This is a genomic window from Micromonospora arida (genome assembly GCF_003857035.1).
GTDB lineage: Bacteria > Actinomycetota > Actinomycetes > Mycobacteriales > Micromonosporaceae > Micromonospora > Micromonospora arida.
Genome location: NZ_QGSY01000217.1, coordinates 1 through 49020, shown reverse-complemented (window position 1 = coordinate 49020; position 49020 = coordinate 1). Strand labels below are relative to the sequence as shown.

The window sequence follows — 49020 nt, the reverse complement described above, 5'->3', positions numbered from 1 at the left end:
ATGTTTTCGCTTACCGGACCGTGCGTGGGCTCGCGGCCAGTTTCGGCGAGGGCGTTGACGAGTGGGAGCCGGTGGCGCCGTTCGCGTTGCTGTCCGACGCGGACCGGGCTGCTCTGCCGGACGGCCTGACCGACGCCTACCCCGCCGCGCAGACCCAACTCGGCATGCTCGTCGAGCTGGCCACCAGCGGAGCCCGGGCGGCCTACCACAGCGTCATCGCCCACCAGGTCCGCGACGGGCGACCGCTCTCGGCCGACGCGCTGCGGGCCGCCGTCGCGACGGTCGTCGCCCGGCACGAGATCCTGCGCACATCGTTCGACCTGACCGGCTACTCGGTGCCGATGCAGCTCGTCCACGCCGAGGTGACCCCGCAGGTGACCGTGGTGGACGGTCGCGACGTGCCGGCCGATGAGCAGGTGCGACTCTTCGAGGAGTTCGTCGCGACCGAGCGGGCCACCCCCTTCGACCTGGCTGTCGCGCCACTGCTGCGCGTCGCCGCGCACCAGGACGGCGACGCGAGTTGGTGGCTGAGTTTCACCATCTGCCACGCGGTCACCGAGGGCTGGAGCAGCGCGCAACTGCTCGCCGAACTGCTGGCCGTCTACGCCGACCTGGCCGACGGGCGGAGCCCCACCGAGACCGAACAGCCGGTGGTGCGGTACGCCGACTTCATCGCCGCCGAGCTGTCCGCGCTGGCGTCCGACGAGGACCGGGACTACTGGCGCACGGTGGTCGACGGGCGCAACCCGTTCGTGCTCCCCGCGGGCTGGGGTGAGCCGGGCGATCCGACGGCCATCTCGACGACCGTCGACGTCACCGACCTGGACGAGGCCGTCGCACGGTTCGCCTCCGGGGCCGGCGTCTCGGTCAAGGCGGCGCTGCACGCGGCGCACCTGAAGGTGCTCAGCCAACTCACCACCGAGCAGAGCTTCCACGCCGGGCTGGTCTGCGACGCCCGGCCCGAGGTGCTCGGGGCCGACCGGGTGCAGGGCATGTATCTCAACACTTTGCCGTTCGGCTACGAGCGCACCGCCCGGACGTGGCGCGACCTGGTGACGGCGGTCTTCGACCAGGAGGTCGACCTCTGGCCCCACCGGCGGCTCCCGCTGGCGGAGATCCAGCGTGGCAGCGGTCAGCGGCTGCTGCGGGTGCTCTTCAACTACCAGGACTTCTCCCGCGCCGGGCAGTCGGCGACCATGACCGGCACCGAGCCGGTCGTCGTCGGCAGCGCCGGCGACGGCGCCACCGAGTTCGAGCTGTCGGTCTTCGCGCACCGGGGCAACTACCAGCTATCCAGCCGCAGCGACGTGCTCTCCCGAGCAAATCTGGAGCGGCTGGCCGGCATGTACCGGGCTGTGCTGGCGGCGATGGTCGCCGACCCGGCCGGTGACGCGCAGGCTGTCCACCTGCCCGGTGGCGAGCGGGAGCGGCTGCTGGGCGTGGTCGACACCGGCGTCGAGGAGCCGGTGACCGGCACGGTGGTCGAGCTGTTCCAGGCTCGGGTGGCCGCCGCACCCGACGCGGTAGCGGTGGTCGCCGGCCCGACCCGACTGACGTACGCGCAGGTAGACGCACAGGCCAACCGGCTCGCCGGGCACCTGCGGGCCGTCGGTGTGGGCAGGGGCGCGGTGGTCGGTGTCTGCCTGGATCGAGGTGCGGACCTGGTGCCCGCCCTGCTCGGCGTGCTCAAGGCCGGTGCCGCCTACCTGCCGCTGGACCCGACCCAGCCGGCCGAGCGCATCGCGTACCTGCTCGCCGACGCAGCCGCCGGGACGGTGGTCGCCACGGGTGCCCACGTCGACGCGCTCGCCGGTTACGACGGGCATCTGGTGCTGCTCGACCGCACCGACCTGACCGGCCACCCGGAGACCGACCCGGCCCCGGTGAACGACGCCGACGACCCGCTCTACGTCATCTACACGTCCGGCTCGACCGGCCGCCCGAAGGGTGTCTGCGTCAGCCACGCCAACGTGCTGAGGCTGCTCGACAGCGCGCAGGAGCACTACGCCACCGACGAGACCGACGTGGTCGCGCTGTTCCACTCGTACGCCTTTGACGTCTCGGTGTGGGAGTTGTGGGGTGCGCTGCTGCATGGCAGCCGACTGGTGGTGGTGCCGCCGGCGGTGGCCCGGGTGCCGGAGGATCTGCTCGACCTGCTGGTGGAGCAGGAGGTGACTCTGTTGGCCCAGACCCCCACGGCCTTCCGGGGACTGGTTCGGCTGGCCGCCGACGGTGACCAGCGGCTGCGGCGACTGGTGCTGCGCGCGGTCGTCCTGGCCGGCGAGCGGCTGGACTTCGCCGACCTCGCCCCGTGGGTCGATCGGCTCGGACTGGCCCGGATCGCCCTCGTCAACATGTACGGGATCACCGAGACCACTGTCTACTCCAGCTATCACCGGGTCACCCGCGCCGACCTCGCTGCCGGGGTGGGCAGCCGGATCGGGCGTCCGCTGGCCGGTCTGCGCATGTACGTACTCGACCAGCAGGGGCACCCGACGCCGCTCGGTGTGCCCGGCGAGATCCACCTGGCCGGACACGGCGTGGCCCTGGGCTATCTGAACCAACCGGCGCTGACCGCCCAGCGGTTCCTGCCCGACCCCTACGGCCCCGCCGGCAGCCGGATGTACCGCACCGGCGACCTGGGGATCCGCCTACCCGACGGCAGCGTGGAGTTCCTCGGACGGCTCGACGACCAGGTCAAGCTTCGCGGCTACCGGATCGAGTTGGGCGAGGTGGAGTCGGCGCTGGCCGCGCTGCCGGCGGTCGCCGAGGCGGCGGTCGTCCTTCGCGAGGACACCGCCGGCGATCCACGACTGGTCGGATACCTGGCCGGAGCGTCCGGGCAGCGGCCGAGCACGGGCGAGCTGCGCGCGGCGCTGGCCCGCACGCTGCCGGACTACATGATTCCGTCGGCCTTCGTGACGCTGGACCAGCTGCCCCGCAACAACAGCGGCAAGCTCGACCGGCGCGCGCTGCCCGCGCCGCAGGACGGCGATCCCGGCGACGGGCGGGCCATGGTCGGTCCGCGTACCGCGTTGGAGGAACGGGTCGCCGGGATCTGGGCGCAGGTGCTGGGTCTGCCGGCGGTGGGCGTCGAGGACGGCTTCTTCGAGCTGGGTGGCCACTCGATCAAGGCGCTGGTGCTGGCCAGCACGCTGCGGACGGCCGGCTTCGACGTCTCGGTCGCGGACGTGATGGACCTGCAAACCGTTTCCCGGCTGTGCGCCGCGCTGGTCGACCGCACCGGACCGGTGCACGTCGACCGCCCGGTGGAGCCGTTCGAGCTGGTGTCCGCGCCGGACCGGGCCTTGCTTCCGGACGGCCTCACCGACGCGTACCCGCTGTCCCAGGTGCAGCTCGGCATGCTGCTGGAGATGCTGGCCGACAACGGATGGAACCACTACCACAACGTGACGTCCTTCCTCGTCCGCGAGGACGACCCGCAGGACCTGGCGACGCTGCGCGAGGCGGTGAACCTCGTGGTGAACCGGCACGAGGTTCTGCGCTCCTCGGTGGACCCGACCGGCTACTCGGTGCCGATGCAGCTGGTGCATCCCGCCGTGCGGGTGCCGGTCGTGTCGCACGACCTGCGCGGGTTGTCCGAGGAGGACCGGGAGGCCGAGCTGCGCCGCCTCGTCGCCGTGGAGTACGCGTCGCCGTTCGACGTCGAGCGGGCGCCGCTGCTGCGGTTCGCCGTCTGCCGGGAGACCGACCGGAGTTGGCGGTTGGTGCTGACGATCTGCCACGTGGTCGTCGAGGGCTGGAGCCTGCACGCGCTGGTCGCGGAGATCCTCGACCGCTACCGCTCGATGCGCGTCGGTGTCGGGCCTGAACCGGAGCCCCTGCCGGAGGTGCGGTTCGCCGACTTCATCGCAGGGGAACGTCGCGCCCTGGAGTCTCCGGTGGACCGACGGTACTGGCAGGACCTGATGGAGCGGTGCGTGAAGTTCACCTTCCCCACCGGCTGGCTGCCCACGTCGCCGCCGCCGACGCGTACCGCCCACACCGTCCGGGTGCCGTTCCGCGACCTGGAACCAGGGCTTCGCGCGCTGGCCTCCAGCGCGCGCGTCTCGCTCAAGGCGGTGCTGCACGCCGCGCACCTGACGGTGCTCGGCCAGCTCACCGACGAGCCCCGGTTCTACAGCGGCCTGGTCTGCCACACCCGGCCGGACATGCCGGGCAGCGAGCGGGTGTACGCCATGTCGCTGAACACGCTGCCGTTCCCGTACGAGCGCGACTGCGCCACCTGGACCGAACTGGTCCGCCGGGTGCACGCCACGGAGGTCGAAATGTGGCCGCACCGGCGCTACCCCGCGCCGGCGATCCGACCGGCGGTTTCCGGCACCCGCCTGCTCGACGTCTACTTCAGCTACCTCGACTTCAACGAGGTGGTCGGTGAGCACGTCGAGGCGGGCCCCCGGTACGCCGCCGCCAGCTCGGAGTTCGCCCTGGCCGTCTCGGCGGTCGCCGGGCACCTGGAGCTGAGCAGCGACAGCGACCACCTGGAGCGGGCCGAGGTCGAGCGGTTGGCCGCGATGTACCGGCTCGTGCTCGACGCGATGGTGGCGGACCCGGACGGCGACGCCCGCGCGGCCCGGCTGGCCGAGGCGGAACGGCACAACGTGCTGGTGGGCTGGGTCGAGGCGACCGACGGCAACGCGCCGGAGCCCGGCATGGTGCCCGACCTGGTGCGGGACAGGGCCGCCATCGCGGGCGACACCGAGGCGGTCGGCGAGCTGAGCTACGCCGGCCTCGACGCGGCGGCGAACCGCCTCGGCTGGCACCTGCGGGAGCGGGGCGTCGGGCCGGAGCGGGTGGTGGGAGTGCTGCTCGACCGGGGTGCCGACCTCGTCACGACCCTGCTGGGCATCTGGCGGGCGGGCGGGGCGTACCTGCCGATCGACCCGTCGTACCCGGCAGCGCGGATCGCGTCCATGCTCACCCAGGCCGGGGCCACCGTCGTGGTCACCAGCACCGCCTACGTCGACCGGTTCACCGGCGTCGACCGGGTGCTGCTGGACGTCGACGCGGGGCCGATCGCGGCCCGCCCCGACGACCAGCCGCCCGGCCGCACCGACCCGGACCAGCTCGCGTACGTGATCTTCACGTCGGGGTCGACGGGACGGCCCCACGGTGTGCAGGTCAGCCACCGCAGCCTGGCCGGCTACCTGAACTGGGCGGTGGACGAGCTCGTCGCCGACCGGCGGGGTGGCGCGGCACTGTTCTCGTCGGTCGCCTTCGACATGGTGGTGACCACCATCTGGGCGCCGCTGGTCGCCGGGCAGCGGCTGTGGCTGATGCCGACCGACGCCGGGCTGGACGAACTCGGCCCGCGGCTGGCAGCGGCGGGGCCGTTCAGCTTCGTCAAGCTGACCCCGAGTCATCTGGACCTGCTCGCCGGGCAGTTGTCGAGCGAGCAGGCAGCCGCGCTGACCCCGGTGCTGGTGCTGGGCGGCGAGGCGCTCACCGCGCGGACCTGCGCGCGATGGCAGAAACTCGCACCACGGACCGTGCTGCTCAACGAGTACGGACCGACCGAGGCGACGGTCGCCGTCAGCCGTTACCCGGTGACCGGCGCGCTCACCGGCCAGGTCGCGCCGGTCGGCCGGCCGCTCGGCGGGATGCGTACCTACGTGCTGGACGCTCGGCTGAATCCGGTGCCTGTCGGCGCGGTCGGCGAGGTCTACCTCGGTGGACCGCAACTGGCTCGGGGGTACGCCGGACGGCCCGAACACACGGCCGCCCGGTTCGTGCCCGACCCGTACGGGCCGGCGGGCTCCCGGCTGTACCGCACCGGTGACCGCGGCCGTTGGTTGCCGGACGGGCAACTCGACCTGCTCGGCCGGGTCGACGACCAGGTGAAGATCCGTGGGCACCGGGTCGAGCCGGGCGAGATCCGCGCGGTGCTCCTCGAACACTCCGCCGTACGCGACGCGGCGGTGGTGGCGCGCCCGGCTCCGGGCGGGGGCAACCAGCTGATCGCGTACCACGTGGGTGGTGCCGACGACCTGGCCGGGCACTGCGCCCGGCGGCTGCCCGCGGCCCTGGTCCCGGCGGCCTTCGTGCCGGTCGACGCCATCGCGCTCAATCCCAACGGCAAGGTGGACCTGCGGGCGTTGCCGGCGGTGCCACTGCGGACGGAGGCGGAGATCGCCGCGCCGCAGGGTCCGGCCGAGACGATCCTCGCCGGGATCTGGGCCGAGGTGCTGGACGTGCCCAGGGTCGGTCGTCAGGACCGGTTCTTCGCCCTGGGCGGGCATTCACTGCTGGTGGTGCCCGTGGTCACCGCGGCCCGGCAGGCCGGCCTCCCGCTCACCCTGCAACAGGCGATGATGGACCAACCGCTGGCGGACCTCGCCGCCGCGCTCACCGTGGCCGTCGCGGCCCCGGCGGCCGGTGCGGCGCGAGCCGTGGCGCTGCCCCGGATCGCGCCGTTGCCCCGGGTCGCTCCGCTGCTCGCCGAGGCGCGGGTTCCCGGCGCGTCGCTGGCCGTGCTCGCGGACGGCGAGTTGGTGCAGGTCCTTGCTGTCGGGCACTGCGCGGCGGGCGGTGGCGCCCCGGTGACCCCGGCGACCATCTTCCAGGTGGGATCGGTCAGCAAGCTGGTCGCGGCGGTGGGTGCGCTGGCTCTGGTCGACAGGGGAGCACTCCGGCTCGACGCGGACGTCAACGCGTACCTCAAGGCGTGGCAGTTGCCCGCCGACCGGCCGGTGACCCTGCGGCAACTGCTCGGCCACGTCGCCGGCCTGACGTCGACGGGCAGCAGCGGACATCCGCGCGGAGGCCCGGTACCGCCGCTGTCGGACCTGCTGCTCGGCCGTGGCGTGCTCACCGAACCGGTGCGGGCGCTCGACGCGCCCGACCCGGTCGCCGTGGAGCGCAACAGCCACTTCGTGGTGATCCAGCAGCTCATGGAGGACGTCACCGCGACACCCTTCGCCGACCTGATGGCCGAGCTGGTCTTCGCACCACTGGGGATGACCGGCAGCAGCTTCGACCAGAGCTTCCCGGAGACGTCCGGCCGGCCGGTGGCAGCCGGGCACGACGAACGGGGCGAGCCACACCCACACGGTTGGGAGGTGCGTGCGGACCTGGCGGCAGCCGGCCTCTGGACCACCGCTACCGACCTGGCCGCGCTGACCAGTGAGATCCAGACCGCCTACCGGGGTGATCCGGCCCTGCTCAGCCTGGAAACGGTGAGGGCACAACTGACCGCGGGCCCGGGCGGCGTCTTCGGGCTCGGCTGCATGGTGGACCGCATCGAGGGGAGCGCCGGAACGCACGTGGAGTTCACCCACCGGGGCCACATCGCCGGCTACCGGGCGCTGGTCACCGGTCGGGTTCCGGACGGGGCCGGGCTGGTGCTGCTGACCAACGGCGAGGCAGGGGACGAGGTCATGTCGCTGCTGATGTCGAACACCGCACGGACGGAGGACATGTGATGAGGACCTTTCCGAGCGTCTCCGCGACGGTCACCGACCCCACCGTCCAGCAGGTGCGGCACCTGGTGTCGATCCGTGACCTGACCGATGCGGACCTCTACTCGATCGTCGCCCGGGGCGCCGCGTTCGCCGCCGGGGAGTGCGGGAACCCGCTCGCCGGGCAGGTCGCCGGGGTCTACTTCCTCAAGACCTCGACGCGTACCCGGACCGCCTTCACCAGCGCCGCACTGCGGCTCGGCGCCGGCGTGATCCAGTACGGCCCGCAGGACCTGCAGACCAACACCGGGGAGACCAGCGCCGACACCGGCCGGGTGCTGTCCGGCATGCTCGACGTGCTGGTCGCCCGCACCGCCGGTGACCCGGCCGAGTTGCGGGCCTGGTCTGCCCAGAATCGGATGACGGTGATCAACGCGATGAGCGCCGAGGAGCACCCCACCCAGGCGCTGACAGACCTGACCACGTTGCTGCGGCAGTTCGGCCGGATCGAGGGGTTGCGCCTGCTCTACCTGGGGGAGGCCAACAACACGGCCACCGCCCTCGCCCTGGCGCTCACCCGGTTTCCGGGCGTTGAACTGGAACTGCGCACCCCGCCCGGTTACGGCCTGCCCGCCCAGATCCTGGCCGACGCCACCCGGCAGGCCGAGATCAGTGGGGCGAGCATCGTCGAGCGGTGCCACATGTCAGACCTGCCGGGCGATCTCGACGCCATCTACACCACCCGCTGGCAGACCACCGGCACCGTGAAGCCGGACCCGGACTGGCGACAGGTCTTCGCCCCGTTCCGGGTCGAACAGGAACTCTGGCGGCACAGCCCGAACGCGGTGTTCCTGCACGACCTGCCGGCGCATCGCGGCGAGGAGGTGACCTCGGAGGTGCTCGACGGGCCGGCGAGCATCGCGTTCGGTCAGGCGGAGAACAAGCTCTACAGCGCGATGGCGGTGCTGGAGTGGTGCCGATCGCACGCGGGTGGGACGACGCGGTGACGGTCACCGAGCCGCCGGGCAGACCCGCCCACCGCGCGGCGAGGCTCACCCGCAACCGGGACTTCCTGTTGCTCTGGACCGGATCGGGGCTCTCCGCGCTCGGTGCCCGGGCCACCTCCATCGGCTACACCCTGCTGGTCTACTGGTCGACCGGTTCGGCCACCGCGGCCAGCCTCGTCACCTTCGCCGCGCTGCTGCCGAACCTCGTCGCCCAGCTGCCGGCTGGCGCGCTCGTCGACAGGTGGAACCGGCGTACGACGATGTTGGTCTGCACCGCCGGCCGCGTTCTCGGAGCCGGCAGCGTGGCGGCGGTGGTGCTGCTCGACGCGGTGCGGTTGCCGCACCTGATGGTGGTCGCGTTCCTGGAGGCCACCCTCGGCATCTGCTACGCGCTGGCGGAACGAGCCGCGGTGTGTGCCGTGGTGCCCCGCGACCAACTGGGCGCGGCGCTGGCGGCCAACGAGTCGCGGGCCAATGCCGCCAGCATCCTGGGCCAGCCGACCGGCACCGTGCTCTACGCCGTGGCCCGCTTCGCGCCGTTCCTGTTCGCCACCGCCGTGCACCTGGTGTCGCTGGTGACCCTGCTGTTCGTCCGGCGGGACCTACGGGCGCCCCGGTCGTCGGACGGCTCGGCAGGCGGGCTGATCGCCCAGATCAGGGAAGGTGTCGCCTTCATCTGGGGCAAGCTCTACCTGCGTCGGGCGCTGTGCCTCTTCGCGGCCAGCAACATTCTCTTCCAGATCCTCGGCCTCGGTCTGGTGGTGCTGGTCAAGGACCGGGACGGCACGCCCGCGACGGTCGGTCTGCTGTTGGCGGTCAACAGCGTCTTCGGCATGGCGGGCGCGATGACCAGCAACGCCTTCCTGCGCCGGTGGGGCATCCGCCGGATGATGATCGGCATCCACCTGGCGTGGGCGGTGCTGATGCCGCTGCTGGTCGTGGCACCCGGGCTGGTTGCGGTCAGTGTCCTCCTGGCGCTGATCAACTACGGTGCCGGGATCGGCAACGTGGCCGGGGTGCTGTATCTGCTGAGGACGACACCCGACGAGCTGCGGGGCCGGGCCGGCTCGATCTTCACGCTGCTCTCCTCCGGTGCCAACTCGATCGGCGCGCTGCTCGCGGGCTTCCTGCTGGACGCCGTACGCATCGAGGTGGCGTTGGCCGTCGTGGGCGCGACGATGGTGGTGATCGCGGTGTTCGCGGTGCTGGCTTTCGGCACCCGTACCGCCGCGCAGGCGGAACGGGCCGAGGCGGCTGCCGAGCGGGCCGACGCCGAGCGGGCCGACGCCGAGCTGGCGGCGACGGCAGCCGGTCGCGACCCGCATGGCTGAGCCCGGCGACGATATCGAGGAAATATGGCCGCCCACGTCAGGCTGCCCGGCACAGGACCGACCCTGGCGTGGAGGAGACCGACCGATGAGCGAGCACGGCATGTGGCAGCCGCACGAGATCACAGCCAGCAGCGCCGGATGCGCGGCCACCGTTGACGGGCTGATCGGCCATCTGCGGGAGCTGGACCTGACGGCGTTACTCACCACCGAGAAGGCGCTGGTGTTCCGGGGCTTCGGCGTCGAGCCGGGCGCGCTGGACCCGGTGATGGACATGGTGCTGCCCAACCGGCTCGCCTACGTGCATGGCAATTCGCCCCGCACCAAGGTTGGCCGCAACGTCTACACCTCGACCGAGTACCCAGCGCCGTACACCATCTCCATGCACAACGAACTGTCGTACGCGGCGCACTGGCCAGCCCGCCTGCTGTTCTACTGCCAGCTCGCCGCGCCGACCGGCGGCGCCACCCCGGTCGTCGACGCCAACCTCTGGCTGGAGTCCCTCGACCCGGAGGTCCGCGCCGCCTTCGCGGGCGGGGTGTGCTACCAGCAGAACCTGCACGACGGACTGGGGCTGGGCAAGAGCTGGCAGCAGACCTTCGAGACCGAGGACCAGGCGGAGGTCGAGGCGTTCCTCGACGGCGCCGGGGCGACCTGGACGTGGACCGCCGACGGGCTGCGGGTGAGCCAGGTCCGCCCGGCCACCACCCGGCACCCCGTAACGGGGGTGGAGGTGTGGTTCAACCAGAGCGACCAGTGGCACCCGGCCGCTCTGGACGACGAGGTCGCTCGGGTGATGACCCAGGTGATGACGCAGGACGAACTGCCCCAGTCGGTCACCTTCGCCGATGGCAGCCCGATCCCCGACGAGTACGTGTTCCAGATCCGCGACCGGGGGCTGGAGGCGGCGATCGACGTGGACTGGCGCGTCGGTGACCTGCTGTTGATCGACAACGTGCTGGTGGCGCACGGTCGGCGCCCCTACACCGGGAGCCGCCGCATCCTCGTGGCGATGTCGGACTGACCGGGCATCGGTCGGCGGGAGGAGAAACGTGGAGATGACAGGGGCCGGGGTGCGTGGCCGGTGGCTGCGGACCTTCCGCCGAGCTGAGCGGTCCGACCTGCGCCTGGTCTGCTTCCCGCACGCCGGTGGGAACGCCAACGTGTTCCAACCGTGGGCGGGCCTGCTTGACGGCGCCACCGATCTGCTGGCGGTCTGCTACCCGGGTCGGCAGGACCGGCTGCTGGAGCCCTGCGTGGATCAGATGGACGTGCTCGCCGAACGGATCAGTGACGTGCTCGTGCCGTACCTGGACCGGCCGATCGCGTTCTTCGGCCACAGCATGGGCGCGTCGGTGGCGTACGAGGTCACCCTGGTCCTGGAGTCCCGCTACGGGTTCACGCCGAGCGTGCTCTTCGTCTCGGGACACGGCGCGCCGCACATCTCCCGGGTCGAACTCGACCCGGATCTCGCCGACGACGAATATCTGCTCGGCCGGATCGGCGCCCTGGGTGAGGTCGATCCGGTGCTGCTGCGGTCACCGAAGCTCCGCGAGCTGATCATGCCCTCGCTCCGGGGGGACCTGCGGATGCTCTACCGCCACCTGCCGCGCGAACCGGCGAAGGTCCGAGCCCCGATCGCCGCCTACCTGGGGACCGAGGACCCGACGTGCACCACGTCGACGGTGCGGGCCTGGGGGGAGTTGACTACCGGCGGCTTCGAGTTGGCGACGTTCCCCGGTGACCACTTCTATCTCGTGCCGGAACAGGAGCAGGTGGTTGCCGCGGTGACCGCCCGCCTGGGCTGACCGACGGACCACGCCCCAAGGGACGGTCGCGGGAACCGTGGCCAGAGGAGAGGGCGGTGGGACCGCTCGGGGGCTCTGTGATGTCCGGGTCACCGTCGGATCAAGCCGAGTTGGGTTGCGGTGGCGATGGCGGCGGTGCGTGAGTCGACGCCGAGTTTGGTGTATATGCGGGCGAGGTGGGATTTGACGGTGCCTTCGGTGAGGTGCAGGCGGACACTGGCGGCGTGGTTGGACAGGCCTTCGGCGACCAGGGTGAGGACTTCGGTTTCGCGGGGGGTCAGGGTGGTGCTGGGGTCGCGTAGCCGGTTCATGAGCCGGTCGGCGACGGCCGGGGCGAGGGTGGTTCGGCCGACCGCGGCGGTGCGGACGGCAGCGGCGAGGTCTTCGGGTGGGGCGTCCTTGAGTAGGTAACCGGTGGCGCCAGCTGCGATGGCGGGCAGGGTGTCGGCGTCGGTGTCGTAGGTGGTGACGATCAGTACGCGGGGGGCGCCGGGTCGGGCGGTGATAGCTGCGGTGGCCTGGGCACCGTTCATGCCTTTACCGAACTGCAGGTCCATCAGCACGACGTCGATGTCGCCTTGGCCGGCGCGGGCCACGGCCTCCTCGGCGGTGGCGGCTTCCGCCACGACGTCGATGCCGGGTTCGGTTTCCAGTACGGCGCGTAGACCGGCACGGACGATGGGGTGGTCGTCGGCCAGCAGCAGGCGGATGGGGACGTCGGTCATGAGGTCGCCTTGACGGGGTGGTCGCTCGAGCAGGCGAGTGGCAGTTGGGCGGCCAGAGCGGTGCCGTGGCCCGGGACAGACTCGAGGGTGAGGGTGCCGCCGAGGTCCAGGACGCGAGCGCGCATCGCGGGCAGGCCGTATCCGCCGCTGCGTGCCTCGGGTGCGGGAAGTCGGTGCGGGTCAAAGCCGTGCCCGTCGTCGACGATGTCCACGGCGACGTGATCACCGAGGTAACTGAGGGTGACGTCTCGTCACCCACGACCGGACCCACCTCACCGCGGTCGACCAGATCACCAAGGTCCAGGACGGCCGACTCACCATGTCGGCGCTGACGCGGGGAGCGCGCGCGTAGACAGCCACGCGGACGGTAAGAACTGGTGGGAACCATCCGTTGTCGCTCCGCTATCGCGTATTCCGTAGGCCACCGAACCGGTCCTCACGGTGAGCCGACCCTTGAAGCACGACGAGCCTCGAGTCGTACGCCTCAACCCGGCGGACCGGCCAGGCATCCTCCGCGGTCAATGGCTCACTGTTGGGTCCCCAAGCCGACCCGGCCTCGTCTCGAACTCGTTGCAACCCGCGGGGGTTCGAATACTCAGGAGGGCTGAGTATTCGTCATCAGGTGGCCGGCTCGACCAACCCCTAGTGTTGCCGCGTGGTGACATTCCTGCGTCGGTGGACCCTGCGGGCCGCGAGCTTCGCCCTGACCTGGCTCTACACCCTCTACCGGATCCATCCGGCGGTGTGGCGGCTCACGGCACGTCAGTACCGTCCCTACATGGGCCGCTTCGCCCGGCTACACGCCTGGATGACCTGCCAGTTCGCCGCGATCGACGTGCCCGCGTACGGCGCCTTTCTCCGCCGCCACCACTGGCGGTTCCGCTGGTTCGATCTGTCGTCCTACCCGCCCACCGACAAGCGGTCGTACGTGCAGGCGTACCCGGAGGCGCAGCGTTGTCGGCACGGGCAGATCGAGATCGCCGGCAGCGTGGTCGACGAGTCGTCGGGCTCGTCCGGCCAGCCGTTCAACTGGATCCGCAGCCGCCGCGAGCTGCGCTCGGTGCACAAGAACCTGGCCGGCTACGCGACAATGGTGTTCCCGTCCGAGCGGCGCTTCGTCATCAACGCGTACTCGATGGGCGCCTGGGCCACCGGGACCAACACCGGCATCGCCATGTCGGCGATCGCGATGGTCAAGAACACGGGGCCCGACCTGCGGAAGATCGTCGACACCCTGTTGTACTTCGGCCCCGGCTTCGACTACATCGTCACCGCCTACCCACCGTTCCTCAAGCACCTGCGCGACAAGCTCGACGCCGATGACTTCCCCTGGGCCGAATACCGCATCAGCGGACTGGTCGGCGGTGAGGGGATGACCGAAGCACTGCGCGACTACCTGGAGGAGCGCTTCGTCAAGGTGCGTTCCGGCTACGGGGCCAGCGACCTCACCATCGGCATGGCCGGGGAGAGCGACTTCAGCGTCTGGGTCCGCCGACAGCTGCGTACCGACGCCGCGCTGCGGACCGCGCTGCTCGGCGCCGATGAGCACCGGCTGCCGATGGTCTTCCAGTACAACCCGCTGGAGACCTACCTGGAGACCACGGCGGACCACGAGGTGCTCTGCACGATCAACTCCACGGCGGTGCTCAATCCCCGAGTCCGCTACAACATCGGCGACGAGGGCCGGCTGATCTCGTACCCGGATGTCCTGGCCGCGATCGCCGATCCCGCGGCGCGGGCCGCCGCGGACCGTGCCTGGCAGGTCGACCGGATGCGTCTACCACTGCTGTTCCTGTACGGCCGCAAGGACAGCACGATCTCCTATATGGGCGCCAACATCTACCCGCAGGACGTCGAGTATGGCCTCTATGCGGGCAATCCCCAGGCGCACCTGCTGCAGAGCTTCTGCCTGGCGGTGACCGAGCAGGCCGACCTGGAGAGCCGGCCGGTGGTCAACCTGCAACTCCGCGAGGGCCTGGCGCTCGACCCGGTGCAGCGGCGAACCCTCACCGACACCTGCCGCGTGGGGGTGTTGCGCCACCTCGCCGACGTCAGCCGGGACTTCGCCGAGTCCCTCGCCGAGGACCCGTCCGCGGCGGACCTGCGGGTGGAGGTCCACGAGTACGGCACCGGCCCGTTCGCCGACGCGGCTTCCAGAATCAAGAACGTCTACCTGGTGAAGGGCGCGCCGGCATGAGGACCACCGACTTCTCCGCCGCGCCCGCGGTGGGCCAGGCGACAGCCATGTTCGTCGGCGCCACCCGTTACCGGGGGCCGCGCTCGATCATCACGCTCACCCGGACCTGGATCCGAATGGTCCGGCAGATGAGACGGATGGACGGATACCGCTGGCACACCGTCTACTACCAGTTCCCGTTCACGCTCGGCACCATCGCCTTCTTCAGCGACCGTGACGCGCTCCTGACGTTCGCCCGCAGCCGCCATCACCGGGACCTCATGTGCTGGGTGACCGATCACGGCACGAAGAACGCGACAGGCGGCTACATCCGCCTCTACAACGCCGAGCCCGAGGGCTACAGCAACGGCATCTGGCGCGCCGAGTCCGACGTCATGGCACACATAACTACGTTCACGCCGCTCTCGCGTGAGACGTCCGGGCCGCCGGTGCACCGCGCATGAGAGTGGACCCCGTGCAGTCGCGGGCCGACCTGCGCGCATTCGTCGACTTTCCGCTCCGGCTCCACCCGACCGACCGGTACGTACCCCTGGTGTCTTCGGTCATCGCGGCCCACCGGGACGCCGCCGAGCTGTTCGTGGTCCGCGACCGACGCGGCGAGGTCGTGGGACGCACCAGCATGCACCGCAGCGCGCCCCTCGACGACAAGATCGGCCCACGACAGCTGTTCGGGCACACCGAGTTCGTCGACGACGACGATGTCTTCACCGCCATCATGGACGCGGTTGCGACCCGGGCCGACGGTCGGCACCTGTTCGGGCCGGTGGCCCTGCTGCCCAACCAGACCGGCGGGGTGATCACCTCCGGCTTCGCCGACCGTGGCTTCGTGGACTCGGCGTGGAACCCTCCGTACTACCCCAAGATGTACGAGCGGCACGGCTTCCACCGTCGCTTCGAGGGCGACACCTGGCTGGTCGACCTCGACGGTACGGCCCCGGCTGCTCGGCCCGCTGCCGGTGCTCCGGCCGGAACCGACCACGGTTTCACCTTCGACGATGCTCGGATGGCCGCCGAACGGCTCGTCATCCGGCACGGCTCCCGGTGGCACCTGCGCAGCCAACTGCCGATCCTGCGCCGGATGCTCAACGCGAGCTTCGCGCAGTTGGGCTACTACACCGACATCTCCGCCGAGCAACTGGCGGAGCAGACCGACGGCCTGGCGTTCCTACTCGACGAGGCGCTGCTGCTCTGGCTGGAGAAGGCCGGCCGACCCGTCGCGTTCGTCGTTACCGTGCCGGACATCTCCGACTACCTGATGAGCGTCGGCGGTCGGCTCGGCGTACTCAATCAGCTCCGGCTTCTCGCCACCCGCGGCCGGTACCGGCGGGACGCGGTCCTCATCATCAAGGGCACCGTTCCCGATGAGCAGGGCAACGGGTACCTGACGCTGCTGTCCCGGGAGTTGCATCGCAACCTCGCCCGCAACGGCTACCGGACACTGCGCAGCACCTTCGTCGAACGGACGAACGTCGCTTCGGCCGCTCAGTACCGGCGCGCGGGTGGGCGGCCACTGCACGGGTACACCTTCTACGAGCGAGGAACAGCGGTGTGAGTTGGGTCGAGCAGTTGCGGGCTACCGAGGCGATCTGCCGCCGGGCACCAAGCGCACACAACACGCAGCCGTGGCGACCCGAATACCACACCGACGAGATCACCATCGATGTTGATCCCGCGTGCCGCCTGCCCGACTCCGACCCGACCGGGCGTGACCTGACCCTCGGTATCGGCGCGTTCGTCGAGACATGCCTTATCGTCTCCGCCGAACTCGGCCTCACCGTCACCGTGGCGCCCGGTCCACGACTGGTCCCCGCGGCACAGAGGTACGCGACTCCGTTTACGATCGCCGACATCGAGGCCCGCCGGGTCGCCCGTGGTCCATACGCACCCGGGTACGTCGACGACGCCGTCCTCGCCGATCTCGAGCCGGGTATCGCGCACGTCCCGACCCGAGATCTCGTATCGGACCTGGCCGTCGCCGACCGGTGGATGTTCCGCACACCTGCCGTCGCCGTCGAGTTGCGGGACTGGCTGCGTCTCAGTCCACGCCATCCGCGGTATCACCTCGACGGACTCACGGACCGGGCGCTCAGCCTGTCCCGGACCGAGGCGCGTGTCCTGTCCGCCGCGCTGCGCGCGTACCCGGTCACCCGCCGACTGGGCCTGCCGGCGCTGCTGGCCGCCAGCGGCCGCGGCCTGTTGCGCTACGACGGCAGCGTCCTGGTCCTCCTCGCCGCCGACGGCGACGACCAGATCACCTCAGGCCGACGTCTGCTGCGTACGTGGCTGGCTCTCGCCCGGCACGGCCTGGCGGTCCATCCGCTCAGCCAGCTCATCGACTGCCCCGCGACCGCCGGTGGGCTCGCCGACCGGGTCGCCGGCCAACCGCTCGCCGTGTTTCGCGTCGGCCGACCCCGCATCGCCCCGGTCCGGTCGGCCCGCCGCGGCGAGCGATAGATCACTACGATCGCTAGCCTCGCGCGAGCTTCAGGGTTGCGCTGAGCGTCATCGGCGGTGGGGCAATGGGTCGTGTTGCCCCTCGGACACAATTCATTTGCTTCACGGTGTGCGCTGGGATCGATCGCAGCGCGCACCGTTTGCGCTTCAGGCTGGTAGTTCAGCCGGAGACCGAGTTGCCGGTAGACCTCGGCCTTGTCGGCGGGATCGGCGTCTGCCGAGGGCCGCGCTCGTGGCGTTCACGGCGCCGGAGCCGCCAAGGTCATGAGGCGTACCGCCGGCGTCGCACTGAAGCCGTTCGTGAAGGGCGTCAACAGCGCTCCAGTGCTGCGTGGCCTCCAGGAGCGGCGCTTGGCGCGACCTCCCAGTGGATGCGGAAGTGGTCAGGCTCGCTGCTCCCAGCATTGCTCGTGTACCCCGGTCACGGGTCGCTGATCGTCATAGTGACCGGTCTGCTGTACATCGGTGTCGGTCGCCCGCTTCCGCTGTGCCGGACCAGTGGCTGGTCCCGTTAGCTGAGACGTCGATCCCACTCGCGATGCCGTGGCCAGCGCATCCTCTCTGGTGACCTCTTCGGCACACCCGAAGGCATCGACCTTCGAAGGTTCAGATCATCACCCCGGGATGCACGCTCGCTCATGCCGATGTGCGGACGTCGGCCGACAATTGGTCAGCCGAGGCGGTGGGCTCGGCGTTGGAGGTATCGCTGTTCGACCTGGTTCTGGGTCAGGGAGGCTGCTTCGCGGTACCACGCCGCCGCGCCGGCCGTGTCACCGGTCATCTCGAGCAGATGTGCGCGGATCGCGCGTTCGCGCTGTCGGGTCAGCGGGTCCTCGTCCAGGTGGTAGCTGCGGTTGAGGTCGTCGAGCAAGGCCAGCCCTCGGCCCGGCCCGTACGCGTGCGCGACTGCGACCACCCGGCTGAGCCGTACCGGCGCGGTCGGACTGAGCCGTTCCAGTCCCAGGTACAGGGCCGCGATCTGGGGCCAGTCCGTCTGGTCCGGCGACGCGGCGGCGGCGTGCACGGCCGCGATCGCGGCCTGCAGCTGGTACGTGCCGACCTCACGCCGCCGCCAGACGTTGTGGATAAGCCCGATGCCCTCGCGGATCAGCTCGGGATCCCACCGTGTCCGGTCCTGCTCGTCCAGCGGCACCAACACGTCCCCGTCGGTACGGGCAGCGCGCCGCGACTCGGTGAGCAGCATCAGGGCGAGCAGCCCGACCACCTCGGGGTCGTCCGGCAGGGAGTCGCGGAGCATGCGGGTCAGCCGGATTGCCTCGCGGGTCAGGTCCACGCGGGTGAGTTCGTTCCCGGCGGAGGCGGTGTAGCCCTCGTTGAAGATCAGGTAGAGCACCTGCATAACGGCGTTCATCCGGCTGTCGCGGTCGGCGTCGTTCGGCGGGGTGAACCGGGCACCGGCGCGGGCCAGTTGCTGCTTGGCGCGGCTGATCCGGGCGCCCATGGTGTTCTCGGTCGTCCCATGCGCGTGTGCGATCTCCGTGGTCGTCAGGCCGCCGACCGCGCGCAGCGTGAGCGCCACCTGGGAGGTCGGGCTCAGCGTGGGGTGACAGCACAGCAACAGGAGGGTGAGGCTGTCGTCGGTCTCCAGCGCAGGACCTGCCTGGCGGGTCGGGTCCCGCATCGCCAGCTCGCTCATGCCGGCGTGCCGCTCGCGGCGGCGTCGGGCCTGATCGGTGCGGAGCAGGTCGACCATCCTCCGGTACCCGATCCGGATCAGCCAGCTGCGCGGGTTCTCCGGCACTCCGTCCGTCGGCCACGCCCGGCTCGCGACGAGCATTGCCTCCTGTACCGCGTCCTCGGCGATATCGAAGTGGCCGAAGCGCCGCACCAACGCGCCGAGGACCTGCGGTGCCTCGGTGCGCAGCAGGTGCTCGACGTTCGGCGTCACGCGGGTGCTGCCGTTCGTGTGCCCTCCGCGTCTGCCGTCGTCCGGCGACGCTGGATGCAGAGGGTCACGCCGCGAAGTCCGCGCCCATTATCGGCCGGATCTCCATCGGCTCGCCCAGAACCTCGACCATTCGCGAGACGATCTCGACGGCGCGTTCCTGGTTGTCCACGTCGATCACCGCGAAGCTGGCCAGGACCTCCTTGAGCTCGACGAACGGGCCGTCGGTGGCCACCGCGCCGGTCGGGGTCTTGCGGACCGTGGTGCTGACCACCGGGTGACCGAGTCCCTCGCTGCTGAGGAACTCGCCGGTTTCGATCAGCTCCCGTTCGAACCGCTGGTACGCGGCGAACGCGGCAAGCGCCTCCTCGGAGGGGGTGTCGGCGGTCGCGGCGTCCCAGGCGGCGGCCGGCGTGTAGCTGAGCAGCAGGTACTTCATGATCATCCTTGTGTTCGCGGGGCTCGGATCACGCTACGCCGATCAGCTCTTACGGCGAAGGGAGAGTGCGACGACCGTCGTCCAGGTGAAGGCGACCAGGCCGTTCACGGCGATCTGGATGCTCATGTGGTTCGGCGACATCGGCGTCAGCAGGATGAGCGCGACGAGGCCGTTCAGCACCGCCGGCAGGGTGGCCCGACGGCGGACGTGCCGGATGGTGAGCACGATGGCGGCGACGGCCAGCGCGGTGAAGGCGATGGCGGCCGTCGCCGAGTGCGCGATGCTGTGCCAGGACATCTCGCCGACCGGCCCGTCAGGGGTCCCTACCGGGAAGCCGTATTCAGGATCCATGGTGAACACCCCGGCCGCGATGAGCCCGGCGCCGAAGATCCCGATGAAGATTGGCAGTACACGCCGGCCGGTTCCCTCGGTGAGCGTGCGTCGGACACCGAGGGCGAGGGCGACCCCGCCGAGGCCGGCGAGCACGAACGTGACGATCTGGATCCAGCCGAGACTTCCGGTGGCCAGTTGGCTGATCGGATGCCGGGTGATGTCGTAGCCCTCCCGGGTGAGCATCTGCGTCACGGCCGAGGCGAAGAAGACCGGTCCGGCGAGGCCGCCGGCGAGGAGCAGGCGGTCGGACGAGCCGCGGTCGGTGGGAACGGCGGCGATGGTGGCCATGACTTCCTCCTTGGTGGGTGCTTGTCGCTACCTCGTGGCCGCGCCGTGAACTTTGACATTGCGGGAGCGTGACCCAGCTCACCTGACGTGGACGTCAAAGCCCGGGCGTCGCCTCCGAGGTACCGGCAACAACCCGCCCGAGGAGGACACGATGTCTGAGAACATCCAGCCGAGCGCCGAACTGACCGCCCTGGACCGTCTGGTCGGCACCTGGTCGGTGACCGGCGGCGCCGAGGGAACCGTGCGGTACGAGTGGATGGCCGGCCGGTTCTTCCTGCTCCAGCACGTCGAACTGAGCCAGTTCGACCAACCCGTCACCGGTCTGGAGGTCATCGGCAATCTGCACCCGTTCGGTGAGCCGGTCGGCCCGGATGTGGCGTCGCGGTTCTACGACACGGCCGGCAACACCTTCGACTACGTCTACGAACTCGTCGGCGACAAGCTGACCATCTGGGCCGGCGCGAAAGGCAGCCCGGCCTACTACGAGGGCACCTTCAGCACCGACGACACCACGGTCACCGGCGAATGGACCTACCCCGGCGGAGGCGGCTACACCTCCACTATGACCCGGATCTGAGACCTGAAAGCCGCACCGACCCGATCGCCCGGAGCGCATCGTCGCCTCGAAAAGACAATGCGCTCCGGGCGTGTCGTCCTGCCCTTGCGGACCTCATGGTCGTCGGGGCATCCGGATCGAGAGCCAGCAGGTACCGCGTGCCCAACCCAATTCGCTGCCGACGCTGTGTGCGCAAATCGAATGACTGCCCGACTGAACACTAGTGCTCCTGGTCCGGACGTCCGGATCTGCCGCCGAACGGGCACGCAGGCTAGGCCTGCTCCTCGCTAAACGGCTCGTCGCTTCACCGCCACCACGCCTCGGGTTTTCCGGAGCCGGAGCCGCAGCCGCGGGGCCGTTGAGGAAGAGGCAGGATGGACATCTCGTGGAGCCCTTCGTCCCCGATGTCTGGGACGTTCGTTTCGACTGAGCGCTCGGGTGTCGCTGAACTTGTAGAGCCGGTTCGGTGAGTTACGCGTCCAGGGGCAGAGTTACCTCGAGGCCCGCAGGGTGCCACGTTCCCCGTATGCGCGCAGGGGTTCAAGGGGTCTGCGGCGGTGGTCCGTCTCATGTCGGATGACGGTGTGGTGTCTCTGGACCGGGCGGTGGCGTGCCGCGCGCAGAGACCTGAGCGAGAATGGGCCAGTTCGAACTCTGCTCAACCCTGGAAGGACCCTCCCTTGGCCGGTGGACTCGTAGCCCTGCTGGATGACGTGGCGGTGCTGGCCCGGGCCGCTGCCGCGTCGATCGATGACATTGGGGCGGCCGCCGCGAAGGCCGGCGCCAAGGCTGCGGGCGTCGTCGTCGACGATGCTGCCGTCACGCCGCAGTACGTGCGGAGCCTGGCGGCCGAGCGCGAGTTGCCGATTATCAAGCGCATTGCCGTGGGGTCGCTGCGCAACAAGTTCTTCATCATCCTGCCGGCGGTGCTGCTGCTCAGTCAGTTCGTGCCCTGGCTGCTCACTCCGATCCTCATGCTCGGCGGCGCCTACCTCTGTTACGAAGGCGCGGAGAAGGTGTGGGCCAAGATCGCCCATCACGGTGCCTCCGGCGCGGGCGAGGAGACGGTGCAGGACGAGACGACACTGGTGTCCGGGGCGGTACGAACCGACCTGATCCTCTCGGCGGAGATCATGGTCATCAGCCTTAACGAGGTGATCGATGAGGCGTTCTGGTCCCGCCTGGTGATCCTGGCTGTCGTCGCCGTCGTCATAACCGTCCTGGTGTACGGCGTGGTGGCGTTGATCGTAAAGATGGACGACGCCGGGCTGCGCCTGTCGCAACGTTCCGGCGCCGTCGCCACGTTCGGCCGCGGTCTGGTGAGGGCGATGCCGGTGGTCCTCACCGTGCTGACGGTAGTCGGCACCGCGGCGATGCTGTGGGTGGGCGGGCACATCCTGCTGCTAGGCACGAACGAGCTGAACCTGCACTTCCTGTACGAGGCCGTGCATCACGTGGAGGTCGCCGCCCACGACGCCACGGGTGTTCTCGGCGGGCTCGTCGGCTGGCTCGTCAACACGGTGGCCAGCGCGATCCTCGGGCTGATCGTCGGAGCGCTGGTCGTGCTGGTCATGACTCTCACGCTCCACCGCCGTACATCCAAGGCTGCGGCAGCGACTGCGGCGGCCACGACTCGTGCTGACGGCACCATCCCCGCACCGCGGAGCCGTGCAGCTCGGCGTCGCGACGCTCCTGCGGACCAAGCGCCGCGCGGATGACCGCGAAATCACCGCAACTCGACCACGGGCCTCATGCAGTCGTTGTCAGACACCGGCGTCGGCGTGCTCCAGATCTATGTGAAGCGTTGCGCGCGGGCACGCCGGGGTCCGCAGCAGCTCCGTCATCTGAGACACCGATCCCACTGGCAGCGTCCTGACCGGGCACGGCAGGCTGGTGACCCGTTCGGCGGCTCCGCCGAAGAGTTCCCAACGCGGACGTTCGATCTGATCACCTGTCTGCACGGACTGCACTACGTCGGAGACAAGCTCGCCGTCCTGACCCGGCCGGCGGGCTGGCTGACTCCCGCCGGCCGGCTCGTGGCCGACCTGGACCTGTCCAGCATTCGGCTTCCTGACGGGCGACCCGCTGGGCAGCGCCTCACCGCCCGACTCCGCGCCGCCGGGTTCTCCTACGCCTCGCGTCGCCGCCGGATCAGCTGCACCGGCCGCCGCGACGCCCGCCTCCCGTACAGCTACCTCGGTGCCGACCAACCTGAAGAGGACGGCCTTCCTGTCAGGGACGAAGCCAGAAGACATCCCGGAGGATTGCGTTGCCAACACGTTTGTCGGTGACCCAGGTGGCAACCTTGTGTTCGAAGGGAATGCCGGAGCGGTAGAACAGCACCATGGCCGGGACGAGTGTCACGCACCCGGCGGCCCAGGCGGCCATGAAGAGCGAGTCTGGCAGCGCGGGCACATTCGGCGCCCCGGAGGCGATGCCCCAGACAACCACCGGAAGCAGCGCGAGGTTGGCCGCGCGGGCCAGCCAGATCCCGGCGCGGTACGTCGAGCTTCTCCTCATGTCCAGCAGGGCGTCATTCGTGACCGACGACATGCGGCCCATCGTAGAGAGCGCGCGCCTCGTCCAGTGGCCAGCGGAATAGGGTGACCGTGTTCCATGGGCTCAGCCGTGAGCTGGTGACCTTTTCGGCGAACCCGAAGATGTCAGCCATGGTGCTTCCGGTTATCACTCGGGTGACGTCCGCTCATGCCAAGATCGCTGCGTTCGTGAGGTCAGCCGGTCTGCCGAAGACGTCTCCGCGCCCCAAGTGATCACCGATGCCCGGACGGAGGCGATGGGCTTTGACCTGCGGTGATGGAGATTGAGCGGTGCGGTGTGGCCTTCCAGCGGATGCCGAAGTAGTCAGGGCTCGCCGCGCCGCACGAAGCCGGCCACCGAGGCTGGCAGTTCATCCTGCGGCCTGTCCTCGCAGCCGGGGCGGACGAAGTCGAACAGGAGCACAACACGGTCACTGCTGCCGTAGTTCCACGCCTCATGCGTGACGGTGTCGTCGAAGACGACGGTTTCACCCTCGCGCCACTGTCGAGTCTCGTCGCCCACTCGCAGCGCGCAGTCCTGGGGCACGACGAGTCCGAGATGCGCGCGGTAAACGGTGGTAACCCATCCTTGATGTGGCTTGATGTGGGTGCCAGGAGCCATCCGAGAGAACCCAGCGGTCGTCAGGTGAGGGATCTTCGTCAACGCGGAGGCAGTGTTCGGGCATGCCTCGAGCGCCTCCTCGATCCGCTCCCCGAAGGCGACAAGTCCATAGACACTCCAGCCCTGGCCGTACATCTCGCGCTGGACCCACGGCTGGTAGGTCTCACGCGGCAGAGCAAGGCATTCATCTCGAATGGCATCCCACCGTGCCCGAAGGTCGGCCAGGAAGGGGAACTGCCGCTGGTCCATGAACATGGGAAACCATGATGCACCAACGTCGTCTGTTGTGGGCTACGACGCCGTTCCGTGGAGCAAGATCAGGTGGGTCCTTGTTCGTACCTCCACCTGCAGGCGCACGCTCATGCCGGACAGGTCGTCGCAGTGCCGAGACCGAGCGCGCGGGAGTTGTTGACCACCAGACGTCGGTCGGTCACCATACTGCTCATACCCCATCAGTCAGCTGAGCCGATCAGCTGCTCAGTCGTCGCGGTTCTGCCAGCGGAAGCGGGCTAGCTGCCGACGTCGAGGGCTTCAACTGGCGAGGATTTATCAACGAGCGCCGCGGCGTGAAGTCCATTCCGTGGATCAATGGCTTGCGGTGCTCGGCGACCTTCTCGTGATTCCGCGTCGACTCTGCTGATCCCGGGCACGGCCGACATTCGGCACCTAGACCGCGAGCGCGATCACCCTGGACCGGCGAGACCATGGCCGCGCGCTCGACGTGATCCCGACGCCCGGAAACACCGCACGGGACCGGTGACCTCCCGGAGCCCTCGGTCGCACCTTGGAGCCGCCAGCTTCAAGACCACGAAGTCGATCACGATCTTCAGGGCTTCGCTCGCCGTCCGCACCCCTGCGGCGGTCAGGCGGAGGCCCGGCTTCATGAGAATCCGGGCCGCCCGCCGGCCGTACGCCCGTTGACCAAGCCGCTTACTCCGGCAGGCGGATTACCGGTGAAGTCAGGCGAAGAGCTTGCCGGAGATGTCGGCGTAGAAGTCGGCGGGATCGCGGGAGAGGGAGGCCTTGACGTTGGCGGTGGGCTTGTCGGCGATGACTTCGATCTTGCCTGCTTCCAGTCCGTCGAGGGCCTGGGCGACCACCTCGTGGGGCGCGAGCTTGGGGATGTCGACGCCAGCCATCATGTCCGTGTCGGCGATCGCCAGCGCCAGGGCGGTGACCAGAGTCTTCTGGTCGGCCAACTCGAGTCGGATGCCGTTCGTCAGGGACCACTCCGCGGCCTTCGAGGCGGCGTAGCCGTTGCTGCCGGGGCTGAAGGTGTACCAGCTCAGCGCCGAGATGACATTGAGGATGGCGCCACCGGCCAGCCTGGGCGCGAAGGCACGGGTGACGTTGAGAGTGCCCCAGAAGTTGGTGTCGAGGTCGCGGCGGATGTTTTCCGTGGAGGGGCCGAGCAGCGGGGCTTCAGTGGAGGTGCCGGCGTTGTTGATGAGGATGTCGAGCTCGCCCACCTTGCCTGCGGCGGCCTCGATGGACGCGGGATCCGTGATGTCCAGCTGGAGCGCGATGGCGCCGGGGATGTCGATGCTTTCCAGGCGACGGGCGGTCGCATAGACGGTGGCGCCCCGGGCGAGGAGGGCCTCGGCGAAGGCCTTGCCGAGGCCGCGGTTAGCTCCGGTCACGAGAGCTGTCGAGCCGTTGATTTGCATATCGCCACGCTAAAACCTCACGTTGACGTCAAGGGCAAACGTGTGCGAGGTGAATCACGCTCGCCCGTGTCGGCAGCGCTCGGCTCAGGGCGACCCGGGTGCGGCCGGTACGCCCAGTCGGGCGGATCGGGCGTCACCAACCGCGCGAACTGATCAAGAGCTGATGATTAAGATCCTCGACCGGACGGCGTACAGCGGGGAGGCGCGACCCAGCCGAGCGCCCGAGGCACGAAGGGATCGCGCTGCCGGTGAGCGAGCCGTTCGACCGGTGGCCCGACGGTGACGGCACTCGAACGGTGCCCCGGTCTAGGGCATGTGTTGAAGTCCGTCACAGCCATTCGTCGATGGCGGCGAGTTGGATGGGGCTTCGTAGCGGACGACCAGGTTGTCGGCACGCATGGAGGGATGCCGCGTCACTGCTTAGCGGTGGCCGGGGGATGATCGATTGATTCGGGGCAGCAGAAGGTGTACAGCGAGTAGCCGCGCCCGATCTGCACTCCGACGGTGTCTGGGGACGCGGTCGGATTTTCCTCCGACGGGCGCCAGCTGCAACGCATGCCGTTCCAGTCGCTGGAGCCGACCGTGAGAATCAAGGTCATCGTGGTGCCGCAGGCAGCACAGTCCATCGGGTACGGATCGGTCAGTGACCAGTTCGCGTACCCGCCGACCTTCCATCCCGGCGCCAGCGACAAGTCGCTCTGATAGTGGGGACGGCTCTCGTCTTCGTCGTCATCCCACTCGTCGAGCCGCTCGCGTAGGTCATCGGGGAGCAGGTCGGCGTATTGGTACTCGCGGACCTGCTCCGGGTGCACCACGCACGGAAGCGGCAGGTACATGTCACTGATCACCGGCGGCACGGGAGGCGCTTCGAGCAGCGGGCCGACGGCGGAACTGTCGCGCCAGTAGAGAAATACGCGAGGGCTGTAGTGCCGGTCCGAGTGGTCCACAGGGCACCACAGCATCTGGAGCAAGTCGGTGCCGTCCGGACCGACGTAGTCCGGGATATCGCGTCGGTACAGCTGCGCGACTGGAACCAACGGGATGGAATCCTCGATCAGGTCGTCCAGGTCCAATGCGTCGGCCGCATCGAGCTCGGCCCGCTCCTCCGCATTCAAGAAGTCTCCACCCGGCAGCGGCTCCCGAGCTTCTGCGGTCGCGAGGATATTCCGCCTGCGGTGCAGGGCGGCCGGGGTCGTCAGGTTCCATGGCTCGTGCGCCCCGGCGTCGTCGCAGACCGGCCATACCTCGTCGGCCGGCCATAGCAGCGGTCCGCCGACCGAACTGTCCGTGATGGTCGGAGCGCCCGGTCGGGGATGCAGGCGGGTAGCGGTGATGGAATGTTCCCGCAGTTCAGGGAAGAGTGCCGCGATGTCCAGAGGACGCGGAGGTGTGGCGCGGACCATAGACGTGGATCTTATGGCCCACGTACAGGTCCTGAGCTCCGGGATGGTCGTCCACCCCGGACAGACGAGTGCGGGTCTGTGGATGACCCACGTGACCAACGTGCTGCCAAGACCGGCCGTCGCGACCGGTACGAGCCGCCATCCTGGCGATCCAGGCCGGCCTTGCACACTGACCAGGACCAGCAGCGGTGCCGCCGGTTGAGCTCCTGGATTAGCGTAGCGCGCTGAAGAAGGCGCGCAGGTCGGCAGCGAGCAGGTCGGGCTCTTCCTGGGCGAAGAAGTGGCCGCCGACCCCGGGTTCGTGCCAGTGGGTGAGGTTGGCGTAGGTGCGTTCGGCGAACGATCGGGGCAGGCCGGCGTCCTCCACGCTGACCGTGATACCGGCGGGCACGGCGACCATTGGCAGATGTGGGGCCAGGCGGTCGTCACGGTAGGGCCGGAAGGACGTGCCGATGCAGTTGGTGACCCAGTACAGCATCACGGTGGTCAGCAGCTCGTCGAAGCCGAACCGGCGGGAGATGTCGCCGCCACAGTCGCTCCAGCGCTGGTACTTCTCGATGATCCATGCGGCCAGTCCGGACGGCGAGTCGCTCAGCGCGGCCGCAAGGGTGTCGGGCCGTGTTTCCTGGAGGATTCCGTAGCCCCAGTCATCTTGGGCCTTCGCGTCGAGCATGGCGATGAACGCCTCCTCGGCTGGGCTGAGGTCGCCCCTGCGGTCCGCTGGCGGGAACTTGATGTGCTGCGAGAAGACCCCGATGACCCGATCTGCGTGGCGGGCGCCGAGCCACGTCGACACGCCGGACCCGATATCGCCACCGTAGGCGCCGAAGCGGTCGTAGCCCAAACGGGTCATCAGCTCAGCCCACACGTCCGCGACAGCCGCCTCGGTCGTCGGGCCCTCGGCGAGTGGACCGGAGAAGGCGAAGCCGGGCAGGCTCGGTATGACGAGGTCGAAGTCTGCGAGCCGGGACACCAGGGGCAGCATCTCCGTGTACGTGCTGGGCCAGCCATGGGTCAGGATCAGCGCCGTGGCGTCGGGCGCCGCCGAGCGAACATGAACGAAGTGGACTGGCGTGCCTCGGACCGTGGCGACGAACTGAGGGTACCGATTGAGGGCACGCTCGACCGCACGCCAGTCGAATCCATCGAGCCAGTACCGCACCAGACCTGCCAGGTACCCAGGGTCGGTCCCGGCGGCCCACGGCTCTCCCGGGGCGGCTGGCGCGAGCCTTGTCCGCGACAGCCGAGCCCGCAGGTCGTCCAGGACGGCTTCGGGCACATCGATGTGGAAGGGCGTCATCCGATCATGATTCCATCGCAAGGAGTCGCTCGGCAGCCGCCCGAATGGGCAGGCGGGTGGCCTTTCTGATTGTGTACAGCAACGGGGTCAGTGACCGAGTGAATCGCCGAGGCGTGCGGACACTCGGGGGACCGTCCACGGCTGGAGTGGGTCAGCCTTCCGGGTGCCCGTCGTAGACGCGGATCTTGTAGTCGGTGCTGTCGACCCGGTCGGTGAGTAGCTCCAGCTCTCGGCGTAGGACGAGCGCACCGAACCCGAGCAGCACGAGCCAGACCGCGGTGACGGCCAGCAGCGTCACCTCACCGATCGGCCGCTCGGCTTCCGTCGAGGGTGGTGCTCGCAAATGCCGCAGCGGGTCCAACACATCCGGTTCGTGAGACGCTGACCGCATGCCGTCCGCCGCCGTGATCGACCTGGACGCCACCGCCGACCCTGCCCCGCCCGGGACGAGGCGCTGGCTCCCGGCCCTGGTGGCCGTCGGCGTGCTGGCGTTCGCGGGCGGGGCCGAAGCTGCGCCACCGTTGAAGCCTTCGCTGGTCCTGCCGCCCGACGGTACCGCGGTGCACGTGCTGGGCCGGGCCGCCTCCCCGCCGACGAAATGCATCACGACCGCGACGCTCATGGCCTGTTGGAGCGGCCGGGTCTCGATCTGGAACCCGGCCGCCTGAGGAGAGAGGCAACGCTGTGCGAGCAATCCCGCTGTTCGTCGTGGCACTGGTGCTCTGCGGGTGTACTGCACCAGCCCCGCCCGCCGCCGGCCCGGCCTCGCCGGCCGGGTCGGCGGCGGTGCCGTCGTCGCCGGCCGCGTCGCCGCCGGTGCCGGCCTTCCAGCAGAGCCTGCCCGGCAGCGCCCGGCGCGAGTGCGTCGTGGTGCCCGGCGACGCCACGCTGGTGCGCTCGGGCGACTTCATCGCCGGGGACTTCGTCGAGTACCGCAGGCAATGGCATCCTGACCTCGGCCCCGACCTGGGCAAGCTGTTCTGGCTGCCGGCCAGCCCCCAGCTCAACGCCGCGCTCACCGTGACCGCGACCTCCGGCGGCCGCACCGAGACCTACAGCGCCGGCTCTCTGGCGACCAACGACGCCGGGCAGGCGATGTACCCCAGCGGCATCCCGTTGCCGGCCGCCGGAACGTGGAAGCTCGTCGCGCAGGCCGGCGACGGGTGGGGGTGCTTCGAGCTGACACTGCTCTGACCGGCGTTCGGCGCGCGACCGGGCCCATCTCAGCGGACCAACACCACGCCAGTCAGCTCCGATCCCAAATCGCGGACTACCCCTACGACGAGTACCACCGCCGGTTTGGCCGCGATGGCGCCTTGGTCGAGGTCACCGTTCTGGGCGCGGTCCCTGACATCCTCGACTTGACCGACAAGATTGAAGGCGCCATCAACTGGGCCTTCACCCTTCGCGGCCAGGCCACCGGATAGGGGTGCACTCGGCAGTTGCGAGATCAGACCCGGGTGATCCGCACCGCGTCGGCGACCACGAGTCCGGTGCCGCTGGTCCAGCGACTCACGCCGACCTTGTTGCCCGTGCCCGCAGCCAGGGTGAAGACGCCGATCGAGACCCACCTACCGCCGTTGACCCGCTGATTGACGGAGACGGACCTGCTGCCTGTGGTGGTCTCCACAAGGTATGGCGTCTGGTTGTTGTAGCCCGGGTCGGCCGGGTACCAAACTGAGATCTCATAGCTTCCGGTCGCCGGGATGGTCGACCGGAACCAGGCGACGTCGCTGGACGACACCGGACTGGTAAACCGGTAGTCGGTGCCGAACCGTTGGCCGGAGTAGGCCGACGTGCCCCATGCAGTGCTCGCGGTGAACCCGCCCGAGGCGCTGTTGTCGATGGTCGTGGTCCACTGCTGCGGCGGGGTTTGCGTGACCCTCACGTCGAGGTAGTTGCGGTCGATCTTCATCGTGACGCCACCCCACGTCTCGGTGACCTCCCCGGCGTACTGGTGCACGCGCTGCTGGTCCGCGTAGTAGGCATCGGCGCAGTAACTTCCGGCGTCCGTGTCAGCCACTCCGTTCCACCAGGCGATCCAGATCTGGTCGAGTCGCGCGTAGCTCGGGTTGTCGTATGCCTCGCAGACGTCCTTGATGCCGGACGAACCGCTGGAGTACATGCCGGCGAGGTAGCCCCGTACGTGCAACTGCTCGGTCCAACCGGACAGGAACGACAGCACGGCGGCGCGGCACGACGCGTTCGACGGGTACTGCTCGATGTCGTTGTAGATGGTGCTCGCAGTGCCGATGCCCAGTGCCTGGGCGGCATTCGCGGCGCTGTTGGCCGCGGAGACGCCTTGCGACCGGGCGGTGGTGGGATCGGCGGACATCTTCGGCGTGCGGGTGCCGCACGGTGCCTGGTAACCCAGTTCGATGGGGATCAGCCGCCATCCGTTGCTGGTCTGGTTGGCCACCCAGCTTGCGGTGAGGTTCGGCTGGGAACAGGAGCGGCTCGCCCCGCTGATGTAGATGCCGACCGCGCCGTAGGGCGAACTGGTCCGCCACGCGTTCATCGTGGTCTGTGACGGAGCGGCGCAGGTATCGAATCCCCGGCCGGTGAAGGTGCCGGGTTGCGGGCCGGTGGCCAGCGGCACCACTGCAGTCGATGCTTGTGTGGGTGTCGCGGCCACAGCAATCGACTCGGCGGGCGCCACGATTACTGCGGCAACGGTGAGACTCGCCAGCCACCCAGCAGTGACTCTCACATTGCCTCCGTCTGAAGAAATTATTGCCTGGGAACGGGCAGTGCGAAAGATTTCTACCACGAATCGATGAGTAGCAATAGAGGGCCGCCGCCGACCCGGCGCCGAGGTCAGCTGAGGGGCGGGCCCACGTAGTTCTCGGCCAGACTGGTGGCGTACGCGCGGGAGCTGGCATGCTGCGCGAACGTGGCGACGACGACTTCTGACGCCCCGATACCGACTTGCGGGCGTTGCCCGACGAGACGGCTCTACGCCGATCGTTTGAGCCGGGACGTCCATCCCCTCGACCTCAGCCGCAGCCGGTCCGAGCGCCCGACCTTCACGCCGGACTGCAGAACACGCCGTCCAGCAGCAGGTCCACCGAACGTTCGGCTGCAACGCCGGCCTCGGTCGCGCCGTGCACCATCGCGAACAACAACGCCAGGTCGGCCGGTGTGAGGTCGGCGCGTACATGCCCGCAGGCCTGCGCGCGGCGCAGCGGCCCGGTGAGCGCGGCGATGACTCGGTGCTGGAGGCGGTTACGGCTGCCCTGCTCAAGCTTGAGGGCGAGCGGCACGAGCGAACGCATCGCAACTTGCCTGCGCAGCACCTCCAGCAGCAGCGCGCGGAACGCCGCCGGATGATCGACGGTCGCTGCGACGATCTCGAGCCGGTCGACCTGGTAGGTGACCACCGCCTCGGCGAGGGCGCGCCGGTCAGGGAAGTGTCGGTAAATGGTGGCCTGTCCCACGCCCGCCCGGCGGGCGATCTCGGGCATCGGCGGTCCCGAACGGACGCCGGTCATCAGGTCGCTCGCGGCCTGGACGATGGCGGCACGGTTACGCAGGGCGTCTCGGCGACGTGACGGCGGCGATCCGTACAGCACCAACATGCTCCTCGAAGCGGCTCATGTTACCGATCGGTAATGATGATGTCACACGATTTGGCTTGTCGGTACCAGTTTCTGCGCTGCTGGTTGCGCCCGCGCCTGCCGGACAACCCCACGCGCCCGGGGCGCCGAGGTGCCCGCAGTCGGCTGGCTGTGATGTTGGTGCCGCTCAACCCGACCGCCTCGAGGCGGTGGACGCCGACTGGGTGTCCGCACTCGACGCCGCGTTCGATGACGGCCGCCTGGCACGAGGCGCCGCGACGGTGACCACCATCCTGCGCACTGCCCACGACGCCGACGGGTTGCAGCCGCTCCGGGCAGAGCCGGCGGCTGCGTCGTCCAGTCACACCGGAGCACACACTGCTCCGGGTTGCATGCCCACGTAAGTGAGCCCTCCGGAACATGGCTCGAATCGTGGACGCCGTAGTGATAAGCCGCCCCTCTGGAGGTTCTCGGTTCTCCCGCCTACCGTCCGGTAACCGCCGCTCGCATCGATGCAGCCAAGTCCGCGGTGACACGAGAAAGGGCGCACATGTCGTTACGCACCCGCGTTTCCGCCACGCTGCTCGCCGGAACCCTCGCCAGCGTCGGCCTCGGGGCGATCCCCGCTCAGGCCGATACCTCGCGCGGCATCACCATCCCCGCCTTCTACACGCCGCCGGCCAACCTACCGGCAGCCAACGGAGGACTGATCCGCACCGAACCGCTCGCACTGGCCCTGAACCTGCCGGGTATCAACTCCAGCATGCCGGGCAGCGCCATCCGGATCATGTACAAGTCCACCGACTCCACCGGCAGCCCCGTCGCCGTCACTGGCGCCTACCTCGAACCCGCCGCACCCTGGCTGGGGGTGGGACCGAGACCGCTGGTGGTCCTCGCGCCGGGCACGATGGGCCAGGGCGACCAGTGCTCCACATCACTGGCCCTGCAGCGGGGTCTCGTCCTGGGGATCGGCAAGGAACAGAGCACCGTCTCGGTCGGCTACGAGATCCTCGCCATGTACCGGCTCCTCGCCAAGGGCATCGCGGTCGTGCAGACCGACTACGTCGGACTCGGCACGACCGACCGACTGCATACCTACGTCAACCGGATCGACAGCGGCCACGCCGTACTCGACGCCGCGCGGGCGGCCAAGGCGCTCCCGAACACCAAAATCACCGCACAGGCGCCCGTAGGCCTCTACGGCTACAGCCAGGGCGGCGGTGCAGTCGCCTCAGCAGCCGAACTCCAGGCGACCTACGCGCCCGACGTCGCACTCAAGGCCACCTACGCGGGTGCCCCGCCGGCCAACCTGGCCGACGTGACCGCCGCAATCGACGGCAGTGAACTACTGGGTGCGCTCGGTTGGTCGGTGAACGGCTTCCTGCAGGCGAAGCCGGAAATTCGCCCAGTGATCGACCGGTACTTCAGCGACAACGGCCGCGCCGCGCTCCACGACATGTCAACCATGTGCGTCGGCGACGCGATCATCACGTACGCCGGAACACGCTCCTCGACCTGGACCACCAACGGCGAGTCCCTGGCCGAGATCATCGGAGCCGAACCCGTCCTGCGTGCGTTCATCAACGACCAACTCATCGGCACGCGTAAGCCCACCGGCATCGTGCGCGTCGCCACCGGTGTCAACGACAACCTCGTGCCGCACGCACAGGCACGCACGATGGCCGTCGACTGGTGCGGCCTCGGCGGCAAGGTCGTCTATGACCCGATCAACCTGCCCAAGGGCAGCAGCGCGCTGCTCAACCACTTCGGGCCTTTGCTCACCGACCAGTCCACGGCCGTGGACTGGCTTACCCACCGCCTGGCCGGCTGGCCGGCTGTCTCCAACTGCTCCATCCTGCCCCTGCTGCCGTAGCGGGGCGATCGACGCCCCAGCGCCGGAAATCCGACGCGGGGGTGCTCGACGGCCACGAACGCGAGCAGGACCATAGTCGCGGTTCTGCTCGCGTTCCGTACCGCGAGATCGTGACCGACCGAACCACGGCGGCCGGCCTGCGGAGGTGCCCGGCTGGGAGCGTGACCTGCTGCTGACGCCGCCGCGCACCAGCGCGGATGGATGGTGGTCCTGCCGACGGTGTAGGCCCACGGCGAAGAGGGACAGCGAGCCGACTGGCCAGGCCACGATGACCGCGTCCTCAGGCGAACTCGCGCGCGTGGATTCCAGCTTCTCGCGGTAGGTGGCCAACGCCGGTGTGCTGTCAGCTGTTGGTTCGTGCTCCCTTGAAAAAAGAAGTGCGGCGGGTTCGAAGCCGAACCGGCCGAACCCGCCGCTCGACGGGTGGAGGCGTCGAGAGCAGCTGGCGACCTGCGCTGCCCGCATGTGGGGGACGGCGATGCCCTGTCTGGACCGCACCGGTCGCCCGTCCACTACGGCTGGGCTCGTACAAGCCCACCTGGGTGCGCCAAGTCAATCCGGCCACCGTCGTTCCTCTCACCTCGTCCTTCCGACAACGAGCACATCGCGTAGGGGGTGTGCGCCACAAGGATCTTCACACCGCTGATACGGAGGCCGGCCGGAAATTGACGCCGCCGATACGCCAGCTTGCCGTCAGAAACCGCAAGTCCCGCAACGAATCGTGCTTGCGGAGGCTCGTGTCTGCCGATACGCGCATCCTGGCGCCGGCGCCGACCGGCTCGTATGACTGCGTAGGCCGCACCCGTAGCGTCGCAACACCGCCAGCGAGGCGAGCACGTAGGGATGCCATGTGTCCGAGCGGTGAGGATCGCCGCCGCCCGGTTCTCGTCAGTCAAGACCGATGCCGAACAGGCTTTCCCGGCGCTTAGGACCAACCGCGCCTGCGAGGTGTGCCTACCTCGGAGAAGCCGCGTGGCCGAGTGGCTGCCGTTATGGCCGTGTCAAGAATCGGCGGGTAGTCGTAACGGGTGCGTAAAAGCCGTCGACGGTGGCCGGCCAGCGGAATGAGATGGCGGAAAGTGGACCCGATGCGCGGGTCCGCACGGTCGCCGGAGGACTGCCATGGCGGTGGATCGCAGTCTGTGGGAAGCACGGGGCGCGCAGCAGACGCCGACGGGCGTCAGCGTTGCGATCGGCTGGACGGCGATGATGGCCGCGTGCCTTGCGGCGGCGGCGATGTTCTCGCGGTCGGAGATGCCAGGGCGGGTACTCGTTGTCGCTGTGGCAGCTGGTGCCTTTGCGGCGGTGGTCCCCGACCTGCGCGCCGTGGCCGCGGTTACCGGTTTGGCCATGGCCACGTTCGTCGGATTCCTGGCGAACCAATTCGGCGAGCTGACCGGGGGCGACGGTGCCTGGTCGTACGCGGTGGTGATCGGCTTCGGTGGGGTTCTCGGGATCGGCTACCGGTTCATGCGGCAGGTCCGGCAGGTGCGACGCGAGCATTCAGTACCGCTGCAGGTAGTGGCGGAATGCCCCTTGCCTGGTGGACGTGATGTGACGGTCGTACCACCGGACAACGCCTTCGACGGCCGCCGTGCGGCTTGAGGCGTTCGTCGTACCGCAGCGCCTGGCGGTTCGACGGCGCGGATCTCCTCGCCGTCCATGCAACCCGAAGCGACGGCCTCGCCGTTTCTGGCCCGACCCACCGCGCCCGCAGCCCCGTCGAGAACCAGATCCAGCCCTGAGACGGCCGGGAGACTGCCGATGTGGGCTGGCAGCCTCGCTGCCGGGACGCTGCCTCTACCTCTCGACTTCGACCCCCGCCCCTGGCCTGGGCGCCACACTTGGGCCCAACGCTGACCGCGCCGCAGCCGCTCATGACGCGACGAGAGGTCGCTCTTGGGCGACCGCTTGCCGTCGGACCTCGGCGCCTGAACACTTTCCCGCCTGATCGGCAATGTCAGGGTGAAGCGCGGACTTTGCCGAGGAGGGCCATGGCTTCGGATGCGGATTTGATTGGCCGGTCGCTGGATGGCGATGTCGACGCCTTCGTGGAGGTGGTCGAGCGTCATGAGGCCGCCGTCGGTTCGTACCTCGTTCGCCGGGCTGGACGGGATGCGGCTGAGGACCTCCTGGGCGAGGTTTGGGTTGCGGCGTTCGAGTCGCGGCGATCGTACGACCGGTCGTACAGCGATGCGCGGCCGTGGCTGTACGGGGTGGCATTGAATCGTCTGCGGCGCTACTGGCGGTCCCGGCCGGCCGAGGACCTGGTCGCGGACGTGCCGGACGTGGCTACTGGATGGGATCCGTGGTCGGCGGTGGACCTCGGCGTGGACGCCCGGGCGGTGCTCCGGTCGGCCCTGACGCGGCTCAAACCCGAAGAGCGGGAGGTCCTGAGGCTCGTCGCCTGGGAGGACCTGACCGCGGCCGACGCCGCGCGGGCACTCGGCATACCGGCCGGCACCGCGCGGCGGCTGCTGAGCCAGGCCAGGGCGGCATTGCGCGACGCCCCGGGGGTGTCCGCGCTTCTGAAGGACCGCAACAGCGCGAAGGAGAGACACCGATGACCGACGAGCTCGATCTGGTCGGTGCGTTGGGCAGCGCAGAACCACTGCGCCCGGAGGCGTATCAGCGGGCGCGGGCGGTGCTGCGGGCGGCTATGGCCGACCCCGGAACCGTGCGGCTGCTGGGCGCGATATCACCGGAGGAAACGACTATGGAGGCGACTTCAACCATGGAAACGACAACAACCACGCGGGACCACGAATCCAGCCCGGCGCTTCAGCGCCGCCGCCGGATCGGTATCGCGGGCCGATTGGGCATCGGCGCCGGGGTGGGGGTTGCCGCCGCGGCGGCAGTCGTCGCTGTGGTGCTCAACTCACCGGCGACCGGGGGCATCGAGGCCAGCAAGGATTCGTCAGCCGCCACCTCGGGCTCGACCGCCGTCGACGGCTCCGCCGAGCGCGCACCGCTGATGACCCTGGCCGGGTCCATCAAGACGGTCACCCCGGCGGCGGGCGACGCGTGGCTGGTGAAGGCGACGCAGGTCAACGGCACCAAGACCATGCAGGTCGTCTACACGCTGTACACCGACGGTCACGCGATCTATACGGGCAACAGCGTGAAGGACATCAAGCGTGCGATCGCCCGTCACCAGGACCAGATGACCGACGGCGGCTACGCTCCGCTCCTCAAGGCAGCCGTCGCCGCGGCGGACAGCAGCCCGGCCGACGGCCGGACTCAGATGCTCAAGGCAGCCAAGGATCCGCTGGTGGGCCTCGACCCCGCGGCGCAGAAGGCGGTGTGGGACAAGCAGCAGGCGGACGCCCAGGTGATCATCAAGCAGAAGGGCGGCAACGCCGAGCCGAAGCCGTACAGCCCCCAGGCCGTTCAGCGACACTTCGACAACGCCCTGTGGACGTACAGCACCCAAGCGCTGTCCGCTGGCGACGGCAACACGCAGGTCCGGTCCGGTGTGCTGCGTCTGCTGTCCACCATCTCCGCGGTCAGCGTCAAGAACTCGACCACCCACGGCAAGGCCACCCTGACGATCACCGCCGGCCCCGAGGTGTTCGGCGGCGTCAGCAGCGAGGTGCTGACCATCGACGCCACGACCGGCATGCTGGTCAAGGACGTCTCCACCGTGCCGGGCCTCCCCACGGCCTCCACGACGTACGAATCCTCCCGCGTGACGAAGGCCGACCTGTAGGCCGGGAACTCCCACCCACCAGCATTGCGGCAGACGGGCGTAACGCGCCCGGCGTTCGATAACGGTGCGGGCCGCCCAGAGGCGGCCCGCACCGTCGTCTTGTGTTCGCGCGGCCCGCGGCTGGTAGCCGGTCCGGTCAGCGCGGCAGCGAGCGCAGCGCCTCCACCACGGCGTCGGGTGCCCGCAGCGGCACGAAGTGGTCGGCGCCGGGTATTCGCACAAGGCGGCAGCCGGGAATGCGCCGCGCGGCCTCGACGCAGGTCGGGACGAACGACCGGCGTTCGAGATCGCCGAGCAGCAGCACGCAGGGAGTAGCAACGTCCTCCAGTCGGGACCACGCGTCGCCGTCATCGACGAAGGTATCGCCCCAGTTGAGCCAGAACCGGACCGCCGAACGCAGCAGATCGACGACGAGCGGGTCGCGGCCGGCCCGGGCCCACCGGGCGACACCCTGCTCGACGAAGGTCTCTGGGTCGACGCTGTCCGGCTCGTCGTCGGGATCGTGCGAGGGCGGGGCGCCGGAGATGCCGGGGCATGCCAGCACCATCCCGCGAACCCGATCCGGCTCGGCGAGGGCGAGGTCGAGCGCGGTACCGCCGCCCATGCTGCAACCGACGAACAATGCCGGCCCGACGCCGAGCAGGTCAAGAACCCGACGCAGGTCGTCCACCCGGGAGAATTGCCCGGCCGGCGGCGCGGAGCGGCCGAAGCCCCGCGTGTCGTACCGGATCAGCCGGTGTTGCCCGGCGAGTCGCTCCCAGACGGGGTTCCAGATGCGAGAGTCGCCCACGCCTGGGTGCAGTAGCACGACCGGCGGCAGGCCGCCCCCGGTGTCCTCGGCCCAGACGGAGCCGTCCCTCACATTGATCAACTGCCCCATGGCGACGAGCCTCCCACACGGGGCGGCGCCCAGGCGTGGGGATATCGACTCGAGAGTCACACGCCCAGTGATCGATAACAGAAAGATGCCTCCGGTGTTTGGTGCTGCGACCAAGCAAGCCACGCCGTGACCTCGACGCTGCCGGCCTGACTCAAGAAACACGCCTTAGGCGGACCCGACGGCGTCAGCGCTGGCGCTCCCGCGGGTGGTCGTGGCTCGTGGCTGTTCGCCGGATCGCCGTGACCACGGTCGCCCGGGCCCGCAGCCGGTGGGTGCCTGCCCGCTCTGAGTGCTGAGTAGCGCCGAGAGTCAGCGTCCCCGTGGGTGTTGCCGCACTCACGGGAACAGACACGCCCGACCGCGAAGTGTCGGCCCGGCGGCTCAGGCCGGGCTGAACTGGATGAGGACCGATGCGGTCGGCAGCTCGTCCGGAGCGGGTGGCGCCTCGGTGCGCCAGGCCAGCCGTACGCTCCATCGGCGGCCCGGCGGAAGGCGGTACGCGTCGGTGATGCCGCCGGCCGTGCCGCTGGAGAACCCGAGGATGCCCGACTCGAAGACCACCTCGAGGACGTCGCTGCGGTCCCAGCCGGCCGGATCGAAGTCGGCCGGCCCGTCCCAGGTCTCCAGCCGGGTGTCGCTACCCAGCACCACGGCGTCGTCGATGTTCTCGACCACCACGTAGCCCGGCGTCGAGCTGACCCATTGATCGAGTTCGTGCGGCGGGGGCGGCACGTTGCGCCGGTCGTTGCTGTCGTCGATCATCGCGAACAGTCGATAGTCAACATCGACGTACAGCTCGGTGCGCTCGACCAGCGCCGCCATGCTGACCCCTTCCCCGCTCGGTCGACTACGAGAGTAGCGATCTCCCGCCGACCGTGAATGCCTGCTTACTTACTCACCCTTGCATCGGCAGGTGTCGTTGGCTGAACTACTCCTGCCACCAGCTGTCCAACGGGGGAGTTGCGCTGATGCGACGATGTTCCTGCCTGTCACAATCCTGATGTCGATGCTCGTGGGCCTGATCAAGGCGATGGGATGCTGCGGTCCACCGTGCGTCCCGACCTTTTAATCCTGGCCTCAGGTTGATCGGGGACCATGAGCGGCAAAAGCATCGACTGGAAGGGGGCGCGTCGGCGTGCGGATCATGATCGCGGATGATGACGCGGCCATCCGTGAGTCGCTGGAGCGGGTTCTCCAGGTCGAGGGTTACGACACCAGCACCGTCGCCAACGGTCTCGCCGTGCTCGACGGGGTCGGTGGGGCCGGCGGTGACACGCTGGATCTGCTGATCCTCGACGTGATGATGCCCCGCCTCGGCGGGTTGGAGACCTGCCGGCGGTTGCGGGCGGCGGGTCGGGATCTGCCGGTGCTGATGCTGACCGCTCGTGACCAGGTCTCGGACCGGGTCGCAGGGCTGGACGCGGGCGCCGACGACTACCTGCCCAAGCCGTTCGCCACCGAGGAGTTGCTGGCCCGGGTGCGGGCCTTGCTGCGCCGGCGCACGCCGGGCGACGGGGAGTCGCAGGTCCTTTCGTTCGCCGACGTCCGGCTCGATCCCGACAGGTTCGAGGCGTGGCGGGGCGGGCGGCCGCTGCGCCTGACCCGGACCGAGTTCTCCCTCCTGGAGGTCCTCGTGCGTAACGCGACCCGGGTGTTGACCCGCGACGCGCTGTTCGAGGCGATCTGGGGCTTCGACATGAGCGCCACCGCCAACAACCTCCAGGTGTATGTGAGCTACCTGCGCCGCAAGATGGAGGCCGAGGGTGAGCCGCGATTGATCTACACGCTGCGCGGCCTGGGATACACGTTGCGGGAGAATCCTCCGTGAGCAGGCCCACCGGCCGGGAACCGCGCCGGCTGACCCGATGGTGGCGCCGGCGCTCGCTGCGGACCAGGCTGACGGTGATCGCGGCGACGGCCATCGCGGTCAGCGTGTTCATGGCCTTCCAGGTGGCCAGCGAGCTGCTGGACTGGGAGCTGCGGGACACCGCCGAGGATCAGCTGCGCGCCGACTCCCGCGTCCTGGCGACGGACGCGACGCGCGCCGGTCTGGCCCAGGTCCAGCTACCGCCATATCCCGGATCCGGTCGACTGGTGCGGGTCATCCTGCCCGACGGTTCGACCCGGACGCCGGCCGGCCAACCCGCGCTGCCCCCGGTCAGCGAGCACGCCGGGCGCGTGGCACAGGGCGCGTCGGCCGACCTGATGGAGTCGAACGACATCGACGAGGACGGCTACCTCATCTACACGCTGCGGGCGGGGGACGGCGCGGTCCAGGTGGCCCGCGTCGCCAACGACAGCCCGATCAACCGGTTCGGGTTCGGCATGCTGCTGATCGGGCTGCTCTGCGTGGTCGGCGGCGCCCTTGTCGGACGGACCGTGGCGCGGGCCGGGCTGGCACCGATCGACCGGCTGACCGCCGCCGCGGTACGCGTCGCGCACACTCAGGACCTCGACGCCCACATCCCGGATGAAGGCGGCGGGGAGATCCGGCGGCTGATCCAGTCGATCAACGACATGCTCGCCGCGCTCCGGGACTCCCGGCGGGCCCAGAAGCTGCTCGCCGAAGACGCCGCCCACGAGCTCAAAACCCCGCTCACCAGCCTGCGCCTCAACGTCGAACTGCTGATCCGGCTCGATCGGCGCGGCACCCTGGACAGCGCGCTGCCGGCGGAGAGCCGGACCCGGCTGCTCAACGACCTCGGTGCCCAGGTAGCCGAGTTGAGCACCCTCGCCGCCGAACTGACCGACCTGGCGCGCGGTGCCGTCACCGACGAGAGCACCGACCTCCTCGACCTCGCCGACGTGGTGGTGGCCGCCGCGACCCGGGCGCGTTCCCGCGTGCCCGACATCGAGGTCGCGCTCGACGTCACCTCTGTGTGGGTGAGCGGGCGTCCCGCTGCGCTCCAACGGGCGGTGCTCAACCTCATCGACAACGCCGGCAAGTGGTCCCCTGCGGACCAGCCGGTCCAGGTCCGGCTCCGTGCCGAGGGCGCGACGGCGGTGCTCGAGGTCGACGACGCCGGGCCGGGCATCGACGCCGCCGACGTACCGCGGGTGTTCGACCGGTTCTACCGTGCCGACAGCGCCCGGGCGCTGCCAGGATCCGGTCTGGGGCTGTCGATCGTGCAGCGGGTCGCCGACGCCCACGGCGGCCGGGCCACCGTCGCCCGCTCCGCACGCGGTGGCGCGCTGCTTCGGTTCGACCTTCCGGCCGCGGCCCCGCCCGGTCGAATCACGCGGCCCACAGCCGGGTCATGAAAAAGATCCGGGACGGGCCTGAGGCTCCGTCCCGGATCTCGCCCGTGCCGCCGCGCTCACCGTTGCAGCGCGGGGTCCTCGTCGTCGGCGAGCGACCGTCGCCCGTCCGGCGGCTCCACCGGTCGGGACAGCCGGCTCGGCCACCACATCCGCCGGCCGATCAGCAGGGTGAGGGCGGGCACCAGGATCGATCGCACCAGCAGGGCGTCGAGCAGCACGCCGAAGGCGACCAGGAACCCAACCTCGATCAGCATCACCAGCGGAAGTGAGACGAGGACCGCGAACGTGGCCGCCAGGACCAGGCCTGCCGAGGTGATGACGCCACCGGTGGCGGAGAGGGCTTTGAGCATGCCCTCTCTGGTGCCGAGACGCACGGCCTCCTCCCGGGCACGGCTGGCCAGGAAGATGTTGTAGTCGACGCCGAGCGCCACCAGGAACAGGAATGCCAGCAGCGGCACCGAATAGTCGATGCCCTTGAACCCGAGGATCGTGTCGAAGACGAACACGCTGCCGCCGAAGGCTGCGGCGAATGAGACGACCACGGTGGCCATCAGGATCAACGGGGCCACGACCGCGCGCAGCAGCAGCCCGAGCACGATCAGGACGACGGCGAGCACCAGCGGGATCACCAGCTTCTCGTCGCGGCTGGTGGTCACCTCGGTGTCGAGGTTCTCCGCACTCGGCCCGCCGACGATCGCCTCCGCCCCGCTCACCGCGTGCACGGCGGTGCGTACCCGCTTGATCGTGTCGTACTCTGCGACGGTGTCCGGCGCGTCCGTCGGGAACACGGAGATGTCGGCCCAGCCACCCTTGGTCTGACCCGGGATGGCCATGGCCACACCGCGGGTGCCCTTGACGATGTCGAGCACCCCCTCCTGGTACGCCGGCCGCGTGAAGATCGTCATCGGCTGGCCGCCGAGCTCCGGGAAGTGCTGGCGGAGAACGGTGAAGCCGGTGACCGACTCCGGCGCGGACAGGAACTGGTCCTGCTCCCGCAGGGCGCCGGTGTTGCCCGCCAGCCCGACGGCGAGCACGCCGAGGACTCCAAGCGAGCCGAGCGTCGCCACCCACCGGCGGCGGCTGATGGCGGTGCCAAGCCGTCCCCACAGCCCCGGCTTCTGCTCCACGGTCGTGCTGAACCGCGGGATGGCCGGCCAGAAAATCCGCCTGCCAAGCGCCACGAGCACCGCCGGGAACAGCGTCAACATGGCCACCAGCGCGCACAGAATGCCGGCCGCACCGATCGGGCCCAACCCGCTGGTGCTGTTCAGGTCCGCGACGAGCAGGCAGAGCAGGCCGGCGACCACGGTGGCCGCGGACGCGACGATCGCCGGCGCCGCGCCGCGCAACGCGTGGACCATCGCAACCCGGACGTTCTCGTGGTGGTGCAGTGCCTCCCGATATCGAGCGATGAGCAACAGCGCGTAGTCCGTGCCAACGCCGAATACCAGGATCGTCAGCAGCGCCGAGTTCTGGTCGTTGACCACGATGCCGAAGCCTTTGACGAGCAGGTAGACGGTCGCCATCGCGGTCAGTGCGGCCGCGCTCACGACCACCAGCGGGATCAACCACAACACCGGGCTGCGGTAGGTGAGGATGAGTAGGAGCGTTACGACGACGACGGTGGTGAGGAAGACCTGCAGGTCGATGCCGTCGAAGACGGCGTCCATGTCGCCGTCGACCGCGGCCGGGCCGGTCACGTCGAGTTCCAGGCCGGCGGGGCGGTCCTTCGCGGCGTCACGCAACGGCCCGACGATGGCCTCCGGTGCGCCGTAGGTCGTGCTCACATCGAGGGTGAACATCATCGCCTTGCCGTTGGTGGAGAGTCTCGTCGGTGGGCCCTCGTCGTCCTCGCCGGCCGGGGCCGCCACCTTCGGCGGGTACCGCTTGGCAAGGGTGTTGTAGTGGCGCTCGACCGTCGCGCGGTCGGCGGCGGTCATGCCGCCGACGCGGTGGTACACGAATACGAACGTGTTGTCCTCACCGCCCGGGAGACTGTCCTCCAGCACCGCCACCTTGGTGGACTCGGCACCGGTCGGCAGGGTGTCCACGGCTCTGTCGGTAGTGACCGAGCTCAGCTTTCCGCTCAACGGCACCATGACCGCCGCCAGCGCCACCCACAGGCCAATCACCAACCACGGCACCCACCGGCCGGCCAACCGACCGGCCGGCGCTTCCCCGGACGGCGCTGCGTTGACTGCCATCACTAGCCTCCTACAGACGGGTCACATCGCTTATCTGATGGCGACTTCGTACCGAGCGAATCTGAGACGACTGTTAAAACGGTGCTCAGGCCGGTTGGCGAACCAGGTGCCCAGCGCCCGTCACCGTGGTGGCGTCGAGGTCCTGCCCTGTGTAGGCAAGGCCCCAGGCGACAGCCGTCGGGCCGGATGAGCCACGCGTCGACGTCCACCCGGTCCGTGCGGGTAGCGAGTGTTGACCCGTCCGATCCCCGCGGCCGCGGCGGTGTCGATTCAGCGGGTCCGGGACGACATGGTGGTGATCGTGACGTCGGTGCCGCTCACCCGCCGGAGGCTGTCCTGCAGTCCCTCGACGGTGAGCGGCTCCACCTGCCGCGACGGGCTGATCGACTCCACTGCGGACACATGACTCACCCCGAGCCGTGCACGTACAGGTCTCTTTTGGTGGGTTGTCGACGTCGGGGTGGGGTGCGGCGCACAGAACGAGCGTTACGGGTCAAGCGGTTCGATGACCTGCTTTCGGGCGTGTTGATAGATGACGGAGCTGCGGAACCCGACGATCTCGCGGCGTCCGCTGAACTTGTCCATGAGGAAGGAGTGCAGGCCGTCGACGCTGGGTACGGCGACGTGGACGAGGAAGTCGTCGCCGCCGGCCACGACGTACACCGACAGCACCTCGGGCAACTCCATCGCATACTTCTTGAAGCCGTCGATGACGGTGCGGCTCAGCGGCCGGACCTGCACGTGCAGCAACGCTTGGACGCCGCGGTTGAGGGAGGCCAGGCTGATCTCGGCGTGATAGCCGGTGATGACGCCGCGTTCCCGCAGTGCGCGCACGCGTTCCAAGCAGGTGGACGGCGCGATGCCGACTGCCCGGGCCAGTTCCCGGTTGGTCTGCCGCGCATGTGTCTGCAGGTGCTGGATGATCGCCGTATCAAGTTCGTCCACGACCGGAATCTTGCCATCTTCTCCGAACGTCGTTCGCTTTGAGCCGGTCAGTGCCACGCACCTGCCTACTGTCGATCTCGTTCCGGCGAGTACACGACAGGAGCCACCATGGTCGCGACCCACCTCGACACCGAGTCCATCCACGAACACGTCATCCTCAGGCGGGGCGTACGGTCGGGCCTGCCGATCGTCGTCGCGGTGCACTCCACCGCGCTCGGTCAGGCCATCGGCGGCTGCCGGCTCGCGCACTACCCGCACTGGCGCGACGGGCTCACCGACGCGCTGCGGCTGTCGGCCGCGATGTCGGACAAGTGCGCGCTGGCTGGGCTGCCCAACGGCGGCGGCAAGACCGTCATCGCCCTGCCCCCGGGCAGGACACTTGACGCGGCCACACGTCGGGCGGTGCTGCACGACGCGGGCGACGTCATCGCCGGCCTCGACGGTACCTATGCCACCGGCCCGGACGTGGGAACCGGACCGGACGACATGGTCACGATCGCCGAGCGGACCCCGCATGCGTTCTGTCGACCGGTGCAGGCCGGTGGCAGCGGTGACTCCTCCGAACACACCGCCGTCGGCGTCCTCGCCGCGCTCCATGCCCTGTGCGCCGAGCGATTCGGGTCAGCCGACCTGTCCACGCGCAGCTTCGCCGTGCTCGGCCTCGGCCGCGTCGGCGGCCACGTACTGCGCATACTCGCCGACGCCGGCGCGACCTTGGTGGCCGCCGACACCGACGAGAGCAGGCGCACGCTCGCCGACACAGCGGGTGCCGCCTGGGCCAGCCCGCAGGACTGCCTGACCGCCGACGTGGATGTGCTCGTCCCCGCCGCTCTCGGCGGTCTGCTCACCTCGCACACAGTGCCGACACTGCGCTGCGCCGCGATCGCCGGACCGGCCAACAACCAACTCGACACTCCGGCCACCGCCGACCTGCTGCACCAGCACGGCATCCTCTGGGCACCGGACATCATCGTCAGCGCCGGCGGCATCATCCACGCCACCGCCGTCGAGCTACACCGGGAAACGTTCGCCCAGGCCACCGCCCGGGTCCACGGCATCGCCGACACCCTCACCGACATCTTGCGCACCGCCCGCGCCGCCGGCTCGACTCCGGCCGCCGCCGCCCACTCCCGCGCCCGACACCAGATTGAGCACGGCCGCCCCTGACCCTGCCGCCGGCCGACCGCGAGACAACGGTCAACCGCCGCCGTTCGACGCAGCCGGACCACCGGTATCCGACCGGGCCTGGAGTACAGCCAAATGCCCCTGCCCACCGACTCGTGATCGTCATCCGTGCCGACCTACCGCCGAGTGGGCGATCAACGCCGTAGCCGTACTCGCGTTGAGTCTGGGCGGGCGACTGCCCCAAGCGGCGGCGGACGCCGGAGACGCCGGAGACGCCGGAGACGCCGGAGACGCCGGAGACGCCGGAGACGAGTTTCGCCGGGTTGCACTGGAAATTCATGCCGCTTTCGTCATCGGCGTCGTAGGAGCCGTCAAACACAGTGTCGTTCCGCGGTTCTGCCGATGAGAGTTCGGCCATCAAGCTGGCGCGTATTCGCCCAGGCATCAAGATTCGGGCTCGCGCCCCGGCGACGGCGCACAACGATTGGGCTGGGGGCGAGCAGAGTCAGCATTCGGTGCCGCAGGAGGGTCAGTTGCTGCGAACGGCCCATTTCTCCAATGAGCCACTCGCCGTAGTCTTACGGACAGTATTGGTCGTGTGGTCTCGTAGGTGTGCCAGGGGTGGAGGATGTCTGTGGCGGGGTTGTTCGACGGCTTCGAGGGCTACCGCGTGGTGGCCGATGCCGAGCGGCGTTCGGCGCTGACCTCCGCCTTGGTCGCGGTCGACGCGAATGTGTTGCTTAATCTCTATCGGTACAACGCGCGGACCACGAACGACCTGCTTGCGATCTTCGAAAGGCTGGGGGATCGACTCGTCGTTCCCCACCAGGCGGTTCGGGAGTTCCACCGCAATCGCCTCAGTGCCATCGGTAACCCGGAGCAAGCCACGACCGAGGCGCGCAACGGGCTGGACAAGAGTAGACACGGTGCGGCGCGAGCGCTGGATGTCTGGTCCAAAAAGGTGGCGTTGGACGAGTCGGAGCTCCGGCAACTTCATTCGGAAATTGAGCAGGTCTTTCGCCGCCTCCAGGACGTCGTCGACCGTGCCGCCCCGGATCGAGTGCACCCTACAACCCCGACGGAAGACGATCCCGTGCTGCGCCGGCTGACCGAATTGCTCGACGGGAAGGTGTTGGCCCGGCCAGACGATGAGCGCTGGAACGAACTCATCACACAGGGCAACAAACGGGTCGAGGACGAGGTTCCGCCCGGCTACCTCGATGTCGAGAAAGGTGAGCAGTTCCCGGAGGGTGCCAGCGGCGACTTCCTGGTCTACATCCAGGCGTGTGTGGAGGCCAAGGCCCGTGACCTGGACCTTCTCATCGTCACCAACGATGAGAAGGAGGACTGGTGGTGGCGTCGAGGGGCTGAGCTCATCGGCCCTCGACGGGAAATGACGGAGGAGTTCTTCGCGCTCGCGAGCCGTCGCCTCTATCTGATGCGTCCGAGTGACCTTCTGGTGCTCTCGGACGCGCTCGACCTCACCGTTGATCCCGAGTCCGCGAAGGACGCGGATACCAGCCGTGCCGACATCGAGGATCTCGGCAAATGGACGGTTGAGGCGGTCGACACCTTGCTGGAGAGGCTGCGCGGAGAAGGGCGCCGCGGCCTCGCCGATGTGATTGTCGAAGCGGCGCGCCAGGGAGGAACCCTCGGTCGCGATGCCGTCTACGCCCTGTGCGGATATGACGAAGACCGTCTGCTGGTTGGCTTCACCCGTCCGACGGCCAGGATCGCAGGCGATCTTCAGGCCGAGGAACTCCTTCCCGCAACTGTGCGTCCGATGCTCACGCCGCTGTACCGAGGCCCTGGCCGTCTCTATGCGTTGCGCGTTCCTCCAGAGGTCGTCGCGATGTTCGGCTCAGACGAGACGACCGTCGATGACGCGATCGAGCCCGACGGGGCCGGGAAGTACGCACCGCTGACGGACTACCTGCAGGAACTCGCGGACGACTCCGCGACGATGACCTTTGCCGAGCTGGAGGGCCTTCTCGCCGCGCCTCTGGCACCCTCAGCTCGGAAGTATCCCCAGTACTGGTACTCGCCGGCCAATTCCCTCGGCAAGGCAGTCGACGCAGCGGGATTCAAGGCACGCCTGGTGCGCCTCAAAGCAGAAACCGTCGAGTTCGCGCGCAGGACCACATGATTCCTGGCCAGGGGTGCGGCCCCCGCATCGTCGCAGGTCGGAGCGGCGAGCGCGAACTCTCATGCCGAGTTCAGTGCGCCGCACTCAGCGGTCCTGACTCCTTTGACGGGCGATTTGATGGAGCGTCCGTTCCCGCCGGTCCTCGGGTGGTGCCCATCGATCAGAGGTGGCATCCGGTGACCAGTGCCAGTAAGGTCGGCTGAGTTGGGTCCGCAACGTTGATCGTGGAGCACAGGGACATTCGCCCGCTCCAGCCCACCGATCACGCGCAAGATCCCCGCCGACACTTGGAGGGTCTTGCAATGGGTGTATCTCGCTCGCCTCAGAGCCTGCCGATCCCCGAGGGCGTCAAGCTACTCACCGTCGTTGCACCCAGCAAGGATGAGGGCAACAGTCCCACCGGCCTCGTTGGGCGACACCTGGCCCAGCAGTTGCTCGCGGCCGGTGACCCGGTGCGGGTACTTGCCGAGCCGGCCGAGTGCAGCGGCTGGCCGAACGATGTCCACCTGGTGACAGGCTCCATTAGGCAACCGTTGGCCTTCGGCGGGATCTTCGCTGGTGTAGACGCGATGTTCCTAGCCGGTGCGCATCCTGCGACCGTCGAACCGACGCTCGCGCTCGCTCGTGACGCCGGTGTTCGGCGGATCGTGCTGCTGTCCTCCCACGGACCGGAGTACGAGCAGTGGAACCCGCCGGAGACGTGGTACTGGTTGGCCATCGAACGCGCTGTGGAACGTTGCGGCATCGCGTGGACGCACATCCGACCATCAGCCGTAATGGGTTCGGTCATCAGCGGTACATATCCCGCCACCGGTTCCGACTGGCCCGACTCGATCCGCGCCGAGGGCACCGTCCGGGAAGCCTTTTGGAACAACGGGCACTACCCGTTCATCCACGAGGACGACCTGGCCGCCGTCGCGGCGGCGGCAATGCGCACTGACCGCTACACCGGCTCCATCCTCGAGGCTGTGGGCCTGCCGCTGTCAACCCGGTCACGAGTACGCAGCATCGCTGACGCCATCGGCCGCGACATCCGCGGTATCGACATGACGGCCGCCGAAAGTCGCGCAGTCTGGCAACGCAACGGTTGGCCCGAGGGTGCCATCGATGTAACGCTGTACGCCCTACAGGAGTACGGTGCGCGCCTAGGGCCTGTGTCGAAGTCGGTCACAGCCACTCGTTGATGGCGGCGAGGTGGATGGTGGCCTCGTAGCGGACGGCCAGCTTGTCGAAACGGGTGGCCACGGCTCGGTTGCGCTTGAGGCGGTTGAT

Annotated in this window: 40 protein-coding genes and 1 pseudogene; 22 read left to right on the top strand and 19 right to left on the bottom strand. The window is 69.2% G+C overall.

Going from position 1 to position 49020, the window contains the following annotated elements; translation table 11 throughout:
* The first annotated feature begins 20 nt into the window (after positions 1–20).
* The 5 genes from DLJ58_RS21120 to DLJ58_RS21100 all read left to right on the top strand — a co-directional run bounded on the left by DLJ58_RS21120 (position 21) and on the right by DLJ58_RS21100 (position 11561).
* Positions 21–7442 (top strand): non-ribosomal peptide synthetase, encoded by a 7422-nt coding sequence (locus DLJ58_RS21120; RefSeq protein ID WP_208741250.1) that lies wholly within the window; start codon positions 21–23, stop codon positions 7440–7442.
* The gene (locus DLJ58_RS21115; RefSeq protein ID WP_124858746.1) at positions 7442–8425 is read left to right on the top strand and encodes an ornithine carbamoyltransferase; all 984 of its coding nucleotides are present in this window, start codon (positions 7442–7444) and stop codon (positions 8423–8425) included. The genes DLJ58_RS21120 and DLJ58_RS21115 overlap by 1 nt, the downstream gene beginning before the upstream one ends.
* Positions 8392–9756: an MFS transporter gene (locus DLJ58_RS21110; protein WP_244219062.1), complete on the top strand. Its 1365-nt coding sequence runs from the start codon at positions 8392–8394 to the stop codon at positions 9754–9756. Before DLJ58_RS21115 ends, DLJ58_RS21110 begins: the two co-directional genes overlap by 34 nt.
* Before the next feature lie 85 nt (positions 9757–9841).
* Complete coding sequence (locus tag DLJ58_RS21105) at positions 9842–10777, top strand: TauD/TfdA family dioxygenase (RefSeq protein WP_124858745.1); 936 nt, start codon at positions 9842–9844, stop codon at positions 10775–10777.
* 34 nt (positions 10778–10811) lie between these two features.
* Complete coding sequence (locus DLJ58_RS21100; RefSeq protein WP_244219063.1) at positions 10812–11561, top strand: thioesterase II family protein; 750 nt, start codon at positions 10812–10814, stop codon at positions 11559–11561.
* 89 nt (positions 11562–11650) lie between these two features.
* On the opposite strand, the gene DLJ58_RS21095 is transcribed toward DLJ58_RS21100, so the two are convergent.
* Both DLJ58_RS21095 and DLJ58_RS21090 read right to left on the bottom strand, forming a co-directional pair.
* Positions 11651–12286 carry a response regulator gene (locus DLJ58_RS21095; RefSeq protein WP_124858743.1) on the bottom strand — a complete coding sequence of 212 codons (636 nt, stop codon included), beginning with the start codon at positions 12284–12286 and terminating at the stop codon, positions 11651–11653.
* A complete protein-coding gene (locus tag DLJ58_RS21090; protein WP_208741248.1) occupies positions 12283–12498 on the bottom strand; it encodes an ATP-binding protein in 216 nt (71 codons plus the stop codon). The genes DLJ58_RS21095 and DLJ58_RS21090 overlap by 4 nt, the downstream gene beginning before the upstream one ends.
* Before the next feature lie 443 nt (positions 12499–12941).
* Here DLJ58_RS21090 and DLJ58_RS21080 point away from each other — a divergent pair, with 443 nt between their 5' ends.
* The 4 genes from DLJ58_RS21080 to DLJ58_RS21065 are packed head-to-tail and all read left to right on the top strand — an operon-like array spanning position 12942 to position 16937.
* Positions 12942–14483 carry a phenylacetate--CoA ligase family protein gene (locus DLJ58_RS21080; protein WP_124858742.1) on the top strand — a complete coding sequence of 514 codons (1542 nt, stop codon included), beginning with the start codon at positions 12942–12944 and terminating at the stop codon, positions 14481–14483.
* Positions 14480–14926: a DUF4188 domain-containing protein gene (locus DLJ58_RS21075; RefSeq protein ID WP_124858741.1), complete on the top strand. Its 447-nt coding sequence runs from the start codon at positions 14480–14482 to the stop codon at positions 14924–14926. The genes DLJ58_RS21080 and DLJ58_RS21075 overlap by 4 nt, the downstream gene beginning before the upstream one ends.
* Positions 14923–16035, top strand: a complete 1113-nt coding sequence (locus tag DLJ58_RS21070; protein WP_124858740.1) for a hypothetical protein — start codon at positions 14923–14925, stop codon at positions 16033–16035. The genes DLJ58_RS21075 and DLJ58_RS21070 overlap by 4 nt, the downstream gene beginning before the upstream one ends.
* A complete protein-coding gene (locus tag DLJ58_RS21065) occupies positions 16032–16937 on the top strand; it encodes a nitroreductase family protein (protein WP_124858739.1) in 906 nt (301 codons plus the stop codon). The genes DLJ58_RS21070 and DLJ58_RS21065 overlap by 4 nt, the downstream gene beginning before the upstream one ends.
* A 670-nt stretch (positions 16938–17607) precedes the next feature.
* On the opposite strand, the gene DLJ58_RS21060 is transcribed toward DLJ58_RS21065, so the two are convergent.
* The 3 genes from DLJ58_RS21060 to DLJ58_RS21050 form a co-directional block, all read right to left on the bottom strand.
* Positions 17608–18846: an RNA polymerase sigma factor gene (locus tag DLJ58_RS21060; protein WP_124858738.1), complete on the bottom strand. Its 1239-nt coding sequence runs from the start codon at positions 18844–18846 to the stop codon at positions 17608–17610.
* A gap of 64 nt (positions 18847–18910) precedes the next feature.
* The gene (locus DLJ58_RS21055) at positions 18911–19282 is read right to left on the bottom strand and encodes a YciI family protein (RefSeq protein ID WP_124858737.1); all 372 of its coding nucleotides are present in this window, start codon (positions 19280–19282) and stop codon (positions 18911–18913) included.
* Between the two features lie 42 nt (positions 19283–19324).
* On the bottom strand, positions 19325–19963 hold the full coding sequence (locus DLJ58_RS21050; protein ID WP_124858736.1) for a DUF998 domain-containing protein: 639 nt from the start codon (positions 19961–19963) through the stop codon (positions 19325–19327).
* A gap of 151 nt (positions 19964–20114) precedes the next feature.
* Between DLJ58_RS21050 and DLJ58_RS21045 the strand changes: the two genes are divergently transcribed.
* Both DLJ58_RS21045 and DLJ58_RS21040 read left to right on the top strand, forming a co-directional pair.
* On the top strand, positions 20115–20540 hold the full coding sequence (locus DLJ58_RS21045; protein WP_124858735.1) for a hypothetical protein: 426 nt from the start codon (positions 20115–20117) through the stop codon (positions 20538–20540).
* A gap of 659 nt (positions 20541–21199) precedes the next feature.
* On the top strand, positions 21200–22237 hold the full coding sequence (locus DLJ58_RS21040) for a DUF808 domain-containing protein (protein ID WP_124858734.1): 1038 nt from the start codon (positions 21200–21202) through the stop codon (positions 22235–22237).
* A 514-nt stretch (positions 22238–22751) separates the two neighbouring features.
* Here the strand turns inward: DLJ58_RS21040 and DLJ58_RS21035 are convergent.
* The 6 genes from DLJ58_RS21035 to DLJ58_RS21010 all read right to left on the bottom strand — a co-directional run bounded on the left by DLJ58_RS21035 (position 22752) and on the right by DLJ58_RS21010 (position 28439).
* Positions 22752–23072, bottom strand: coding sequence for a hypothetical protein (locus DLJ58_RS21035; RefSeq protein WP_124858733.1), 321 nt, complete (start codon positions 23070–23072; stop codon positions 22752–22754).
* Between the two features lie 309 nt (positions 23073–23381).
* A complete protein-coding gene (locus tag DLJ58_RS21030) occupies positions 23382–23933 on the bottom strand; it encodes an aspartyl/asparaginyl beta-hydroxylase domain-containing protein (RefSeq protein ID WP_124858732.1) in 552 nt (183 codons plus the stop codon).
* Positions 23934–24637: 704 nt separating this feature from the next.
* Positions 24638–25345 carry an SDR family oxidoreductase gene (locus tag DLJ58_RS21025; RefSeq protein ID WP_124858731.1) on the bottom strand — a complete coding sequence of 236 codons (708 nt, stop codon included), beginning with the start codon at positions 25343–25345 and terminating at the stop codon, positions 24638–24640.
* 413 nt (positions 25346–25758) lie between these two features.
* Positions 25759–26748: a hypothetical protein gene (locus tag DLJ58_RS21020; RefSeq protein WP_124858730.1), complete on the bottom strand. Its 990-nt coding sequence runs from the start codon at positions 26746–26748 to the stop codon at positions 25759–25761.
* A 211-nt stretch (positions 26749–26959) separates the two neighbouring features.
* Complete coding sequence (locus DLJ58_RS21015; RefSeq protein WP_124858729.1) at positions 26960–28048, bottom strand: epoxide hydrolase family protein; 1089 nt, start codon at positions 28046–28048, stop codon at positions 26960–26962.
* A 151-nt stretch (positions 28049–28199) separates the two neighbouring features.
* A complete protein-coding gene (locus DLJ58_RS21010; protein WP_124858728.1) occupies positions 28200–28439 on the bottom strand; it encodes a hypothetical protein in 240 nt (79 codons plus the stop codon).
* Between DLJ58_RS21010 and DLJ58_RS21005 the strand changes: the two genes are divergently transcribed.
* Both DLJ58_RS21005 and DLJ58_RS21000 read left to right on the top strand, forming a co-directional pair.
* Positions 28438–28716, top strand: coding sequence for a hypothetical protein (locus DLJ58_RS21005; RefSeq protein ID WP_124858727.1), 279 nt, complete (start codon positions 28438–28440; stop codon positions 28714–28716). The two genes, DLJ58_RS21010 and DLJ58_RS21005, sit on opposite strands and share 2 nt — an antisense overlap.
* 16 nt (positions 28717–28732) lie before the next feature.
* Complete coding sequence (locus DLJ58_RS21000) at positions 28733–29242, top strand: hypothetical protein (protein WP_124858726.1); 510 nt, start codon at positions 28733–28735, stop codon at positions 29240–29242.
* A gap of 256 nt (positions 29243–29498) precedes the next feature.
* Here the strand turns inward: DLJ58_RS21000 and DLJ58_RS20995 are convergent, their stop codons facing one another.
* Together DLJ58_RS20995 and DLJ58_RS20990 are read right to left on the bottom strand one after the other, a co-directional pair.
* Positions 29499–30650: a glycoside hydrolase domain-containing protein gene (locus tag DLJ58_RS20995; protein WP_244219061.1), complete on the bottom strand. Its 1152-nt coding sequence runs from the start codon at positions 30648–30650 to the stop codon at positions 29499–29501.
* A 424-nt stretch (positions 30651–31074) separates the two neighbouring features.
* Complete coding sequence (locus tag DLJ58_RS20990; protein WP_124858724.1) at positions 31075–31620, bottom strand: TetR/AcrR family transcriptional regulator; 546 nt, start codon at positions 31618–31620, stop codon at positions 31075–31077.
* Between the two features lie 535 nt (positions 31621–32155).
* Between DLJ58_RS20990 and DLJ58_RS20985 the strand changes: the two genes are divergently transcribed.
* The 4 genes from DLJ58_RS20985 (at position 32156) to DLJ58_RS20970 (ending at position 37187) form a co-directional block, all read left to right on the top strand.
* Entirely contained in the window at positions 32156–33478 is a 1323-nt protein-coding gene (locus DLJ58_RS20985) for a lipase family protein (RefSeq protein ID WP_124858723.1), read from the top strand.
* A 1122-nt stretch (positions 33479–34600) separates the two neighbouring features.
* Positions 34601–35083 carry a hypothetical protein gene (locus DLJ58_RS20980; RefSeq protein WP_124858722.1) on the top strand — a complete coding sequence of 161 codons (483 nt, stop codon included), beginning with the start codon at positions 34601–34603 and terminating at the stop codon, positions 35081–35083.
* A gap of 389 nt (positions 35084–35472) precedes the next feature.
* Positions 35473–36045 (top strand): RNA polymerase sigma factor, encoded by a 573-nt coding sequence (locus DLJ58_RS20975; protein WP_124858721.1) that lies wholly within the window; start codon positions 35473–35475, stop codon positions 36043–36045.
* A gap of 110 nt (positions 36046–36155) precedes the next feature.
* Positions 36156–37187: a hypothetical protein gene (locus DLJ58_RS20970; protein ID WP_124858720.1), complete on the top strand. Its 1032-nt coding sequence runs from the start codon at positions 36156–36158 to the stop codon at positions 37185–37187.
* Between the two features lie 136 nt (positions 37188–37323).
* Here the strand turns inward: DLJ58_RS20970 and DLJ58_RS20965 are convergent, their stop codons facing one another.
* Together DLJ58_RS20965 and DLJ58_RS20960 are read right to left on the bottom strand one after the other, a co-directional pair.
* Entirely contained in the window at positions 37324–38067 is a 744-nt protein-coding gene (locus DLJ58_RS20965; protein WP_124858719.1) for an alpha/beta fold hydrolase, read from the bottom strand.
* Between the two features lie 381 nt (positions 38068–38448).
* Positions 38449–38889, bottom strand: a complete 441-nt coding sequence (locus DLJ58_RS20960; RefSeq protein ID WP_124858718.1) for a hypothetical protein — start codon at positions 38887–38889, stop codon at positions 38449–38451.
* Positions 38890–39211: 322 nt separating this feature from the next.
* On the opposite strand from DLJ58_RS20960, the gene DLJ58_RS20955 reads away from it, so the two are divergent.
* Positions 39212–39895 carry a response regulator transcription factor gene (locus DLJ58_RS20955; RefSeq protein WP_208741244.1) on the top strand — a complete coding sequence of 228 codons (684 nt, stop codon included), beginning with the start codon at positions 39212–39214 and terminating at the stop codon, positions 39893–39895.
* Complete coding sequence (locus tag DLJ58_RS20950; protein WP_124858716.1) at positions 39892–41328, top strand: HAMP domain-containing sensor histidine kinase; 1437 nt, start codon at positions 39892–39894, stop codon at positions 41326–41328. Before DLJ58_RS20955 ends, DLJ58_RS20950 begins: the two co-directional genes overlap by 4 nt.
* Positions 41329–41384: 56 nt before the next feature.
* Here the strand turns inward: DLJ58_RS20950 and DLJ58_RS20945 are convergent, their stop codons facing one another.
* The 3 genes from DLJ58_RS20945 to DLJ58_RS20940 all read right to left on the bottom strand — a co-directional run bounded on the left by DLJ58_RS20945 (position 41385) and on the right by DLJ58_RS20940 (position 44534).
* Positions 41385–43532: an MMPL family transporter gene (locus tag DLJ58_RS20945; RefSeq protein ID WP_124858715.1), complete on the bottom strand. Its 2148-nt coding sequence runs from the start codon at positions 43530–43532 to the stop codon at positions 41385–41387.
* Positions 43533–43802: 270 nt separating this feature from the next.
* Positions 43803–43934: a hypothetical protein gene (locus tag DLJ58_RS34925; RefSeq protein WP_279635898.1), complete on the bottom strand. Its 132-nt coding sequence runs from the start codon at positions 43932–43934 to the stop codon at positions 43803–43805.
* Between the two features lie 84 nt (positions 43935–44018).
* Positions 44019–44534, bottom strand: coding sequence for an Lrp/AsnC family transcriptional regulator (locus tag DLJ58_RS20940; RefSeq protein ID WP_244219060.1), 516 nt, complete (start codon positions 44532–44534; stop codon positions 44019–44021).
* Between the two features lie 51 nt (positions 44535–44585).
* On the opposite strand from DLJ58_RS20940, the gene DLJ58_RS20935 reads away from it, so the two are divergent.
* The 3 genes from DLJ58_RS20935 (at position 44586) to DLJ58_RS20920 (ending at position 48932) form a co-directional block, all read left to right on the top strand.
* Complete coding sequence (locus DLJ58_RS20935) at positions 44586–45644, top strand: Glu/Leu/Phe/Val dehydrogenase dimerization domain-containing protein (RefSeq protein WP_124858714.1); 1059 nt, start codon at positions 44586–44588, stop codon at positions 45642–45644.
* A 592-nt stretch (positions 45645–46236) separates the two neighbouring features.
* Positions 46237–47748 carry a PIN-like domain-containing protein gene (locus tag DLJ58_RS20925; RefSeq protein WP_124858712.1) on the top strand — a complete coding sequence of 504 codons (1512 nt, stop codon included), beginning with the start codon at positions 46237–46239 and terminating at the stop codon, positions 47746–47748.
* A gap of 302 nt (positions 47749–48050) precedes the next feature.
* Positions 48051–48932, top strand: a complete 882-nt coding sequence (locus DLJ58_RS20920) for an SDR family oxidoreductase (protein WP_124858711.1) — start codon at positions 48051–48053, stop codon at positions 48930–48932.
* Here the strand turns inward: DLJ58_RS20920 and DLJ58_RS34645 are convergent.
* A pseudogene (locus tag DLJ58_RS34645) lies at positions 48916–49020 on the bottom strand (IS5 family transposase); the annotation flags it as partial. The gene DLJ58_RS20920 and the pseudogene DLJ58_RS34645 overlap by 17 nt on opposite strands.

Bases quoted from the DNA above. Each gene is read 5' to 3' on its own strand.
- DLJ58_RS21055 (WP_124858737.1), bottom strand. From the start codon at position 19,282: ATGAAGTACCTGCTGCTCAGCTACACGCCGGCCGCCGCCTGGGACGCC.
- DLJ58_RS21105 (WP_124858745.1), top strand. From the start codon at position 9,842: ATGAGCGAGCACGGCATGTGGCAGCCGCACGAGATCACAGCCAGCAGC.
- DLJ58_RS21075 (WP_124858741.1), top strand. From the start codon at position 14,480: ATGAGGACCACCGACTTCTCCGCCGCGCCCGCGGTGGGCCAGGCGACA.
- DLJ58_RS20920 (WP_124858711.1), top strand. From the start codon at position 48,051: ATGGGTGTATCTCGCTCGCCTCAGAGCCTGCCGATCCCCGAGGGCGTC.
- DLJ58_RS20985 (WP_124858723.1), top strand. From the start codon at position 32,156: ATGTCGTTACGCACCCGCGTTTCCGCCACGCTGCTCGCCGGAACCCTC.
- DLJ58_RS21020 (WP_124858730.1), bottom strand. From the start codon at position 26,748: ATGGTCCGCGCCACACCTCCGCGTCCTCTGGACATCGCGGCACTCTTC.
- DLJ58_RS21005 (WP_124858727.1), top strand. From the start codon at position 28,438: ATGCCGTCCGCCGCCGTGATCGACCTGGACGCCACCGCCGACCCTGCC.
- DLJ58_RS21070 (WP_124858740.1), top strand. From the start codon at position 14,923: ATGAGAGTGGACCCCGTGCAGTCGCGGGCCGACCTGCGCGCATTCGTC.
- DLJ58_RS21115 (WP_124858746.1), top strand. From the start codon at position 7,442: ATGAGGACCTTTCCGAGCGTCTCCGCGACGGTCACCGACCCCACCGTC.
- DLJ58_RS20955 (WP_208741244.1), top strand. From the start codon at position 39,212: ATGATCGCGGATGATGACGCGGCCATCCGTGAGTCGCTGGAGCGGGTT.
- DLJ58_RS20975 (WP_124858721.1), top strand. From the start codon at position 35,473: ATGGCTTCGGATGCGGATTTGATTGGCCGGTCGCTGGATGGCGATGTC.
- DLJ58_RS20960 (WP_124858718.1), bottom strand. From the start codon at position 38,889: ATGGCGGCGCTGGTCGAGCGCACCGAGCTGTACGTCGATGTTGACTAT.
- DLJ58_RS21100 (WP_244219063.1), top strand. From the start codon at position 10,812: ATGACAGGGGCCGGGGTGCGTGGCCGGTGGCTGCGGACCTTCCGCCGA.
- DLJ58_RS20965 (WP_124858719.1), bottom strand. From the start codon at position 38,067: ATGGGGCAGTTGATCAATGTGAGGGACGGCTCCGTCTGGGCCGAGGAC.
- DLJ58_RS20935 (WP_124858714.1), top strand. From the start codon at position 44,586: ATGGTCGCGACCCACCTCGACACCGAGTCCATCCACGAACACGTCATC.
- DLJ58_RS21095 (WP_124858743.1), bottom strand. From the start codon at position 12,286: ATGACCGACGTCCCCATCCGCCTGCTGCTGGCCGACGACCACCCCATC.
- DLJ58_RS21050 (WP_124858736.1), bottom strand. From the start codon at position 19,963: ATGGCCACCATCGCCGCCGTTCCCACCGACCGCGGCTCGTCCGACCGC.
- DLJ58_RS21010 (WP_124858728.1), bottom strand. From the start codon at position 28,439: ATGCGGTCAGCGTCTCACGAACCGGATGTGTTGGACCCGCTGCGGCAT.
- DLJ58_RS21015 (WP_124858729.1), bottom strand. From the start codon at position 28,048: ATGACGCCCTTCCACATCGATGTGCCCGAAGCCGTCCTGGACGACCTG.
- DLJ58_RS21035 (WP_124858733.1), bottom strand. From the start codon at position 23,072: ATGTCGTCGGTCACGAATGACGCCCTGCTGGACATGAGGAGAAGCTCG.
- DLJ58_RS21045 (WP_124858735.1), top strand. From the start codon at position 20,115: ATGTCTGAGAACATCCAGCCGAGCGCCGAACTGACCGCCCTGGACCGT.
- DLJ58_RS20980 (WP_124858722.1), top strand. From the start codon at position 34,601: ATGGCGGTGGATCGCAGTCTGTGGGAAGCACGGGGCGCGCAGCAGACG.
- DLJ58_RS21030 (WP_124858732.1), bottom strand. From the start codon at position 23,933: ATGTTCATGGACCAGCGGCAGTTCCCCTTCCTGGCCGACCTTCGGGCA.
- DLJ58_RS20945 (WP_124858715.1), bottom strand. From the start codon at position 43,532: ATGGCAGTCAACGCAGCGCCGTCCGGGGAAGCGCCGGCCGGTCGGTTG.
- DLJ58_RS21025 (WP_124858731.1), bottom strand. From the start codon at position 25,345: ATGCAAATCAACGGCTCGACAGCTCTCGTGACCGGAGCTAACCGCGGC.